At 43.8% G+C, this 57671-nt stretch carries 58 protein-coding genes and 1 other RNA gene (1 of these 59 running past the window's edge); 8 read left to right on the top strand and 51 right to left on the bottom strand.

Translation table 11 applies throughout. The features are described 5' to 3' along the window. The 3 genes from BMX84_RS01525 to BMX84_RS01535 form a co-directional block, all read right to left on the bottom strand. A partial coding sequence (locus BMX84_RS01525; protein ID WP_143058654.1) for a transposase occupies positions 1 to 240 on the bottom strand: 240 nt, incomplete at its 3' end. 316 nt (positions 241 to 556) lie between these two features. Continuing rightward, positions 557 to 1357 carry an SDR family NAD(P)-dependent oxidoreductase gene (locus tag BMX84_RS01530; RefSeq protein ID WP_091486437.1) on the bottom strand — a complete coding sequence of 267 codons (801 nt, stop codon included), beginning with the start codon at positions 1355 to 1357 and terminating at the stop codon, positions 557 to 559. 64 nt (positions 1358 to 1421) lie between these two features. Further along, entirely contained in the window at positions 1422 to 2075 is a 654-nt protein-coding gene (locus BMX84_RS01535; RefSeq protein WP_091486439.1) for a YczE/YyaS/YitT family protein, read from the bottom strand. A 229-nt stretch (positions 2076 to 2304) separates the two neighbouring features. Here BMX84_RS01535 and BMX84_RS01540 point away from each other — a divergent pair, with 229 nt between their 5' ends. Both BMX84_RS01540 and yghU read left to right on the top strand, forming a co-directional pair. Next, positions 2305 to 2823 (top strand): GNAT family N-acetyltransferase, encoded by a 519-nt coding sequence (locus BMX84_RS01540; protein ID WP_091486442.1) that lies wholly within the window; start codon positions 2305 to 2307, stop codon positions 2821 to 2823. 105 nt (positions 2824 to 2928) lie between these two features. Continuing rightward, positions 2929 to 3714 (top strand): glutathione-dependent disulfide-bond oxidoreductase, encoded by a 786-nt coding sequence (yghU, locus tag BMX84_RS01545; protein WP_091486445.1) that lies wholly within the window; start codon positions 2929 to 2931, stop codon positions 3712 to 3714. A 232-nt stretch (positions 3715 to 3946) separates the two neighbouring features. Here the strand turns inward: yghU and BMX84_RS01550 are convergent, their stop codons facing one another. Next, the gene (locus tag BMX84_RS01550; protein ID WP_091486447.1) at positions 3947 to 4858 is read right to left on the bottom strand and encodes an EamA family transporter; all 912 of its coding nucleotides are present in this window, start codon (positions 4856 to 4858) and stop codon (positions 3947 to 3949) included. Positions 4859 to 5093: 235 nt separating this feature from the next. Between BMX84_RS01550 and BMX84_RS01555 the strand changes: the two genes are divergently transcribed. Together BMX84_RS01555 and BMX84_RS01560 are read left to right on the top strand one after the other, a co-directional pair. Then, positions 5094 to 5834, top strand: a complete 741-nt coding sequence (locus tag BMX84_RS01555; RefSeq protein WP_091486450.1) for a gamma-glutamyl-gamma-aminobutyrate hydrolase family protein — start codon at positions 5094 to 5096, stop codon at positions 5832 to 5834. A gap of 90 nt (positions 5835 to 5924) precedes the next feature. After that, positions 5925 to 7403: a beta propeller repeat protein gene (locus tag BMX84_RS01560; protein ID WP_091486452.1), complete on the top strand. Its 1479-nt coding sequence runs from the start codon at positions 5925 to 5927 to the stop codon at positions 7401 to 7403. 216 nt (positions 7404 to 7619) lie between these two features. Here the strand turns inward: BMX84_RS01560 and BMX84_RS01565 are convergent, their stop codons facing one another. From BMX84_RS01565 to BMX84_RS01635, 15 genes are all read right to left on the bottom strand, one after another. Next, positions 7620 to 7934 (bottom strand): type II toxin-antitoxin system RelE/ParE family toxin, encoded by a 315-nt coding sequence (locus BMX84_RS01565; RefSeq protein ID WP_091486455.1) that lies wholly within the window; start codon positions 7932 to 7934, stop codon positions 7620 to 7622. Continuing rightward, a complete protein-coding gene (locus tag BMX84_RS01570; protein WP_091486457.1) occupies positions 7927 to 8238 on the bottom strand; it encodes a type II toxin-antitoxin system RelB/DinJ family antitoxin in 312 nt (103 codons plus the stop codon). The genes BMX84_RS01565 and BMX84_RS01570 overlap by 8 nt, the downstream gene beginning before the upstream one ends. A 541-nt stretch (positions 8239 to 8779) precedes the next feature. After that, positions 8780 to 9154 carry a type II toxin-antitoxin system PemK/MazF family toxin gene (locus BMX84_RS01575; RefSeq protein WP_177165424.1) on the bottom strand — a complete coding sequence of 125 codons (375 nt, stop codon included), beginning with the start codon at positions 9152 to 9154 and terminating at the stop codon, positions 8780 to 8782. 1 nt (position 9155) lies between these two features. Further along, a complete protein-coding gene (gene mazE, locus BMX84_RS01580; protein ID WP_091486460.1) occupies positions 9156 to 9380 on the bottom strand; it encodes a type II toxin-antitoxin system PemI/MazE family antitoxin in 225 nt (74 codons plus the stop codon). A gap of 432 nt (positions 9381 to 9812) precedes the next feature. Continuing rightward, positions 9813 to 11207 carry a Fe-S cluster assembly protein SufB gene (sufB, locus tag BMX84_RS01585; RefSeq protein ID WP_091486463.1) on the bottom strand — a complete coding sequence of 465 codons (1395 nt, stop codon included), beginning with the start codon at positions 11205 to 11207 and terminating at the stop codon, positions 9813 to 9815. A gap of 113 nt (positions 11208 to 11320) precedes the next feature. Then, a complete protein-coding gene (gene sufU, locus BMX84_RS01590) occupies positions 11321 to 11791 on the bottom strand; it encodes a Fe-S cluster assembly sulfur transfer protein SufU (protein ID WP_091486466.1) in 471 nt (156 codons plus the stop codon). Further along, a complete protein-coding gene (locus BMX84_RS01595; protein WP_091486468.1) occupies positions 11778 to 13016 on the bottom strand; it encodes a cysteine desulfurase in 1239 nt (412 codons plus the stop codon). Before BMX84_RS01595 ends, sufU begins: the two co-directional genes overlap by 14 nt. Further along, complete coding sequence (sufD, locus tag BMX84_RS01600; RefSeq protein ID WP_091486472.1) at positions 13013 to 14311, bottom strand: Fe-S cluster assembly protein SufD; 1299 nt, start codon at positions 14309 to 14311, stop codon at positions 13013 to 13015. Before sufD ends, BMX84_RS01595 begins: the two co-directional genes overlap by 4 nt. Before the next feature lie 18 nt (positions 14312 to 14329). Then, the gene (gene sufC, locus BMX84_RS01605; RefSeq protein ID WP_091486475.1) at positions 14330 to 15103 is read right to left on the bottom strand and encodes a Fe-S cluster assembly ATPase SufC; all 774 of its coding nucleotides are present in this window, start codon (positions 15101 to 15103) and stop codon (positions 14330 to 14332) included. A 226-nt stretch (positions 15104 to 15329) separates the two neighbouring features. Next, a complete protein-coding gene (locus BMX84_RS01610) occupies positions 15330 to 16775 on the bottom strand; it encodes a phospholipase D family protein (RefSeq protein ID WP_177165425.1) in 1446 nt (481 codons plus the stop codon). Positions 16776 to 16924: 149 nt separating this feature from the next. Continuing rightward, positions 16925 to 17635: an SDR family NAD(P)-dependent oxidoreductase gene (locus tag BMX84_RS01615; RefSeq protein ID WP_091486480.1), complete on the bottom strand. Its 711-nt coding sequence runs from the start codon at positions 17633 to 17635 to the stop codon at positions 16925 to 16927. Positions 17636 to 18295: 660 nt separating this feature from the next. Continuing rightward, a complete protein-coding gene (locus BMX84_RS01620) occupies positions 18296 to 18676 on the bottom strand; it encodes a glycine cleavage system H family protein (protein WP_177165426.1) in 381 nt (126 codons plus the stop codon). Between the two features lie 13 nt (positions 18677 to 18689). After that, positions 18690 to 19043 (bottom strand): arsenate reductase family protein, encoded by a 354-nt coding sequence (locus tag BMX84_RS01625; RefSeq protein ID WP_218142318.1) that lies wholly within the window; start codon positions 19041 to 19043, stop codon positions 18690 to 18692. A 102-nt stretch (positions 19044 to 19145) separates the two neighbouring features. Beyond that, complete coding sequence (locus BMX84_RS01630; protein ID WP_246119103.1) at positions 19146 to 20192, bottom strand: YihY/virulence factor BrkB family protein; 1047 nt, start codon at positions 20190 to 20192, stop codon at positions 19146 to 19148. Positions 20193 to 20339: 147 nt separating this feature from the next. Continuing rightward, positions 20340 to 20570: a DUF2969 family protein gene (locus BMX84_RS01635; protein WP_091486505.1), complete on the bottom strand. Its 231-nt coding sequence runs from the start codon at positions 20568 to 20570 to the stop codon at positions 20340 to 20342. A 163-nt stretch (positions 20571 to 20733) separates the two neighbouring features. Between BMX84_RS01635 and BMX84_RS01640 the strand changes: the two genes are divergently transcribed. Beyond that, positions 20734 to 21630 carry a fumarylacetoacetate hydrolase family protein gene (locus tag BMX84_RS01640; RefSeq protein ID WP_091486508.1) on the top strand — a complete coding sequence of 299 codons (897 nt, stop codon included), beginning with the start codon at positions 20734 to 20736 and terminating at the stop codon, positions 21628 to 21630. A gap of 64 nt (positions 21631 to 21694) precedes the next feature. Here the strand turns inward: BMX84_RS01640 and BMX84_RS01645 are convergent, their stop codons facing one another. The 9 genes from BMX84_RS01645 to BMX84_RS01685 form a co-directional block, all read right to left on the bottom strand. Further along, positions 21695 to 23413 (bottom strand): Na/Pi cotransporter family protein, encoded by a 1719-nt coding sequence (locus BMX84_RS01645; protein ID WP_246119104.1) that lies wholly within the window; start codon positions 23411 to 23413, stop codon positions 21695 to 21697. Between the two features lie 461 nt (positions 23414 to 23874). Then, positions 23875 to 25251, bottom strand: a complete 1377-nt coding sequence (locus tag BMX84_RS01650) for a M20/M25/M40 family metallo-hydrolase (protein WP_091486735.1) — start codon at positions 25249 to 25251, stop codon at positions 23875 to 23877. Between the two features lie 105 nt (positions 25252 to 25356). Then, positions 25357 to 26337, bottom strand: coding sequence for an ABC transporter ATP-binding protein (locus tag BMX84_RS01655; protein WP_091486510.1), 981 nt, complete (start codon positions 26335 to 26337; stop codon positions 25357 to 25359). Beyond that, the gene (locus BMX84_RS01660) at positions 26327 to 27415 is read right to left on the bottom strand and encodes an ABC transporter ATP-binding protein (RefSeq protein ID WP_091486513.1); all 1089 of its coding nucleotides are present in this window, start codon (positions 27413 to 27415) and stop codon (positions 26327 to 26329) included. Before BMX84_RS01660 ends, BMX84_RS01655 begins: the two co-directional genes overlap by 11 nt. A gap of 97 nt (positions 27416 to 27512) precedes the next feature. Beyond that, positions 27513 to 29180 carry an ABC transporter substrate-binding protein gene (locus tag BMX84_RS01665; protein ID WP_091486516.1) on the bottom strand — a complete coding sequence of 556 codons (1668 nt, stop codon included), beginning with the start codon at positions 29178 to 29180 and terminating at the stop codon, positions 27513 to 27515. A gap of 69 nt (positions 29181 to 29249) precedes the next feature. Beyond that, positions 29250 to 30203 carry an oligopeptide ABC transporter permease gene (gene opp4C / locus BMX84_RS01670; protein ID WP_091486520.1) on the bottom strand — a complete coding sequence of 318 codons (954 nt, stop codon included), beginning with the start codon at positions 30201 to 30203 and terminating at the stop codon, positions 29250 to 29252. Positions 30204 to 30219: 16 nt separating this feature from the next. Then, entirely contained in the window at positions 30220 to 31170 is a 951-nt protein-coding gene (locus BMX84_RS01675; protein WP_091486522.1) for an ABC transporter permease, read from the bottom strand. 33 nt (positions 31171 to 31203) lie between these two features. After that, a complete protein-coding gene (locus BMX84_RS01680) occupies positions 31204 to 32391 on the bottom strand; it encodes a M20 metallopeptidase family protein (RefSeq protein WP_091486525.1) in 1188 nt (395 codons plus the stop codon). Positions 32392 to 32411: 20 nt separating this feature from the next. After that, positions 32412 to 33644, bottom strand: coding sequence for a M20 metallopeptidase family protein (locus BMX84_RS01685; protein WP_091486527.1), 1233 nt, complete (start codon positions 33642 to 33644; stop codon positions 32412 to 32414). A 435-nt stretch (positions 33645 to 34079) separates the two neighbouring features. On the opposite strand from BMX84_RS01685, the gene BMX84_RS01690 reads away from it, so the two are divergent. Continuing rightward, on the top strand, positions 34080 to 34445 hold the full coding sequence (locus tag BMX84_RS01690) for a hypothetical protein (RefSeq protein ID WP_091486530.1): 366 nt from the start codon (positions 34080 to 34082) through the stop codon (positions 34443 to 34445). Positions 34446 to 34536: 91 nt separating this feature from the next. On the opposite strand, the gene BMX84_RS01695 is transcribed toward BMX84_RS01690, so the two are convergent. From BMX84_RS01695 to pxpB, 5 genes are all read right to left on the bottom strand, one after another. Continuing rightward, positions 34537 to 35031, bottom strand: coding sequence for a metal-dependent hydrolase (locus tag BMX84_RS01695; protein ID WP_177165427.1), 495 nt, complete (start codon positions 35029 to 35031; stop codon positions 34537 to 34539). A 241-nt stretch (positions 35032 to 35272) separates the two neighbouring features. Next, the gene (locus tag BMX84_RS01700) at positions 35273 to 36052 is read right to left on the bottom strand and encodes a Cof-type HAD-IIB family hydrolase (RefSeq protein ID WP_091486536.1); all 780 of its coding nucleotides are present in this window, start codon (positions 36050 to 36052) and stop codon (positions 35273 to 35275) included. A gap of 36 nt (positions 36053 to 36088) precedes the next feature. Beyond that, positions 36089 to 36841 (bottom strand): LamB/YcsF family protein, encoded by a 753-nt coding sequence (locus tag BMX84_RS01705; protein ID WP_091486539.1) that lies wholly within the window; start codon positions 36839 to 36841, stop codon positions 36089 to 36091. Between the two features lie 27 nt (positions 36842 to 36868). Further along, positions 36869 to 38308 (bottom strand): 5-oxoprolinase/urea amidolyase family protein, encoded by a 1440-nt coding sequence (locus BMX84_RS01710; protein ID WP_143058655.1) that lies wholly within the window; start codon positions 38306 to 38308, stop codon positions 36869 to 36871. Beyond that, positions 38286 to 39035, bottom strand: a complete 750-nt coding sequence (gene pxpB, locus BMX84_RS01715) for a 5-oxoprolinase subunit PxpB (protein WP_091486546.1) — start codon at positions 39033 to 39035, stop codon at positions 38286 to 38288. The genes BMX84_RS01710 and pxpB overlap by 23 nt, the downstream gene beginning before the upstream one ends. Before the next feature lie 294 nt (positions 39036 to 39329). Between pxpB and BMX84_RS01720 the strand changes: the two genes are divergently transcribed. Both BMX84_RS01720 and BMX84_RS01725 read left to right on the top strand, forming a co-directional pair. Further along, a complete protein-coding gene (locus BMX84_RS01720) occupies positions 39330 to 39773 on the top strand; it encodes a PH domain-containing protein (protein WP_091486548.1) in 444 nt (147 codons plus the stop codon). A gap of 217 nt (positions 39774 to 39990) precedes the next feature. Next, the gene (locus BMX84_RS01725; protein WP_091486551.1) at positions 39991 to 40248 is read left to right on the top strand and encodes a DUF2188 domain-containing protein; all 258 of its coding nucleotides are present in this window, start codon (positions 39991 to 39993) and stop codon (positions 40246 to 40248) included. 63 nt (positions 40249 to 40311) lie between these two features. Here BMX84_RS01725 and ssrA read toward each other — a convergent pair. From ssrA to BMX84_RS01815, 18 genes are all read right to left on the bottom strand, one after another. Then, positions 40312 to 40680: a transfer-messenger RNA gene (ssrA, locus tag BMX84_RS01730) on the bottom strand. A gap of 237 nt (positions 40681 to 40917) precedes the next feature. Beyond that, entirely contained in the window at positions 40918 to 41859 is a 942-nt protein-coding gene (locus tag BMX84_RS01735; protein WP_091486554.1) for a 2-dehydropantoate 2-reductase, read from the bottom strand. Positions 41860 to 41879: 20 nt separating this feature from the next. Continuing rightward, positions 41880 to 42926 carry a PTS sugar transporter subunit IIC gene (locus tag BMX84_RS01740; RefSeq protein WP_091486556.1) on the bottom strand — a complete coding sequence of 349 codons (1047 nt, stop codon included), beginning with the start codon at positions 42924 to 42926 and terminating at the stop codon, positions 41880 to 41882. A 263-nt stretch (positions 42927 to 43189) separates the two neighbouring features. Continuing rightward, positions 43190 to 43870, bottom strand: coding sequence for a histidine phosphatase family protein (locus BMX84_RS01745; RefSeq protein WP_091486559.1), 681 nt, complete (start codon positions 43868 to 43870; stop codon positions 43190 to 43192). A 149-nt stretch (positions 43871 to 44019) separates the two neighbouring features. Next, positions 44020 to 44481, bottom strand: coding sequence for an SsrA-binding protein SmpB (gene smpB / locus BMX84_RS01750; RefSeq protein ID WP_091486563.1), 462 nt, complete (start codon positions 44479 to 44481; stop codon positions 44020 to 44022). 20 nt (positions 44482 to 44501) lie between these two features. Then, positions 44502 to 46898 carry a ribonuclease R gene (gene rnr, locus BMX84_RS01755; RefSeq protein WP_091486566.1) on the bottom strand — a complete coding sequence of 799 codons (2397 nt, stop codon included), beginning with the start codon at positions 46896 to 46898 and terminating at the stop codon, positions 44502 to 44504. After that, the gene (locus BMX84_RS01760; protein ID WP_177165428.1) at positions 46895 to 47647 is read right to left on the bottom strand and encodes an alpha/beta hydrolase; all 753 of its coding nucleotides are present in this window, start codon (positions 47645 to 47647) and stop codon (positions 46895 to 46897) included. Before BMX84_RS01760 ends, rnr begins: the two co-directional genes overlap by 4 nt. Before the next feature lie 165 nt (positions 47648 to 47812). Beyond that, positions 47813 to 48265 carry a hypothetical protein gene (locus tag BMX84_RS01765; protein ID WP_091486571.1) on the bottom strand — a complete coding sequence of 151 codons (453 nt, stop codon included), beginning with the start codon at positions 48263 to 48265 and terminating at the stop codon, positions 47813 to 47815. 301 nt (positions 48266 to 48566) lie between these two features. Continuing rightward, entirely contained in the window at positions 48567 to 48797 is a 231-nt protein-coding gene (gene secG, locus BMX84_RS01770) for a preprotein translocase subunit SecG (protein ID WP_091486574.1), read from the bottom strand. Positions 48798 to 48868: 71 nt separating this feature from the next. Next, positions 48869 to 49378 carry an immunoglobulin-like domain-containing protein gene (locus BMX84_RS01775; protein ID WP_091486576.1) on the bottom strand — a complete coding sequence of 170 codons (510 nt, stop codon included), beginning with the start codon at positions 49376 to 49378 and terminating at the stop codon, positions 48869 to 48871. A 21-nt stretch (positions 49379 to 49399) separates the two neighbouring features. Further along, complete coding sequence (locus BMX84_RS01780; protein ID WP_091486579.1) at positions 49400 to 49873, bottom strand: immunoglobulin-like domain-containing protein; 474 nt, start codon at positions 49871 to 49873, stop codon at positions 49400 to 49402. Between the two features lie 196 nt (positions 49874 to 50069). Continuing rightward, positions 50070 to 51371 (bottom strand): phosphopyruvate hydratase, encoded by a 1302-nt coding sequence (gene eno, locus BMX84_RS01785; protein ID WP_091486583.1) that lies wholly within the window; start codon positions 51369 to 51371, stop codon positions 50070 to 50072. Between the two features lie 109 nt (positions 51372 to 51480). Continuing rightward, positions 51481 to 53013, bottom strand: a complete 1533-nt coding sequence (gpmI, locus tag BMX84_RS01790; RefSeq protein WP_091486585.1) for a 2,3-bisphosphoglycerate-independent phosphoglycerate mutase — start codon at positions 53011 to 53013, stop codon at positions 51481 to 51483. After that, positions 53014 to 53769 (bottom strand): triose-phosphate isomerase, encoded by a 756-nt coding sequence (gene tpiA / locus BMX84_RS01795; RefSeq protein ID WP_091486588.1) that lies wholly within the window; start codon positions 53767 to 53769, stop codon positions 53014 to 53016. 231 nt (positions 53770 to 54000) lie between these two features. Further along, positions 54001 to 55188, bottom strand: a complete 1188-nt coding sequence (locus tag BMX84_RS01800; RefSeq protein ID WP_091486591.1) for a phosphoglycerate kinase — start codon at positions 55186 to 55188, stop codon at positions 54001 to 54003. A 220-nt stretch (positions 55189 to 55408) separates the two neighbouring features. Further along, a complete protein-coding gene (gap, locus tag BMX84_RS01805) occupies positions 55409 to 56401 on the bottom strand; it encodes a type I glyceraldehyde-3-phosphate dehydrogenase (RefSeq protein ID WP_091486593.1) in 993 nt (330 codons plus the stop codon). A gap of 33 nt (positions 56402 to 56434) precedes the next feature. Continuing rightward, a complete protein-coding gene (locus BMX84_RS01810) occupies positions 56435 to 57469 on the bottom strand; it encodes a sugar-binding transcriptional regulator (protein WP_091486596.1) in 1035 nt (344 codons plus the stop codon). A 155-nt stretch (positions 57470 to 57624) separates the two neighbouring features. Further along, positions 57625 to 57671, bottom strand: partial view of a thioredoxin domain-containing protein gene (locus tag BMX84_RS01815; protein ID WP_091486598.1) — the final stretch only. It continues 490 nt past the right edge of the window; 47 of the gene's 537 nt are visible here — the last part of the coding sequence; its start codon lies beyond the right edge, outside the window; it ends in the stop codon at positions 57625 to 57627.

The raw sequence follows: 57671 nt of genomic DNA on the forward strand, positions 1-57671 counted from the left end.
TAAGACCTTTTTTAGGATATCATTGTCTGTCTTAAGACGGGCATTCTCTGCTTTGATTTTTTCGATATCTGCTTCAGAATACCCGGTTTTTTCATCCGTGGAATATTTTTTGATCCACCGATAAATGGTTTGTTCTGCTATGCCATGTTCCTCACTTAAATTCTTTACTGAATGACCATTTTCGTACAAACTGACTAGCGTTTTCTTATAGTCGACATCATAGGTTCTTCGGTTTGACATCGATAGACACTCCTTTTCGATAGTTTATATTCTATCAAAACGTGTCCAGGATTTCATACTAACATCAATCAGCGCCAGACTTTTATATATTCTCATTCCATTCATCTCCACTTATTTATTTAGTGTTTCCATTATAATCAGATGATTCAGGCTTTAAATTTAGCCGTGTCTCTTGATTATACGACATGGAGATATTATTTCAACAGGCCTCTAACCTTTTCCTTAAAATTAGAGAGGGTTAGTCACTTTAACATGGAAAAAACACGTGCTCATCTTTGGCATTAAAGACGAACACGTGCTTTTGCAAAGTGATTCATTAGCGCATAACAGAGCCGCCTGAAATCTTGACAGCTTCTCCAACGATGTTTTCTGCAGCGTCTGACAGTAAGAAGGCGATCGTATTCGCCACTTCTTTTGGCGTAGATATACGTCCAGAAGGCAAGTTCTTGCTTTCGATATCAAACTGTTCTTCAAAGCTATGGTTTTCACGTTCACCTTTTGAACGGATACCTGATCTTCCCATCTCGGTGTCGACATATCCTGGACAGACTGCATTCACTCGGACATTGTGTTCAATAGCTTCTAATGCAAAGGACTGGGTAAAGCCGTTGAGCGCGAACTTCGATCCGACATAAGCAGTTCCGGCATAGGTCCCTCTAAGTCCAGACAGAGAGGAGACGTTTACGATGGCCCCTTCGTTATGTTCTTTCATCGTTTTGTAAATTTGCTGAGATAAAAGGATGGGGACCGTGTAGTTGAGATGCATGATGCGCTCCAGCACGTCCTGAGTCAGCTCTTCTACTACACTGCCTCCCGAAATACCGGCTGAATTTACTAATAAGGTGATCGGTCCCAGTTTTTCCTGTGCCGTCTGCACCAGTTTATCTCTGTCATCTGCTTCGGCCAAGTCAGCAACGACCAGCTCGACTTTCGCATACGGCTGCTCGCTCTGAATCTCTTCTTTAAGCTGATTTAATACCTCTTCTTTTCTCCCGGTGATCGTTATATCCGCACCCATAGCGGCCAGTACTTTCGCCGTTTCGTAACCGATCCCGCCGGTCGCTCCGGTGACCAGCGCATGCTTACCCGTGAAAACGTTAGATGAAAATAAAGACATAGTATTCCTCCTTAGTTATTTTAAAATGGATCCAAAATCTTTACATACATTAACCTACTACTGACTACGTGCCAACTTCTTCAATGATCCCGTTCTTCGATAAGACGGGATGTACTTTGCTGATGAAAAACCCCATCATGGGACTGAAAATCAGCATGCCGATGACCGTCCCTTCGCGAACTGCTGGAGTTAAATCAAACATAAAGGTCAAGGATAAAGAAACAGCGATAAACAGGATATCAGCGATTTGCCTGATTACTGCGAACTTTAACGGCACTTTTTTCGTCAAGACCAGGCAGAAACTTTCGATTGGAAAAGTCACGAGGTCCAGCGTCATGACCATACTGACAGAAAAACTTGCCAGCACCAATGCCAGGATATAGACCAGCATAGCCACTATATAGTTACTGATCTGAACAAAGCCAAACAGATCATAATAGAAAAAATTGACTAGGATCCCGATCAGGATGCTTAAAGGGATCTGGAGAAACCGGGCAAAACCGAAATCTCTTTTCAGAACGACCAACTGCCCGAGCACAAAAGAAAGGTTCAATATCATTGCAATGGTCCCGATCTTAATGCCAGACAGTAACGATAAAGACTGGGTAGCGGCATCAAAAGCCCCGACACCTACCGCAGCTTTCAGCATAAACGTGATGGCCAAAGCCACAGTAGCCGAAAAAACTGACAACAGTGCATAGCCTTTGTAATTTTTCATTGTTTTCATCTCCAAATATTTTTAAGAAACTAAATTTATTTTTTATAGCTGTTCACCGTCAGTTTAGCACATCTGTCTCTCTAGTTCACACTCATTGTTTCATTAATCTGGTTTACTGCTATATCTTTTTAGATAATGATGAAATCAAGTGACTTGAAATAAACAAGAAGGTCGGATACTATTAATACACTTATGTTCAGTTTTAAAAAAAGATTTAGAGGAGATTATTATGGTTCAAAACGTTTATTTAAAACCTACAGAAAAAGAAGATATCGACTACCTGCTTACGCTAATGAAAAATCCGGAAATTATGGATTACTGGTTCAGCGAACCTTACACCAATAAAGAAAAATTCACTTCTTCTTTTGATGAACGGCAAAAAGATGAGTCGACAAGACAGTTTATTGCTTATGTCGGTGACGAAAAAATCGGATACACCAGTCTCTTTCATATCAATCCGCGTCACCGGACAGCTGTTTTTGCGATCATGCTGGATCAGAACAGTCAGGGAAAGGGTTACGCTGAAGAAGTTGTTAGAAGCGTTGTCGATTACGGTTTCTATCAGCTGAACCTGAATAAGATCACACTTGATGTGGTGGATTTCAACGAAAAAGCTGTTCATATTTATGAAAAAGTTGGGTTTGAAGTTGAAGGCAAGAAAAACCAGCAGTATTTCATCAAAGGAACCTATCACACTAGTTTATCAATGGGGCTACTTAGAGAAAAGTATGCGCGTGTTTCAGAGTAAATGAGGTATCTTTCTACTTCAAAACTTGCATCCAGCTGGCAGTTTTCTTGTTATAAAAATAGTTAATCAGTATACTTAATATATATCATATGAGGAGCGGATACTATGTCAGATTACGAAATACCTAAAATATGGGAATGGAACAAAGATGAAAAGAATCAATTTGGTAACCAGCCAGTCGCAGGCAGTCGTTTTGAACAGACACTTCCGGTCGGCGAACATCCACTGCAGGTCTATTCATTAGGCACACCGAACGGACAGAAAGTCGCCATCATGCTGGAAGAGCTGAGTGAAGCCGGGGTCATGGAAGCTCGATACGACTTGTATAAAATCGATATTACAAAAGGTGATCAGTTCGGGAGTGACTTTGTCAGCATCAACCCTAACTCTAAAATACCTGCCATGATGGATCATTCAACCGATGAACCGATCCGTGTCTTTGAATCAGCCAACATCCTGTTATACTTGGCAGAAAAGTTCGACCAGTTCATCCCGACTTCTCTAGCTGAGAAAACGGAAATGATGAACTGGCTGTTCTGGCAGATCGGTGCTGCGCCTTACGTCGGCGGCGGGTTCGGCCACTTCTACTCTTATGCACCCTTTGCACAGGAGTATCCGATCAACCGGTTCACAATGGAAACGAAGCGCCAGCTGGATCTTCTGGATAGACACTTAGCTGACAAGGACTACATCAACGGTGACGAATATACGATCGCGGACATGGCGATCTGGCCTTGGTACGGTCGTCTGGTTCAAGGTTCATTGTACGGCGATGCCGCTGAATTCTTAAAAGCCAACGAATATACGAACTTAAAAAAATGGGCTGACCGCATCAGTGAACGACCTGCTGTGAAACGTGCACTGGAATTAGAATACAAAGCTATCAAATAGAAGCCGAATTAAATCACTAAAAACCTCGAAGTGTCCAAAATGACATTTCGAGGTTTTTATAGTGTAGAAAAGTATAAGCTTTTCTGCTTTCGATAATATTGTCTAGCAGAACGAACCTGTCTCCGTGCGAAAAAAGAGGAATGTACCCATTGCGCGCAAGCTGCTCATTCAGGGCACATTCCCTATTTTTCGCAGGAGCCAAGGCAGGTTCGTTCTACTTTTCTTATCAGCTTTAAATATTGATCAAAATGAGTGCAATGATCGTCATAGCAATGGCCAGCTGGTTCTTAGGAGCCAGTCTTTCTCTGTAAATGAGCAGGCCGCCTATATTGATCAGGACGATGCTTCCGGCACTGTATATGGGGAAAGCCACTGAAGTCTTCAGTGTATCGAGTGACAGGATCAGAAAGTATGATGAGAATAGATTCGGAATCCCCACTGCAAAACCCGTCAGGATATCACTCAGCTTGACCTTCGCCTTTTTATTCACAGTGTATGAGACACTGATCAAAAAGGCGACAAAGAATATCGTGAACAAGAAAACGTCTTTATAGTCATTCAAGGCATACTTCTGATAGATCTTGTTGGAAAATTCTGCCATGCCTCCAAAGATAAACAGAAGCAGCACGGTCGGTTTGAAATCGAATGTCTTGATCGACTTTTTAGACAGGTTGATCACAATGATCGATACTAAGGATAGTAGGATCCCTACCCACTGAACAGACGTCGGAAATTCCCTCCAGATAAGTATTGAGAAAATCATTGGTATAAGTATCCCTAACTTTGCGACCGTCCCGGATATCCCTACCCCACTGTCTCTGACACTTTTCTGATAGTAGACGAACGAGAGGAAAAAGAATATGCCGGCCACTGCGCCGATCAGGATCCCCCAGATGATACTGGAATACGGGGACAAGATGTGCTGATCGTTTTCCATAAACAATGCGACATCATCTATAAAAGGCATCTCACGGACTACGCCGTCCAATAGTCTCCTATATACGATCATGATCAAACTGGTGACAAAGGCGATGAAGTAATTGGCACTTGTAATCACATAACGATTTGTATCTGTATTTTCTGTGTATTTAAAAATAAGCGCGATCGATGCACTGCATAAAATGGATAGAAATAAATAAAACATAGGTCCTCCTAAAAAATCATCTTTTTCATCTGGATGTAGATAATCGGTTTTAAGTATACCATTTATTCGAAGCTAAGGAATCATTGATCTGATGTATGATGATAATTGAGCACGATTCTCCATTCAAGTATAACTTCAAACGTAAAATTCAAAAACGTTTTTTTAAATGACTGAAACTATGATACGATAGAGGTTAAAGATCCCAATGTCCAAGCGTTTGAAAGGATGACTTCACATGAAACCAGTAATAGGAATACCCGGAAATATTTTGACGAACTTTAGTCCTCGGTATACTAGTCTACCGATCACCTATACGCCTCACGGATTTATCGAAGGTCTTCAGACGGCTGGTGCACTGCCTGTCGTTTTTCCTATTTCCAAAGAAGAGGATGCCAAACACTATGTTAAAAGTGTCGATGCCGTCCTTTTAGCGGGTGGACAAGACGTCTCACCTTTAACTTACGGTGAAGAACCTCATATTAAATTACAGGATACTAGTCTTATACGTGACCAGTTTGAAATAGCCGTCATTAAAGAAGCCTGGACTCAAAACAAACCAGTCCTCGCTATCTGTCGCGGCCTGCAAATTTTCAATGTCGCTTTTGGCGGGACCCTATATCAGGATGTCTCTCTTATTCCTGACTTAAACTTACAACACGTACAAGAGTCTACTCCAGAAACGGCAGCTCATTCGATCACGATCGAAAACGATTCATGGCTGGGACAGTTATACGGAGCCAAAGCGCTTGTCAATTCCTACCACCATCAAGCAATCAAACAGCTGGCGACGAATCTTCGTCCTGTTGCCTGGTCAAATGATGGATTGATCGAGGCTTTTGAAAGCAAGGACGATCAGCATATTACGGTTGGTGTCCAGTGGCACCCAGAACTGATGATCCACAACAGTGAGGCAGCACAAGGTCTTTTCAATGCTTATGTAAAAACAGTCCGTGACTGGAAAAATAACCAGGATTGATTTTTTTATCAAATAAAATGCTCAATAGAATCTTTTAGAGTCTTTTTTATTTTATCATTTTATATCCACTCTAGACGAAAGGAAAAATCATTGAAAAACAATTTTAGTGTAAAAGCGCTCGTGCTCAATCCGATTGTTGTGATTCTTTATATCATCTTCTGCTCTATCCTTCTGAACTTTTTTGAATATGGCGGCACAGCTAGACGGGTACCCGTTCTTATTGTCATTGCCGGAAGCTTACTTGTCTGGTTCCTTTTGTGTTTGTTCTTCAGAAAGAGAATCAGAAAGCGTGCCCTTGACCAGTCAGATACTTTCAGAAAAATGAGTGCTTACTGGTTCTGGTTTGCAGTTGTTTCACTTATCGGAATGACTGTCTATACAGGCTTTCAGACGTATCAGATCTCACAATGGTGGGGAACGCCACTTCACCGAAAAATTCGTGAATGGCAAACAGAGACGACGATAGATCTTGAAGAAACAGATATTATCAGTCAAGGTCTAGAGGGTCTCTTAGCTGAAATCGATGCCGAAATCGATTTGCCGGAAAAACTTTATGCTTATTCAACCGTCGAATTGGAATTCAACCGAAATGGAGACATTGAATCCCTTTATATGCCAGTAGTAGGGGAAAACGAGGAAGGACTATTCGAAAGTTTTCTTATTACGTCTACTTCCAACACCAATCAGCTCACCGTACTGAGAAATAAACCACAAGACACTTATGACACGGACGAGGATTGGCTCCTTTCTCCCCTTGTTGACACGGTAGACCAGTTACCTATTAGCGAGCTGATAAGAGAATGGCCTGAAGAAGAAATTTTTGGTATTTATTATGCGGGTTATAGAACATGGGGGTACAATACAGAGGGCATTTACTATGTGGAAGACAATGGTCCTGTAGCACTTGAGACAGCCAACGATGAGATCATTGGCTATACCGTTTCCTTATTCGTGCCGGGAAGAACAAACGACACGACACCAATGCGCTTTATTGATCGCTCATTGAGTGGTCCAGCAGAGAGTCAGGCACGTGAAACTGAACGTGAGGTATCTCTGGGCTATCAATTGGACGACCGTCAACAGGAGGTATATTTCCTGACTGAGGAACTGGGATACCGCCTGACGGTCACTGATGCGGCTACTGGAAGCCGTTGGTACGGATTAGACCGGACCGCTGACGGAGGGATGACTTGGGAAACTGTGAATCCTGATCCATTTGACGGACGATCTGGCGAAAGCTCAGGCATAGTCTTTTTTGATGAAGCCTTAGGTTTTTTCATCTTGTCTATGAGAAGCCAGTCTGAAGCAATTCTTTTCCGTACAGACGATGCTGGAGAAGTGGTATCTGCAGTCGCCTTTCCGGACGCGGATGTTTCTTTAAATGATAGTGAAGAAGGTATTTCTTCGCCAATACCTCAACTCCCTTATGAAGAGAACGGTTCGCTGTTCGTTCGGCTTTATCCAAACCCCACTTCAGAATACATGCATGACACCTATTATCTTTACAAGTCTGATGACGACGGGAAAACCTGGGACTTTGTCGAAGTTATTGAAGGCAGTGAGGATTGATCTTAAACTAATAAGAAGTTCATACTCGTTATCTCGACGCAATAAAGCCAGAAACAGATTTTACACTGTTTCTGGCTTTTATATATCTTATTAACCTACTGATCCATGCCTCTTGTCACTGATGAGACACAACAGCATATTCCACTTTGCATTCTTTAGTGAAAGCTTTAACGGATCCCATGACGCTTAGTTCTCTTCTTGTAAGTCACAATCTTGTTATTTAAATACCTTTATTAGTCGATTATAAATCGTTACTACTTGAACTACTTTCTGACTCTCTTCCACGTAATAGAGAATCAAGTAATTATCGACTATAAGCTTGCGAATGTCTTTCTCTGGAATTAAATTATATTCTTCAGAAAATTTCGGTGCCCGATAAGGATTTTCTTTCAGAGACGGAGCTGCCTCTGTCAACTTGATTTCTAAATTGACAGCAGCAACGGGACTACTTAATTCATCAGAAATGTAAGCCGATATATTTTCTAAGTCTTTCAAAGCACGTTGAGTGAGGAAAACTCTATAGTTATTCATTTTCTAGTGTTTCCTTTTTCTTATTCAATTGCTTCAAATACGATTCTGCGTCTACTCCTCTATTTGATTCAACATCAGCTAAACCCTCTAATACTCTAGCTCTAATTTCCTTTATTTCTTTTTCTTCAGCCGTTTCATTCGTAATCTCGAAAGGGAGCTTGTTTTGTTTAACGACTTGATCAAGAAACAAATTAAAGGCAGTGGTCAAATCCAGTTGCATATCTGATAATACTTTTGTCGCCTCTTCCTTCAATTTTGCATCTGTCCGGAAAGACACTCTCGATTTCTCTTCAGTTTGGGACATATATAGCCCTCCTTTCGATCTGTGTGTCTATTGTACACCAAACAGCCACACAAATCCATAACGTAGTCTCGTTAGTCACCGGGTAACCATTAATATCATGTCCCAATTCAGACTTCTTCTCTTCCCATTAACTGAGTATCTATTTCAAACTCATTTTCGAATCGTAAGTCTTCTTTATTTGCTAGTGCTTCATAAGCATTTTGGAACCACTTACTGTAGCTTTTCTGAATGAACTAGTCTCAATATTGTTTTAGTGACTAGTTCTACAAACAAATCGATATAAAGTAGTCTCAATACCATTTTTGAGACCAGTTCGCACGCCTACTCGGTATGAACTTGTCACTAAAAAGACTGACCAGTCTTTTTTCCTTATCAAAGCCCTTTATTATAGGAAAAAGCCTCGCATCGCTGCGAGGCTTCCTTTTTTTTATTAACCGACTGATCCTTCCATCTCATAACTGATGATGCGGTTGAGTTCAACGGCGTATTCCATTGGGGATTCTATGGTCATCTTGCAAAATTAAGTTAAAGAAATTAGTGATTATTCACCCATTAAGTCATCAAATGAGAAAATGTTACTTACAATCTGAGCTGTCATCCCCAATTCCGCTGCCCTCGCTTTTTCTATATATGTTACGGCTCTTTCTTTAGATAAAAAGTCAAATCCTTTTATCTGCATAGCATTGATACTTCCTCTAACCTTATGCTCCTCTGACAGTTTTACAAATCCTCTTTTTACTTTTTCTGTAGAAGTGATTGGGCAGACCTGGATAAATCCAGTAGAAGCATTATAGGCGTTTGAACTCATGACTATGGCCGGTCTTTTCTTTCTGATTTCTCTCCCCGCACTAGGATTGAAGTTGATCCATACAATGTCTCCTTGTTTTGGCGTATAACCATTAATGGCATATACCATTTCAGACTTCTTCTCTTCCCATTAACTGAGTATCTTCTGCAAACTCATCTTCGAATCTTAAGTCTTCATTGTTTTCTAGTGCTTCTTTAAATATGTTCTTCACTTTCGGAACATACGTAATGCTTCCCATTTCACCTTTGATAGCCACGTATTCCTGATCTTCTTCAATGTTAAATTTAGTCGGAACTGTCAAAACAATTGCATTACCTTGTTTTCTCGTTTTCAATTCAGTTCATCCTCTCATTGGTTTTCACATATATTATAACAACAATCTTTTGTAATTACAATGTTGTTACTTCCGGTCTAAGTATATGGTACATAATAAAAAAGGGACGTATTAATAATAATCTAAAGGTTAATTAGCCCTCTACCATCCTTATGACCAGTTCCTGTATCATAGGAACTTTAACTAGTCTACAATAAGCATTTTGAAACCACTTCTTTCAGATTTTTTGAATGAACTAGTCTCAATATCGCTTTAGTGACTAGTTCTACGAGCAAATCGATATGAACTAGTCTCAATATTGTTTTAGTGACTAGTTCTACAAACAAATCGATATAAAGTAGTCTCAAAAAAGACTGTCCAGTCTTTTTTCCATATTAAAGCTCTTCCTTATAAGAAAAAGCCTCGCATCGCTGCGAGGCTTCCGGTTTTTTATTATCCCACTGATCCTTCCATCTCATAACTGATGAGACGGTTGAGTTCAACGGCGTATTCCATTGGGAGTTCTTTGGTAAACGGTTCAACGAAGCCCATGACGATCATTTCTGTCGCGGTTTCTTCGTCGAGTCCTCTACTCATGAGATAGTAAAGTTGTTCTTCTGAAATTTTTGATACTTTCGCTTCGTGTTCGAGTGACACGTTCGAGTTGTGGATCTCATTGAATGGAATGGTGTCGGATTTCGACAGGTCATCCATGATGATGGTGTCACATTCGATATGAGAAATCGATCCGGCTGAATCTCGGCCGAAGGTGACTTGCCCACGGTAGTTCACGGCTCCGCCATCTTTGGCGATCGATTTAGACACGATCGAACTGGATGTGTTCGGTGCGTTGTGAATCATTTTAGCTCCAGTATCCTGGACTTGTCCTTCACCGGCCATCGCGATAGACATCGTTGTTCCGCGTGCGCCGCGTCCGTTCAAGTGGATACTTGGGTATTTCATGGTCGTTTTAGCCCCCAGGTTCCCGTCGATCCATTCAACTGTTGCGCCTTCTGCGGCATGCGCACGTTTTGTAACCAAGTTATATACGTTGTCGGACCAGTTCTGGATGGTCGTGTAACGGCAGTACGCATCTTTTTTAACGATGATCTCAACGACTGCGGCATGTAGCGAGCTTGAGGAGAACGTCGGTGCGGTACAGCCTTCAACGTAGTGTACACTTGCGCCTTCGTCGACAACGATCAGGGTACGTTCAAACTGTCCCATCATTTCGTTGTTGATACGGAAGTACATCTGCAGCGGCACGTCACATTTTACGCCTTTAGGGACATAGATAAATGTTCCACCAGACCAGACAGAAGAATTCAGTGCAGCCAGTTTGTTGTCTGTCGGCGGTACCACTGTGCCGAAGTGCTCTTTGAAGATCTCCGGATACTCTTTCAAAGCGGTATCTGTATCAGTAAAGACGATCCCCAGTTTCTCGAATTCTTCTTTCATGTTGTGGTAGACCACTTCAGATTCATACTGCGCACCTGAACCGGCCAGGAATTGACGCTCGGCTTCAGGAACACCTAAGCGGTCAAAGGTTTCCTTTATTTTCTCCGGCACATCGTCCCAGCTGCGTGCTGGTTTGTCGCTGGCTTTACGGTAGTACGTATAGTTGTCAAAATCGACGTCTGACAAATCTGCGCCCCACTCCGGCATCGGACGGGATTTGTAGTGTTCGTAAGATTTCAAACGGTAGTCAAGCATCCACTCCGGTTCTTCTTTTCGAGCAGATATGTCACGAATGATGTCTTCGTTCAAGCCTTTACCCGTGTCATAAACGGATTCTACATCATCATGAAAGCCATATTGGTATTCATTTTTCTCTGGTACTCGAGCCATGTTTTTTCCCCTTTCATGCAATTAGAAAAGCAGGTAAAGTCCGTGAGTTATGGCTTTAACTGCTAGTCATCGGTTGCTTCTGAAACTTACTTGTTCCAGAAGTTCTTTTACTTTTAGTCGTCGTGTTTCAGTTGTCCGTCGACACCGGTCTGGTCTTTATCAGCCAGGGCTTTTTCCAGAGCTTTCCAGGACAAAGTGGCACACTTGATGCGTGCGGGAAACTTTGCTACGCCTGAAAGCATCATCGCGTCGCCTAAATCGTCTTCGTGTTCAGGGTCTTCCCCTTGAACCAATCCTGAAAATTCCTTGGATAACATCAATGCTTCATCCAGTGACTTGCCTAAAATGGCATCTGTCATCATGCTGGCACTGGCCATGGATATCGTGCAGCCGCTGCCGTCGAAACGGACATCTTTGATTATGTTGTTTTCTAATTCAAGTTGAACCTGGATCACATCCCCACAGGTCGGGTTTTTGAGTTCGATCTGCGTGGTTGCTTTATCCAGCTCGCCACGTCTGCGCGGGTGCTGTGAGTGGTCAAGAATGACTGCTCGGTATAATTGATCTAGTTTAGTTAGGGCCATATGAGAAAAACTCCTTTGTGGCTATGAGTGCTTCGACGAACTTATCTGCATCAGCATGTGTGTTATATAAATAAAAGCTTGCGCGTGCCGTTGCCGGCTGGGACAGGTAGTTCATCAAAGGCTGCGCACAGTGGTGACCGGCTCTGACAGCGACCCCTTCCATGTCCATAGCGGTCGCTACGTCATGAGGGTGAACACCATCGATATTAAAGGCGATCACACCGGTGTGGTCTTTGGGATCTTTCGGTCCAAAGATGGTCAGTCCTTCGATTTGTTCCAGTTTCGGCATCACATAGTTGACGATTTCTTGTTCATGGTCCATTATCTCACGCATGCCAATGCTTTCCAAGTAGTCGATGGCTTTCGCCAGACCAATGGCACCGGCCATGTTCGGCGTGCCTGCCTCAAATTTCCACGGGAGTTCTTTCCATGTACTGTCTTCTAGTCCCACAAAGTCGATCATTTCTCCGCCAAATTCAACGGGTTCGATTCGCTCGAGCCATTCACGCTTGCCGTACAAGACGCCGATCCCTGTCGGAGCGAGCATCTTATGACCGCTGAACGCGTAAAAGTCTGCATCCAAAGCTTGGACGTCAACAGGCATGTGGGGCGCGGCTTGAGCACCGTCAACCACCATCACGCCGCCCTTGTCATGAACGAGTGCTGCGAGTTCCTTGATCGGATTCACCACACCCAAAACATTTGAGACATGCGTCAGCGACACGATTTTTGTTTTATCGGTTATCTGTTTACGGGCATCATCCATATCGAGCTGACCGTCTTCAGTCAGTTCGATGTACTTCAGCCTCGCCTGCTTGCGCTTGGCCAGCTGCTGCCAGGGGATGATATTGGAGTGATGTTCCATATAAGAGATCACGATCTCATCACCCGGTTCAATAACGGCTTCACCAAGGCTTTGAGATAGCCAGTTCAGTCCGGTCGTTGTGCCGCGTGTAAATAGAACCTCTGCCGTTTCCTTCGCATTAATAAAATGTCTGACTGTTTCACGAGCATTTTCATACTGAGTCGTTGCGCGTTCAGCCAGTGTATGCACACCGCGGTGAACATTCGCATTCGACGTGCGGTAGTATGCTTCCAATGCATCTAAAACAGCGGTCGGTTTCTGTGACGTTGCCGCATTGTCCAAATAGACTAAGGGTTCATCGTTGACGACTTGATGGAGAATCGGAAAATCCGCTCTCCACTTTTCGCTTTGGATGGTCATCTAGAAGTCAGCTTCCTTTCGATCGTTTCGACTAGTTCATCGCGAACGCCTTTCAGTGGAATAGCTTGGATAACTTTTCCTAAGAATCCACGAATAACTAAGCGTTCTGCTTCTTCTTTTTCGATCCCGCGACTCATAAGGTAGTACATTTCTTCCGGATCGACACGTCCCACACTGGCTGCGTGTCCGGCCGTTACTTCGTTTTCATCGATCAACAGGATCGGGTTGGCATCGCCGCGCGCTTTGTCAGAAAGCATCAGGACACGTGATTCCTGCTGGGCATCTGCCCCTTTGGCCCCTTTCAGGATATGACCGATACCGTTAAAGGTCAGTGTTGCACGATCCAAAATAACGCCGTGCTGGAAGATATTGCCTTCCGTATGGTTGCCGTAGTTTTCTACTTTAGAGTCGATGACCTGAACTTGACGTCCGCTGCTGATCCCAACAGCTTTCAGGTCAGTCGTTGACCCTTCGCCAACTAAGTCTGTATCAAAGTCCGCCACAACGTTTCCGCCGTTCATGACGCCAAGCGCCCAGTCGATATGCGAATCACGGTACGTGTAGCCTTTACGGGTAAAGTAAACCGTTGAGTTCTCACCCAGCTGGTCTACCGCACTGTATTTCACTTGTGCGCCTGGTTTGGTGATCACTTCGACGATAATGTTCGCAGCATTTTTCTTGTCGCCTTTAGTCAGGAACTTTTCAACGTAGTTAAACCTTGAATTGCTGTCCGCATACACTAAAACGTGCTTAACGAATGCATCCTCCACCAGACTGTTCTGGATAAAGACGGCTTCAAACGGCTCGTCGATCTCCAGGTTTTTAGGTACGTATAAGAAGAGTCCCGAGTTCATGAATGCGGCATGGAAAGCAGCGATTTTGTGTCTGTCAGGTTTCACTGCTGTCGTCATGTACGCTTCTTTCACCAGCTCAGGATGTTCTCTCAAAGCAGTATGAAGATCCGTAAAGATGACGCCTTTTTCTTTCAAAGATTCCGGCAGTGTTTCGATCACCGTGTCGTTGCCTGTTTGAATCACACGATTCGCATCCGCTTTGTCTTCAATGAATTCAAATGGATCGATATCTTTTGCTGATGGTGCGCCAGTCAGATTTGGTACTTGCCAAAGCGGCCAGCGGTTGTAACGCAGACGCTCGATAACAGGCGGTTCCAGTTCGTCGATTTTATCTAAGGCATCCAGACGCATCTCCAGCATCCACTCCGGTTCCTGTAACCCGTGCGAGAAGGCGGTCAAAGCATCTTTATGCGCTGCATATTCACTTACTTTTGTTTCCATGTTATGCCTCCTCTACACTTATTCTTCGTCAAGTTCGATGTCTAGTCCTAATTCTTCCATTAGACCTTTATATCCTTCTGCTTCAAGCTGTTGAGCCAGTTCTGCCCCGGCTGTTTTCACGACGCGTCCATCCATCATGATGTGCACGACGTCTGGTGTGATGTAGTTCAAGAGACGCTGATAGTGGGTGATGATCAGTGATCCGAAGCCTTCGCCGCGCATTTCATTGACACCTTTTGATACGACCTGCAAGGCATCGATATCCAGTCCGGAGTCGATTTCATCCAGGATCGCAAAAGTCGGTTCGATCATCATTAATTGTAAGATCTCGTTACGTTTTTTCTCTCCGCCAGAGAAGCCTTCGTTCAAGTAACGTTCAGCCATTTCTTCAGGCATATCTAGAAGGGCCATTTTTTCGTCCAGTTTCTTAAGGAATTCCATAACGCCCATTTTATTGTCTGCGTCACGGCGTGAGTTGATGGCCGCACGCATGAATTCGGCATTTGAGATACCGGCGATTTCACTTGGGTATTGGACTGCTAAAAACAAGCCGGCACGTGCACGTTCGTCTACTTCCATTTCCAGGATATTTTCGCCGTCTAAAAGAACTTCACCTTCAGTGACTTCATAGCTTGGGTGACCCATGATTGCTGCTGAAAGGGTCGATTTACCTGTTCCGTTTGGTCCCATGATCGCGTGGATTTCGCCCGTCTGCATCTTCAGGTTCACGCCTTTTAAGATTTCTTTGTCTTCAATGGATACATGTAGGTTCTTGATTTCTAAAACTGCCATTATGACTCTTCCTTTTCTAAGAGATTTTTTATTTTCTTTTGTTATTTTAGTGTAATTGAGAATGTTATTCAAGTTACCGTTGCCGTCATCCTTACTGTTGACCAGAGTGATGTTCCGACATCTATCCCCGTTTATAACAATTACTAATTGGAGAATGGAAGTTTCTATAAAAAGCAACTGGATCTATTTTAAAAGCATCCGTTACTTTTCGGTTTCACCTCGTCAGTTAAATCAAATCTTCAAGCAGCCAGGCCAGGGGTCGAAGCAAAGGAGTCGGGAGGCGTTGTGCCAAACTAGCCGTTTCACCATTCGTTTCTTCTCCATTAGATGAAGACCCATCAGCATGTATCTGCCTGCTTTTTTCAATGAAACTCTCTTCTGCTTCAGTTAGAAGTTGTTCAGCTAAGGCTTCACTTTTCAAAATAACCATCGATTCAGTGCTCAAGTAGGTACTTCTTGCATCAAAGTTATAAGACCCTATCGCACTGACCTCCTTGTCGAATACCCAGGTTTTTGTGTGCAGTGAAGATTCTGTCGGCTGGTACTCATAGTAATCTAAAAATGAATCGATAAATAAGGATTTTCTATTTTCAGTTCCAAGCTGACCGATCGGATTATTGTTCGTCGACATGCCGTTCGTCAGCATCAATCCTTCTGACGTTTTAAAATCTGTTTCTCTGAACTCTTCCCGCATTCGGCTGTTGGGGATCACCCAGGGACTTTGTATAAAAAGATGACTGTCTGCCCGACTGGACAGTTCCAGCAGATGACTCCAGACATATGGCTGCTTGAAACCACGGGTGAGCTCATTTTGAACATGATACCCACTCTCAATGGGCATCGTACGGCTTGTCCAGGTTTCCAGAGAGGTCGAAGCGCCCCGCTCACTAACTTCTTTTCGGTGATCCGCATAAACCTGCTTTAGTTCAGCTGTTTTAAGGCGTGCTTTTTCCCCGCTCCAGTCAAAGAATGACCGGGCATCAAGATCGACCGCATACTCACTATCGAACAAGTCACCATAATAGGCACTCAACTGATCAATGATCCCCGTCTCCTCTGTCTGGGTCTTCATTAGAAAAATATCCCGATCATGGGAATATGCGACATCCTGACTCGTACGTTCATAGTACAAGTCACTGATATTGCGTCCGCCGTTGACAGAATACTTATTATCAACGAGGAGCAGTTTATCATGCATCCGGTTATTGATACGCCAGGGAGCAAGCAGGACTGAAGGGATCGGTTCATGCAGTTTGAATTCGATGTTCGGGTGGTCATTGAAGGCATAAATGACGTCTCTTTCATCACCTCTGACCCCATGAGAAATACCATCCAGCAGATACCTGACCTTCACTCCTCTATCTGCTGCAGCTAACATGTAAGCATGGAAGAGATCCACACTTTTTCCTTTTTTGGCGTAATAGTAAGCCACATCGATCGTTTCCTCAGCTGAATCGATCAGATCCAGGCGGGCACCAAAGGCCTCAATACCATATTCCAGCAGGGCTACTTCTTCAGACGTCTCTACAAAGGCAGGTTCAACGTCTACATGTTCAGGTGCGGGCATCAGTACTGGCCAAATGATTGCTGTAACGACCACATAAACTAAATAGACCGCCAGAATCTTCCCAAGTGTCTTTAAAATTTTTATCAGCGCTTCTTTATGTTTCATCACATATCCTCGATTCCAGTCTTTTTCTTCTATTAGTGTAACGGATATGAGGTAAAATAACATCATTTTTTATGATAACCAAAGCCTCGATATATCCATACGGGGATATATCGGGGCTCTTTTTTTAATCAATCAATTAATGTGCCGTCTTAATTTTTAAGTTTTTCAGCGATGATCGCGGCCGCTTTTTTTGGCATGAGCCGGGACAGGCGGTCCATCATTTTCGCATCGCTGCCGACCATAACGCGATACTGGTTGGCTTCGATGGCATCGATGGCATCGATAATGATCGTCGCCGCATCCGAGGCGCTTGTCAACTTATACTCTTTTCCTGAATCCCCGGCTTTTGATTCGCGTACCACTTGAGAGTTTTCCATGATATTCGTTTTGATCGCACCCGGAAAGGCCACTGTCACTCCGACATTCGTATCCAGCAGTTCAGAATGGAGACCTTCTGTCATCAACTTGACAGCTGCTTTTGAGGCCCCGTATATCGACTGGCCTGGAACAGGAAGAAAGCCCCCCATACTGGAGACATTCAAGATATGACCTTCTGGACGCTTCAGCAATTCAGGCAGAAAACTTTTAACCATGTAAAGTGTCCCGTAGAAGTTGATGTTCATGACCTGCTCGATTTTGTCGTATCCCAAATCATTGACATCGATAAACGGCTGGATCACACCTGCATTATTGATGATACCATCCACACTGCCATGGATCTGTTTGACTTCACTGACTAGATTTTCAATTGCCGGTCTATCAGTAACATCAACAATATGTGTAGAAATTTGTTCTCTATGGTCAGGAGCCAAACGGGCTGTTTCCAGTATAGCTTCCTCGTTGATATCAAGAGCAGCCACGCGTGCACCTTATATGTACTCATGCTCATTATACTACAGGTTATTGAGAGATAACAGTTATCGTGTAAAGGTTTACATTTCGTTTCAGAAGCAAATTATCTCAGGTTCAGCTTTTCTGCTTTAAGCAGATCATCTCTCAAGGGTGCTGCATAGGCGACTGTGCCTATGCAGTCATATCGACTAGTACCAATAAGAGGTTAAAAGGTCTTACTGGCTGTGAAAATGATTTGAGCTGTAGCAATTAGGCCTTGAATAGGGTTACCCACCGCTTGTTTTTCTTGGGCAATGCCAATGAGGGTCTCATTCGGCGTACTCCATCATTTTTAGTCTGCAGCACGGCTAATATTGAGCTCATTGGCATCAGTCATCGACCGCGTTGATTTGAGTAAGGGTATTTCGTGGTTCATTAGCACTATTCAAGAAAATCTATTCTGGAGTGATGCCAATGCCCGCCGCATTCGACTTACTCAGTCACTCCAGGGCCGCAGTAAACCTAATCATGAGCGTATTGGCATCACCCAATTTATTATCCCATTGGAGCGCGCGGAATGACTCGCTTATTCACCCTGCTGAAAGAGCAGACGAGCGTGGGCAATACCTATATGACCGTGAGAAGTAAAAAGAGCAGATGTCTCTGCTCTTTTCCTCTTATTCTTTCTGCTAACGTTCTTCTGTATCGTCTTCTTTATCGAAAACCAGTTCAGTATCCAGTGTTTCCCAGACTCCGGGAGCTATATCTGTAACAGCAAGAATCCAGTTCTTGTCTCTGTCTTCTTTGTTCAGAAGATCCGGCTCATCTTCCAGTTCCGAGTGTTTTTCAATGACTTTAGCTGCAAAAGGCAATGTCAACTCAGTCACTGCTTTGGCGCCTTCCACATTGATGATAGCATCGCCTTTGTTCAAGTTGCCATTGTTTTCAGACACTTCTGCAAACATGACTTCTCCGACATCGTCCTGCCCTTTTTCTGATAAACCGATACGGTAATCCGTGTCATTTGTTTTTTCGATCCAGATCCCGTTCTGATGATATTTGACTGTCATTTTCATTTCTCCTTTATTTTGCCCATACGTCAGCATAGGTTTCTTCTTTGAATCCGACGGTGAGTTTATCCTCATTCAGTGCTAATGGACGCTTAACGACCATCCCGTTGGAAGACAGCCATTCAGCGGCTTCTTCGATACTCATCTCCGGAACTTTCTCTTTTAAATTATTTTCACGGTAAACATTGCCGCTCGTATTAAAAAAAGATTTCACTGGACGGCCCGATTCCGATAAAAGCTTTATCCAAGTTTCTTTGGATGGGGATGTTTCCAGTAAATTTATGAATGTATAGGGAATCTCCCATTTTTCCAGCCACTTCTGGGCCTTTTTGCATGTACTGCATCGTGGATGACAATAAAAGTCCACTGCTATTCCTCCCTGTAGTCCATTTCTTTATCTTTCTTATTATAGCTTATTTATGAGTAAAAATAAAAGAGCGAGACATCTCTGCCCTCGCTCTAAAATCTATTATTCCTCATTATCATTGATATAAGGATTTTTCTTCTCAAATTCTTTGACTTCGCCTTCTTTAAGCTTACCGACCTTATACAGTTTGCGTTTCAGCAGGGTAGTCTCTGCTTCACTTGGGTAACCTGTCCAGTCCGAATCTTGAAGTCGTTTTTCATTCCGTTTCTTGGCTTCATATTCGGGAACGGACATATAGTTTTGCCATTCAAAAATCATGGCATTGATCAGTGCTCCTAAAAGCAGGATCAGGCTGGACAGATACAGAAAGATCATCAGGGCAATGAAGGCACCGAATGTGGCATTAGCCACGGCATCTCCACCGGCAAAGCTTAAGTAAACTGAAAATCCTTGTGTCAGCAGGACCCAGCCTATTGTCGCAAAAATCGCACCTTGGTATGAATACTTCATGTTCAAGTGGTGATTTGGCACGACCCTATAGACGATCAGAAAAACCAGGAAGAGAATAACGACTAATATGACCCATCGGAGCAGCAGAAACTGCTGGATGAACGGGATGGTCATCCCGATCGTTTCTTTAATAAACATCAGGATCTGTTCACCAAACACAAAAGCAAAAATAACTGCACCAATAACCAGCACGATACCGATCATTGTGATCAGCGAAACGATTCGACCAATGATAAAATTGCTTGTGGGAACAGAGCCATAGACTTCATCCAGAACTCGCCTCAAAATGCTGATGACACGGCTGGCCGACCATAATGCAGCTAATAACCCGAAGGAGATCGCCCCACCACTGCCGCTTTCCAAATAGTTTCTGATTATTGGCTCGATGACATTGTATATATCCTGTGGGACAAAATCTGATGTCATATTCAGTACCTCACCAGGATCTATCGGCAGCAGGGGAATGATATTAGCCAGAACCAGCAATAATGGAAATAATGACAAGAGTAAAAAATAAGCCATCTCTGCGGCACTCTGATTAACGGTCGCTCTTTGCCAGTTTGACTGTGCGATTTTTATAAACCGAACGAGTTTATCTTTGCGTGGGATTTTATCTTCAACTTGTTCTACTTTATCCACATGTACACATCCTCTCTTATACATCTACTTGATTTAATCATAGCATAATTGAGGGGTCCATCCCTATCGAGAAGCACTGTTGAGAAAAAAACCGCTTATCCTTGGAAAACAAAGAATAAGCGGTCGGATTCTATTTATTTAAATAAACTACTCGTCATGCAGGTTATGTTCTTCGATGAGCATCTGTACACCTTCATCTATTGAACGGGCTGTGCGCTTCTTGCCGGATTTAAATTCGACATTCACTAAACCGTCGCCTTCCTGCTGCAGTTTACCAATGACTTTTTTTCTAACAACGAGTTCGAATTCTGTAAACGACTCTGTATTATTTTTAGTTTCGTTGATTTCTACTTCAATGTGCTTATTTCTTTTTCCCATATGAATTCCTCCAGTTTCTCCTGTTTCATAAGTGTACTAAAAACCAGACAGTTGAGCAAGACTCAATCACTTAAAGCAGAAAAATCACAAGCGTTATTTTTGTTATCGTCTTCACGTCTATCTATAATTTTAAGTGAAGTAATATTAAAAAGGGGACTATATTATGAGACTTGTTCGATACAAAATAAAGGCAATGGCAGAAGAACAACTTGGAATTGAAATGGCAGATGATATTCTGGATATTCTTCGCCTGTCCCGACATCTGAGCACTTCTGTTCCGCGTACCATGGAAGAGCTGCTGGAGGACAGTGCTATTGGATTAAATAACCTTCGAGAAACTTTAGTAGAAGCTGAGAAATCAGGTGTTAAATTCGATGATTATCTCATTCCTGCTTCTGAAGTGACTTATTTACCTTTGATAAAGAATCCGGAGAAAATCCTCTGTGTCGGCATGAATTATGTGGAACACATCAAGGCTACGGGTGGAGAAGTCCCGACCGCTCCAGTCTTTTTCAATAAGTTCTCAAATGCACTGGCTGCACATCAACAGACTATCCCGCTTCAGGCCAATGCACAGCATGTCGACTACGAAGCGGAACTGGTCATTGTCATAGGTGAACAGATCGACAATGTCTGTGAAAAGCATGCGGAGAAGGCCATTCTTGGTTACACTGTAGGCAATGATCTCTCTGAACGGGCATTTCAGTTCCAGTCATCACAATGGCTGATCGGCAAGACGATGGACCACTTCGCACCTGTTGGACCGGCGCTAGTTACTAAAGATGAAATCACGGCAGTCCAGGATTTAACTATCGAGACTAGACGAAATGGGGATCTGGTTCAGGACAGTTCCACCAGCGATATGTTATTTACCGTCAACAAGATCGTAAGCGAGGCTTCTCAATATATGTCATTGAAGCCCGGGGATCTGATTTTCACCGGCACCCCAAGAGGTGTGATCTTAGAGCAGACAAAAGACCAGCAGGTATGGCTGAAAGCAGGCGACCAGATCGACATCACGATCGAATCACTGGGAACATTGAGCAACACATTCATCTAGTCCTTCTGAATAAAACAGCAAAAAGAGGAACCGATCGCTTATTATCGGCTCCTCTTTTTTGTTGTTATTTCGTTTCAGTTACTTCTTCTATTTTACGTGCATGACGCGGTCGTTTTGAATCCTGCTGGAATGGATAACGGATACCTAATGAATGTTTGGCGATTTTAACTGAGTGATCGGACATTCTTTCAAGGTTAGATACGATATCAACAAATAAAATCCCATCGGACGGAAGACCAGTGCCTCTGTTTAAACGTTCGATATATTTCTTACGAATATCTTCTTCTAAACGATTGACTTCTTTTTCACGCTTGATTACTTTACCGGCTAATGAATAGCTGTCTTGTGTAAAGGAGGTGATCGAATCAGCAATGTTCTGTTCAACTAGATTGAATAATGCGATCAAGTCTTCATCGTAGAAGATTTTTTCAGGTTCTTTGTTCGTTTTCTTAGCCAGTTTTTTCTGGGCACGTGCCGCTTCTTTTATGTTATTCAAGATGTTTTCACTGTGGTCACCGATACGTTCAAGATACTTCGTTATATCCATCATCTGTGAGTGTTCAGTTGAACTTTTTACTGGCAAGTCTTCGACAGAGATGAGCATGAGGTATTCAGTCAGGCGCATATCGATATCGTTGACGACTTCTTCCAGCTGCAAGGTGTTGGATAAGCTTGTATCGTCCTGATTTTTGTAGTACTTGAACATTTCTTTGTACTCTTCCAGAACGAAATCACCCATCTGCTGGATCTCAAGTTTTGCCTGGTTCAAAGCGACAGATGGAACAGTTGTGATGATCGAGAAATCAAGATGAGAAGCATCGTATTCGATCAATGCATCGTCTCCTGGAACGATCTTCGTTACGATTTTCGCTAGATAATCAATGAACCACATCTGAATGAGAACGTTCGTGACATTGAATAACCCGTGAGCCACAGCGATCTGCATAGGCGGATTCAGATTAAAGATAGGAGTGATCGCTACGATCAGTGACGTAAAAGGTCCAATGACTAAGAGAACCGCAAAAGTCCCGACCAGATTGAAGATGATATGTGACGCTGCTGTACGTTTAGCTGCCACACTTGCCCCAATGGCTGCTAAGACGGCTGTAATCGTTGTCCCAATGTTATTTCCGAACAAGACCGGCAAGGCACCATCGATAGCGATCTGTCCTTGAGAATAAAGTTCTTGTAAGATACCGATACTTCCACTGGAACTCTGCACGAGCCATGTGAAGATCGTTCCAACTCCTACTCCTAAGATAGGATTGTCGCCCATGTCGATCATCAGCTCTCTGAAGGCCGGAAAATCTCGCAAGGGATACATGCCTTCTCCCATTAATTCAAGGCCATAAAACAGTGCCCCAAAGCCGAAGATGATCTGCCCGATACTGTTGACGGTTATGTTTTTTGAGAAGAAAAGTAAAAATGCGCCGATAGCCATAATTGGCAACGCATAAGCTCCGATATCGATACCAATAATAAAAGCGGTTATCGTTGTTCCTATATTAGCACCCATGATGACACCAATAGCCTGTTTAAGTTTCATAAAGCCGGCACTTACAAGTCCAACGGCCAATACGGTCGTCCCGGAACTACTTTGAATCAGGACAGTGACCACGATACCAGCGATGATCGCACGGATCGGAGTTGATGTCATCTGGTTCAAGATGCTGCGTAAACTATCCCCAGCAGATTTTTGCAGGCCGTCTCCCATAAATTTCAAACCGAACAGGAATATACCTAATCCACCAGCGAACATGAATATCATTTGTTGTACGTCCACACGTAACCCTCCATTTTAATTTTCATAAGATTTTGAAATGCTGAGACAACTACCTGAATAAAGCAGTTCTTACTTAGCCAACCTCAGACACTCTGCTTCCATAATAAATGTAATAGATGAAGAATTGAATGGTTTTTTCATTTATGAGAATATTTTAATGTCACTTACCCTTTAAAAATTCATTTTTCATGTTAAAACGAAAGCGTTTCAGAAATAACTATCTTTGATAATAGTTTAATCGCGAATAAACTCATTTAAAACATGTCAATACATTCGTTTTTCGACCCTTTTCAACCAGATTAATTCGCTTTCATTTAATGTTATCTTTTTCACTATCTTTTCCATAGAACCATCATATATTTACTTGTTGTTCACACTTCCGTAACAAATTAACCCACTCTTAATCTTTTCTTTACATTCGACCCATAGAAACAGAAAAAAAGCAGAGACATGCTCTGCTTTCAGGCGTATTGGAAATCCTTCAGAAACTGGACCATGTGAAGCACGCCTTCTTCAAAGTCTTTCAGCCGCACCGATTCATTCGGCCCGTGAGCTTTTGATTCGGCATATCCACAGCCGCTGCTGGCTACAGGTACGTTCAAGTATTCGCCGAAATAAGCCATCGGGCCAGATCCGGGATTTGTCGGTGATAGAACGACCTTAGAAGGGCCACCGTAAACTTTTTCAGCCGCTGTTTTGACCGTCTGCACAAAGGGACTTTCAAGATCAGAACGGAAAGCCTTCAGTCCTTTAAGTAAAATAAGCTCGACATCCTGAAACCCTTCTTTATCCAGATGTCTGCGTAGAACACGTTCGATATTTTTCGGATCCTGCCCCGGAACAAGACGGCAGTCTAGTTTTGCAGACGCCTTTCTGGGTAGTACAGTTTTAGTCCCTTCTTCTGTATATCCTGAAAGTAGACCACTGATCGTCATGGTAGGATAAAATGCCAGGGCTTCTTCCGTGGACCAGTCCAGATCCTTTGTAATGAAGGGATGCTTCAATCCATATATGCGGGTCATTTCTTTACTATTGACCTTGCCTTCTGCAACAACTTCCCGGGCATAATCTGACGGATGTTCTATATTATCATAAAAGCCATCCACCAGGACATGATTGTCTTTGTCCCGAAGGCTGGCCAATGCATGCGTCAGACGCCAGGCAGCATTATCGATCACAGCTCCAAGGGATGAATGGATATCGACCACGGCGCTTTCAACGATCAGATCGAAGTAGGCCATGCCTTTGACACCTGTCTGGATCACAAAGTTTTCTTCCTCATCTTTTCCGCCGAATTCCCAGATACAGCCGTCACTCGTGAACAAGTCAGCATATTTTTTGATATACTTACCAAGATTGGGACTTCCATTTTCCTCTTCCCCTTCGACCAGGAATTTCACATTGCATGGAAGCCCAGCCTCTGAATCCATCAGTGCCTGGATCGCATATAAACGGACGACAAAATTCGCTTTATTATCTGAAACCCCTCGACAATATAGGATCCCGTCTCTGACTGTCGGTTCAAACGGTTCACTTTTCCATTCATCTAGGGGGTCTTCCGGCTGAACGTCATAATGATTATAGAAAAGAACTGTCTTGTCAGCATTCCCTTTCTTGCCTGCAGGGAAATAGCCGTAAACAACGGGATTCCCACCGCAGTCATCTAAGACTTGCGTCTCCCCGCCTGTTTTTTCGATCATCTGTTTTACATACTCAACAGTCGGCAGAATGTTGCGGTTTTGAGTAGAGACGGAAGCAAACCGCAGATAATCAAAGAATTCCTCGTTTCTGTCTTTTATAATAGCTTTCACTGCTTCATCGGTTGTAGTCGTAGTCATTGGCATGATTTCTCCTCCTGTGTAGATTAATAGACAGGAAAGAGATGATTCAGCTTTCACCTATCTTCTCATCCCTGTCTCTGATACTTCATATCTTTTGATACTCTAGGCATATTGTCTGGCCTTTTTCAGCAATTTCTCTCTTTTCTTTCGGTACAGTGGTATTTCATCTTCATGACAGTAGATAAAATGCTCCGGTGCGATCTCATGCAAAGCCACTCTGTCTAAATTATCATAATGATGATAGGCCGGATCGTATTCTGTTCGTACACGATGCCTTTCCGATTCAGGGTCGGGGGTAGGAATAGCAGATAAGAGCGATTCTGTGTACGGGTGTAGAGGTGCTTCATATAATTCCCCGGCATTTGATACCTCCAGGACCCGCCCGTTGTTCATTACACCGATGCGGTCACTGATATACTTGACCATGGACAAGTCATGGGCAATGAACAGGTATGTCAGATTGTTCTGTTCCTTGAGTTCTTTCAATAGATTGACCACCTGTGCCTGAATCGAGACGTCCAGTGCACTGATCGCTTCGTCAGCAATGATAAAATCAGGCTGAACAGCAAGTGCTCTGGCTATCCCGACACGTTGGCATTGACCACCGGAGAATTCTCTCGGATAACGGTTTGCAAACTGTTTATTCAGTCCGACAGATTCGAGTAGTTCATACACTTTTTCTGTTCGCTTGTTGCTGTCTGTTTCAAGACCATGGACTTTGAGTGCCCCGCCGATAATCTCTTTTACGGTAAGCCTTGGATTCAGTGAAGCATATGGGTCCTGAAAAATCATCTGCATAGATTTTCTGAACTTCAGCAAGTCTTTACGCCGTTTGATCTGCGATATGTCTTCGCCTTTGTAAAAGATCTGACCGCCGGTGATATCTCCCAGCTTGATCAGGGCACGTCCCGTTGTTGATTTTCCGCTGCCGGATTCTCCCACCAGACCAAAGGTTTCCCCTTCGTAGATAGAAAAGCTGACATCCTTGACGGCGCGTACTTCAGACTTTTTCCCTTCATTGAAATACTGCTTGTATGACCTGATTTCTACAATGGGTTTCTTCTCTTTCGGTTCAGCCGCCATTTATGCCACCTCCTGTGCTGTTAGCGTACATCTTTACTGAGAATAATGCCTCGTATTTTTCTTTTCGCCGGACCACTTTTAAAGGCGGTGTGACATCCGGTGCATCCGGATGGAGCAGCCACGTTTTCGCATAATGTGTATCGGTCACCTTGAATACTTCCGGCTCCTGCTGGAAATCAATGGCCAGAGCATAATCATTTCTTGCTGCAAACGCGTCACCGACCGGCGGATGCAGTAGATTAGGCGGTGAGCCAGGAATCGTATAAAGATTCTTCTGATCCACATCTAATGTCGGCATCGAGGCCAATAGTCCCCAAGTATAAGGATGCATCGGATTATAAAAGATCTCATCTGCTGTTCCGATTTCTACGATCTGACCGGCATACATAACAGCTACCCGGTCTGCCATTTGAGCTACAACACCCAAATCATGAGTGATGAAGATAATGGATGTGTCGAGTTCATCTTTCAGCTTGTTCATCAAATCAAGGATTTGTGCCTGAATGGTCACGTCCAGTGCCGTCGTGGGTTCATCGGCAATAAGGATTTTAGGTTCACAAGCCAGAGCGATCGCGATCATGACCCGCTGTCTCATCCCGCCTGAAAACTGATGCGGATAATTCTTGTATGATTTTTTCGGGTGGTGTATGCCGACAAGGTCCATCAACTCCAGAGCTTTTTCCTTTGCTTCTTCTTTACTGACGTTTTTATGTGCGATGATCGGTTCCGCGATCTGTTTGCCCACCGTCATCGTTGGGTTCAAGGATGTCATTGGATCCTGGAATATCATGGCGATATCATTTCCACGGATCCCCTGCATGTCTTTTTCTGACAGCTTTAATAAATCCTGACCTTCAAAAAGGACTTCCCCACGTTCGATCAGCGTGTTCTTTTCAGGTAGCAGACGATTGATTGCTTTCGTTGAAACAGATTTGCCGCTTCCTGATTCGCCTACGATAGCCAGAGTCTCACCTTTTTTCAACATGAATTCAACACCTCTGACGGCTTTGACGACACCCTCGAATGTCTGGAAAGAAATTGCCAAGTCTTTGACTTCAAGTACTGTTGTTTCTTCCATGCCTTTCACCTCCAACTTTCTTATCTTCTTCGTCATTGAAGTCTCTGACACGGCAATGCCGCTGCTTACCGTGCCAGACTTCTATATTCCAGCTTTATTATTCAGGATCAATGGTCCATTCATTCACATCGTACAAGGACCCTGCCCAGTACTCATTGATGCCACCATTCAATGATGTTGATTGAACACTGAACTGAGAATCGGAGTACAAAGGAACGACAAACATTTGCTCCTGCATATATTTCTGCAAGTCAGAATAGACGTCATAACGAGCATCAAATTCTGTTTCTGTCATGCCTTGTTCGATCAGTTCATCCATGGTCGGATCTGATACAGCCATGTTATTTGAAGCGGCTCCCGTTTGAAGATATGATGCTATGTTCGGATCGGCTGTATGTCCCCAGCCCATAAGACCTATATCATAATCCAGATCTTGAGCCATGGATAACCAGGTCGGGAAATCATAGTTGGACTGGTTGACTGTCAGCCCGATTTCTTCCAGCCACTGTTCGATCAGGTTTCCTGACTGTTCACGAACGGCATTACCTGTAGGCACGACCAATTCGATCGGTGTGTCAAAGTCGAATCCGGCATCTTCCAGAAGTTCTTTCGCCAGCTCCGGATCGTATTCCAGTGGCTCCAAGTCTGTATCTTTATATGGGCTGGCAGAAGAATAGGTCGAAGATAAGACTTCCCCATGTCCACCCAACAGATTTTCTACGATCGTTTCTCTATCGATCGCATGAGCAAAAGCTCGTCTGACTTGTGGATCAGTATATTTCTCGTTATTTATGATCATATACTGGGAGTTGAAAGAAGGATGTTCTTCGACGACAACATCTTCCAGCTCTTCCAGCATACCGATATCCTGAACAGGAATCATACCAATCCCGCCACCGGCAGTCATATGCAGGTTCCCCGCCTGGAATTCAGTGATCAGAGATGTTCCGTTCATGATTTGTGCGTATATGGTCTTGATTTCTGGTTCACCACGGTAATAGTCAGGATTTGATTCCAGATGCACGTAGTTGTTATTATCGTATTCAACAAATTGATAAGCACCACTAAAGACAGACGGCATGGTTGCCGCTTCTGAGTTCGGCAGTTCTGAAAGTTCAATATCTTCAAAGACATGTTTAGGTGCAACAAGTACGTTCAGACCTAAGAACTCGGAAATATAATTCAAGTCGACTGGGTCTTTTGTCGTGATGGTCAGTGTTTTTTCATCTACGACTTCAAGTCCTGACAGTTCTTCCAGCCCCTCTTCTCTGACACCGGAAGCATCTGTTCCTTCGATCATCGCGACACTCGTTCCCAATGTCGTTTCAACTGCCGGATCAGCAATCGTGTTCAAGGTAAAGGCTACGTCTTCAGCCGTGACAGGGGTGCCGTCACTCCAGTTGGCATCCGCATTCACGGTAACCGTGAAGACTTGATTATCTTCAGTAGTCATTTCTGCCAGACCCGGTTCAAAACTGTCCGCTGTCGGCATGAAGAGCAAACTGTCGTAAAAGAATCGCTGAACCCATGTTGCGGCGACGCCAGGTCTGTAAAACGGATTGAAACTGTCCGGTGCATTTGTCAAACCGACCATCAATGTCGACGTATCGCCTTCTGATACGTCCGGCGTTGTTCCGGTTTCTTCTCCATCGGCTTGAGCCCCCTGTTCCATATCTGGAACATCATCACTGCCACATGCAGCAAGCAGTGCGGCTGATGCGACTAATAGTGTGGTGTATTTTGAACGTTTTTTCCAATGTGACATGTTGATCTCCCCTTATCTTATGAATCGATAGATTTAATCCCCTGAAATAGTCTTTCTCAAATGACATGTTTAATTTTTTGTTTCCCCTTCAATCGCTTCTCTCAAGCCTTCTCCAATAAAATTGATGGACAAGACTGCAATGAAAATCAATATACCAGCAGGTACCCATCTCCAGGGTTGCGCAGTCAGTACTCGCAGTGACTGAGCTTCGGACAAGATGTTACCCCAGCTGGGACGCGGTTTCTGCACTCCGACACCCAGAAAACTCAGTGATGCTTCAGTCAGTATTGCGGTTGCGATCCCGAAGGTTGCATTGACTAGAATAGGTGAAATGACATTGGGCAAAATGTGTTTAAACAAAATGCCTGGTGTCGAATAGCCAGTTGCTACAGCTGCGTGGACAAAATCCTGTTCTTTAAGGGTCAGCACCTGCCCTCTGACGAGCCTTGCAAGCGCCGGCCAGCTCAGCACCCCCAGTACGGCCGTTACCACCCATATTCCCGAGCCTAAAAGAGAAACCAGCGTCAGGATGACCATAAAGAATGGAAATGACATGACTGCTTCTGTGACTCGCATGATGAAACTGTCTACCACGCCACCGAAATATCCTGACACGAGTCCAAGTGTTGTCCCGATCACGACATAAATGGCAACTGAGCCTAAACCGACGATCATGGATACCTGGGTACCGTGTATCAGCCTCGACAGGACATCCCGGCCGATATCATCGGTACCTAAATAGAAATTATCATAAGGCGCAGCCTGAAACTGACCTGTGATAGCATCTCTTGGATGCGGCGAGAGTTGTGTGGCAAATACAGCAATCAGCAATAGGAGTATGAAGACCCCTAAACTCACGACTGCCACTTTGTTCTTGAAAAAGCGCTTGGCGATCGTTTTGACATAGCTGTCACCTTCATCCGTAATGCCTTCTGCAGCATTATCTGGATAAGTCAGGCGTTCACGGGCATCCACTAAATGAAACAGTGCTTCTGCATTTTTATTTCCTACATTCTGAGCCATTTAACCTTCTCCTTCCTTAGTCATATTTGATTCGCGGATCAACAACAGCGTACATCACGTCAACGAATATATTGGCTAACAACACCACAAAAGCGGATAAGATCGTGATTGCCATAAGGATCGGCAGATCACGCTGCTGAATGGCTGTAATGGTCAGGCGACCGAGTCCCGGCCACTGAAAAATCTGTTCCGTTACGATCGCTCCGCCAACGAGACGCGGCAGATCTGTGCCGACAATCGTGATGACGGGAATCAACGCATTCCTGATTCCGTGTTTTGTCAGAATTACTTTCTGTGCGAGTCCTTTAGCTGTTGCGGTACGGATGTAGTTTTCTCCATAAACCTGAATCATCGTCGCCCGCATGTACCGGGTCATATTTGCAATGTAAAAGGCTGACAGCACGATCACCGGTAAGACTAAGTGACGTAGAACACTGAATATGCTTCCGTCAACCCCCAGTTCCTGCATACCTCCTGTCGGGAACCAGTTCAGCTGAACGGCAAAGATATAAATGAGCCCGAGGCCAAGAAAGAAGTTCGGTATCGAAACGCCGACAAAGGCACTGCCGGTCAAAAACGTGTCGACCCATGTTCCCTGTTTACGTGCACTGATTATCCCTAATGGAATGGCTACGATGTATGAAAATAAAAGTGTTGTCCCCATCAGAACGATCGTAGGTCCCAGTCTGGAAATAATGATCGGCAGGACAGGATAGCGTGTGGAAAATGAGATCCCCAAATCTCCCGTAACTGCTCGTCCCAGCCATCTAATGTACTGCACCGGATACGGCTGATCCAATCCCAAAGCCCTTCTTGTTGCTTCAACCTGCTGCACTGTCGCATCGGGTGTGATATAAAGATCTGTCGGTTCACCCGGAGCCAAGTTGATCATTATAAAAGCTCCAATCGTAATCATCAGCAGGACTGGAACGGCCGTCAGAAACCTCTTTCCAACATACTTTTTCATTTTCTCCCCTTCTTTCCTTTTTAAAAAACTTGTTTAGTGTGTCAAGTACTGGTCAATAATAGTTAAAAAGACCTCCCCAGATCTCAATAACGCCTGTTCATCGATTTCGAATTTTGGATGATGATGTGGATAAGCCACTTCATTTTCAGGTGGCTTAGCGCCGACACGGAGGAAGGCGCCCGGTTTATCCAGTAAAAAGTAGGCAAAGTCTTCTCCCCCCATTTGTCCTTCCACTTCTTCTACTTCATCTTTCGGAAAGACAGACAGAAATGCCTCTTTCACTTTCTCCACTTCTTCCGGTGTGTTCTGAATAGACGGATATCCTTGTGTATAGTCGATCTCGACAGTCGCATCGTATGCCGCCGCGATCTGACTGCTCATTGATTTCAGTTTGGCTTCGATCATCTGCTGCACGTCCTGATGCATGGTTCGGACGGTACCGAAAATCTCAGCTGAATCGGCGATGATATTGTAGGCTTCTCCACCTGACTGAAAGCCGGCAAAGGTGAGTACTGCCGGTTTGACTGGATCAGTGAGACGACTGACGATCTGCTGCAGTCCCGAGACGATTTGAGTGCCCACTGTTAAAGCATCATGTGTATCATGCGGGGCTGCCCCATGCCCCCCCTTTCCTTGAACTTTCAATGTAAAGGTGTCGGAATTCGCTGAACCGAAGCCGTAGTTGTAATACACCTGGTTCAGTAGCTGTTCAGCTCCTAAATGGATGCCAAAAACATAATCCACATCCTCCAGCGCGCCATCTTCCACCATCGACTTTGCTCCACCCGGAAGGACTTCTTCGGCATGCTGATGCAGCAAAACGACCGTGCCGTGCAGTTCATGCTGGTTATTCATCAGTACTTTTGCCACACTGAGCAGAGAAGCAGTATGACCGTCATGTCCACAGGCATGCATGAAACCTTCGTATTTAGATCTAAATACACTGTCCACTTCTTCCGTTACTCTCAGCGCATCAAAGTCTGCTCGCAGAGCCACTGTCGGTCCGGGATGCTTTCCCTTGATTTTTGCCACGATACCATATCCGTTACCAACATGCGTTCGAATATCTTCTATACCCATTGCTTTCAACTGGTTCACAATATATTTTGCTGTCTCTACTTCTTCAAATGACGGTTCGGGATGTTCGTGCAGATGTCTTCGCCACTTTACTGTTTCCTCAAAATTATCAGTCAGTTCCTGTCTCCATTTGTCTAAAGTCATGTGTCACCCTTCTTTCGTTTTTAGTCTACAACTGCGGCTTTGTATGCTTCTTCTGTCTCCGATCCCTCACCAATCATTAAGTAGTGGCCGATGATATCCATGAAACATTGGCCACCGACAAGCATGGCCCGTTCATCAAAATCAAATTTTGGATGGTGATGCGGATAGATGATGCCTTTTTCTCTGTTTCCAGAATGAACGAAAAAGAACGATCCGGGTTTTTCCTGCAGGAAGTAGGCGAAATCTTCACCACCCATCCTCATTGGGGTAGAATCGATTTTCAACTCTTTCCTGTTGCTTTCGAATAATGATTTGATGAGTGCCGTTTCTTTTTCATGATTGAAAAGTGCCGGGTAACCGCGAGTATAGTTAACTTCACATGCAGCACCATGGGCATCGCAGATATGCCGGGTCATCGTGCTGATTTTTTCTTCGATCAAGTTTCTCAATTCAGGATCGAATGTTCTGACGGTTCCTTTGATCACTGCTTTGTCTGCAATAACATTGTGAGCACCATCGCCTGCTTTCAAAGTCGAGACCGTCAGTACCCCGGCTTTTTTAGGGTCCTTGTTCCGGCTGATGATCGACTGCAGCTGGTTGACCACGTATGAGGCAACCACGACAGAATCGACTGTTGCACTCGGGTAGGCGGCATGTCCTCCCTTGCCCTGAATGGTTATGTCAAAGAAGTCTGCCGCGGCCATCGCATATCCTGAACAGTAAGACACTGTTCCGAATTCAAGCGGTGATCTTAAATGAAGGCCGTAAACTGCATCGACATCATCCAATACACCAGCTTCGACCATGGATTTCCCTCCTCCAGGCAGCACTTCTTCCGCATGCTGGAAAATAAATTTCACAGATCCCGACAGCTCATCTTCATGCGCCTTCATGACTTTAGCTACACTCAGCAAGGTGGCTGTGTGTCCATCGTGGCCACAGGCATGCATGACTCCTTCATTTTTTGATGCGAAGGGCAGCCCCGTCTCTTCCTCAATACGCAAGGCGTCAAAGTCAGCCCGGAAAGCAATGGTTGAACCAAGATTTTTTCCTCTTAAGTATGTAACAATTCCTCCACCGCCCACATTTTCTTCGATTTCCGTATATCCGAATGATCTTAATTTCTCGACGATATATTTTCTCGTATCCCACTCCTCAAAGGAGGGTTCCGGATTCTCGTGCAAGTGTCTGCGCCACTGAACCGTGTAGGGAAAACATTCTTTCAGTTCTTCTTCTATCGTATTTATTGACATGTCATCCACTCCTAAATGAGATTAAATAATAAAATGAGAGTTTTCTAATAATGCTAAGTTTTTTTAAAGTCTAAAGATTTCAAGCATTAAAGTCAACGATATAGGCACTTTTATTATCATCGTTTTCTCATCAAATTCTATTTTATAACTCATTTTGTCTGACCTGTTAAACAACGAAGCGTTTTCATTATATTGTGACATAAATGTGACAACCAGCCGCCTGTTACCTGAATCCATACTGTTTCTGTTCAATATGTTAGAATAAATGCCTCTAATCGAACAGTTCGTGACCAAGGTGTGAACGCTTCGTTGCATGTTTATGACACTTCATCCTGTCACATTTACTTTGGTCTGAAGAAGTCCTATACTTAGATACATCAAAATAACTTGCTCCCTCTTTCAATCGAGAAGATCGCAGTAAGTAGAGGTGATTCTATGACAGAAACAATCGAGAAAGATTTAAATGATTTACGACAGTACGCAAAATCCATCGGCTTGACACCTGAGGAGTATGCATTGAGTCTTCACGAGAAAAATCAGGCTATCAAATCAGTCTTTCTGGAAAATGGCTCTGACTTTAAATCTTTTGTTAGTGAATTTCATGAGGTTTTGGATGGAATGACCCGTTACAAAGAGACCGATGCGAAGAAAAGCTCTTGCGAACATAACCGGCTTATTCAACAAGTAACCGAACTTCTGTATTCAACAAGTCAGGATCCCAAGTTACTTGCCCAGCTGTTTCAGCATTATCCACAAGGAATCGAAGGAAAACTCGAAGAACTGAACAGACCAACGTCATAAATAAAATAGCCTGATCCGATAAATAGTCGGATCAGGCTATTTTATTGTATATGCCGCTGGCTAGCGATGCCGGTAAACGAAACACTTTTCTCTAGGAAAAGAGTCGCAGTACCTGATAGAACAGTCCCAAACAAGCGGTTATATAGAGAAGTTTCTCGCTTACCTTCCCCGTTCTATAATAGATCAACTTAAAACCGAACTGCATACGTCTGTTATAGACAGGCTGAAGCCAGGCCACTCCGGCTTTTGAAAAGGAATCTTCAATCAAGTGTGCCATGTATCCAACGATGAGCCAGTCAGCCCATACTAGAGGCAGTTGAAAGAACGTCAATAGAAATCGGATAGCGAACAGGAAAAAGATAACGCCCGCAAGTGAATGAGCCAGCCCTCTGTGACCGAAGATCGTCCCCACACTATCACTTAATCCTCGTGTCCGGTTACCGATAAAGGATTTAGGATGGTCGATATCCGGCAGGACCGAACCGATTCCTACGGCGATAATATTACCGACAGATAAAGAGCCAGTCGATACCAAAAAAGGTAAAGTCACCGCATAAGTCACGGCTATATGAGTGTTGTAACGCATGTTTTTCTCCTTAGTGATCATCTATGATTATTTATTGTTACTGCAGGTTAAACGTAAGGAGTTGCAGTAATAATTGCAGCAACTCCTTACGTTTAAGGCTTATCTTAAGAAGTTGATAAAATGTACGCTACAACTCCTTGTATTTAAGCTTTATCTTAAGAATTGACTAGAAAATCAACATCGACTTCTAAAGATACGTTAAAGAGGCAGGACGCCCCTGCCTCTTTTCTTCTATATAGGATCAGTCGATCAGTTTAAAGTATTTCATTCCTTCGATCAAACCACCGTCTGTATTAGACGAAGTCACGTAATCCGCAATTGCCTTCACGTCATCTTTACCATTAGCCATTGCTACACTGTGATCAACACGTTCCAGCATCTCCTTGTCATTGGATCCGTCGCCAAAGGCATAGAGTGGCACATCTTCCATATCTATGGACTTGAGGAGAGCATCGATGCCTGTCGCTTTCGAGTGGCCTTTAATAATGGTGTCGATGCTGTAGGGCGTGTTCCGATAAAAGGATAACTCCGGGAAAGCGTCAAAATACGGCTGGTCCAGTGAAGGATCGTCATTGATGACCAGCATCATCAGAATGTCTTCCTTTTCATCCAGTCCTCCGTCGATCTTCGGCGGGTTTTCATGGATGAAATTATAGGCATTCTTTAAAGTCTCATTGTAGCGGGTAGCTCTGATCTTATCTGAAGTATAAAGCGAGAGCGGCATATCCTGCTCGTGCGTCATTTGCTTCAGTCGATCGACCAGTTCTTGAGGGATGACATTACGGTAGACCTCTTCCCCTTCAAATTGGATATACTGACCGTTCAGTGTGATGAACGAGTCGATCACCGTCTCCTCCAGTACGTGCCGGATCTCTATCGGGCTGCGTCCCGTTGCAATGAACGGAACGGCTCCTTTTTCTTTGAGTTGGACCAGTGCCTCTTTCACATCTTCATCCACTAAAGATTCTTCGTTCAATAATGTCCCATCTAAATCAAAAAATACTAATGCGGTTGGTTTCAATTGTATACCCCTTTTATTCAAAATTAATTAATTTACTTATATTGCTGCTGATACGTCGATTCCCCGCTCTTTTAAGGCGTTATGAATCTTTCCTGCAAACTGGACAGCTTTTGGGTTATCGCCATGCACACAAATGGTATCTGGCTCTAAGGTGATCCATTTTCCCGTCACTGACTTTACTCGTCCTTCTTCCACCATCTGTATCACGCGGTCGACGGCCAGCTCTTCATCCAGTATAAGTGCATCCGGATGGCTTCTTGGGACCAGTGTGCCGTCTTCTTCGTAATTCCTGTCGGCAAACACTTCCTGTGCGTATGAAAGTCCGACATCCTGAGCGGCTTTGATCAGCTGGCTGTTTGCCAGTCCATACAGAATCAGACGAGGATCGACTTCTCTGATCCCTTCACAGATACCTCTTGCTAGATTATAGTCTCCCGCAGCCATGTTGTAAAGCGCGCCATGAGGCTTCACGTGATGCAGGATACCCGTTTTACTGAAACTTTGCAGGGCACCTATCTGGTATTTGACGTAGTTTTTAGCCTCAGCTTCTGTCACAGTCATGTTGCGGCGACCGAAGCCCATCAAGTCAGGCAGTCCGGGATGTGCGCCCAGAGCAACCTGCTGCTTTTCCGCTGCCTCTACTGTCGCTGCCATCACCATGGGATCCGCTGCATGGAATCCGCAGGCGATATTGGCCGAGGTGATATACGGCAGGATGTCTTTATCCATCCCCATCGTAAATGGACCAAAACTTTCTCCGAGATCGCAATTAAGATCGATTTTTCGCATGTCTTTCACTCCTTTCGTTCTCTCTAATCACTCTTCACTTTCCAGTTCCATGATCGGCTGGCCGTATTCGACCATCTGCCCGTCGTTTACTTGAAAAGAGCGAACGATTCCACTTTTATCCGCTGTAACATCATAAGATAGCTTCAGTGCCTCGACCCTGCCGACTATCTGACCAGCCGTGACCCTGTCCCCTTCTTTTACAATAGGAGTGTCTTTATTTTCTGGACTGGTATAAAACAGACCGACTAAGGGAGATGAGATAGTGACCGTTTCAAAAGGCGCCAAAGCGGGTTCTGGTCTCGTTTTTCTCTCAGAGACATTTCGGCCGACCTCTTTCGACTGAGGGTTCTGTTTATCGAGCCTGATTTTTATCTGTTCATCTTCATATGAAAAGTAATTCAATGAAGAGGCATCGACCGTTTCAATCAGGTCACTGATCCTGTCAGCAGACCAGTCACCATCTTCCTGGTTATCTTTTCCGTCGGTGGCTTCAGAAGTATTCTCTGTTGTTTCTTTCTGGTTCTTAAAGTATGTTTCCACTCTTTTTAAAAATCGCTCCTGTTTTTTCAGCAGGTGTTGTGCCTTCTTCAAAGTGATCGGCTCAAACTGGATGCTTTTCCCCGGATAGCATTGAACTAGTCTTGGAATATCTACCGTACAGACCGTCCCGATCACCGGATACCCGCCCGTTGTCTGCCTGTCCGCCAGCAGCACGATCGGCTGCCCATTTGGAGGGACCTGTACATCCCCCAGCACTGTTGCTTCTGAGATAACTGCTTCCTGACTTATAGTCTCTATCTTTGGCCCATCCAGACGGTAACCCATCCGATCCGACCGGGACGAAACCGTGTATTCTTTTTCAAAAAATCCGGCCGCCGCTTTTTCAGAGAACAGCTCTATCATGGAAGCCGGAATCACACGGAGATGAATGATATCCTCCGTATCTTGATTGACCCAGTCCGGCAAAAAATCGCGAGTGCGCTTGTTGAGCGACGGATCCGGTTTTCTAAAGGCTATAGAATCTCCTGTTTCCAAGGTACGTCCGTGAAAGCCGCCGAGACTATATCGTGTACTTGTTGATCGGCTAGTCATGACTTCCGGTATATCCAGTCCACCGGCAAAGGCAATATAGGCCAGCGTTCCCCCTTTGAGTGACCCGGTCGTCAGCTCGTCCCCCGCGTCGATCTTCAGTGTCTGGTACATCTTGACCGGCTTTCCATTGATTTTCGGACGACATTCAGCGCCAGTCAAAGCTATCGTGTTAGACTGGGTAAAAAGAAAGGAACTGCCTGTGACAATCATTTCCAGACCGGCTTCGTCCCGTTCATTACCAACCAGGATGTTGGCCAGTCTCAAAGACGTCAGGTCCATGGCTCCCGAAGCAGAAAACCCATAGCGCTGGAAGCCATTCCTACCTGAATCCTGAACCGTTGTATGCATACCGCTATTCGTTATCCTTATCCCCAAAGCTATCCTCCTTTACTATATGATATAAATCTTCAGCATTTGTGTTTTGACTGCTCATATCTTCATACTCGTTTAAAGAGATGGGCCGGAAGCGGATATAGTCTCCAGCTTCATACAGGATCGGGGACTCCCGGTCAGCATCAAACAGTTTGACCGGTGTCGAGCCGATGATCCGCCACCCTCCAGGAGAAGCCATAGGATACATGCCGGTCTGATCTCCGGCAATCCCTACTGCCCCGGCCGGAATATTCAAGCGCGGCGATGCAAGCCGAGGCATACTAATTATCGGGTTCATCTCTCCCAAATAAGCAAAGCCCGGAAGAAAACCCAGCATATAAATCAGATAGTCAGGTTCACTGTGAAGCTGGATCACTTCCTCAACAGACAGCCCGGCGTGTTCGGCGACAGCTTGTAAATCTGGTCCAAGTGTTTCGTCATAGCAGACCGGGATCTCAATGATCCGCTTTCTAAGCCTGCTGGTCTCATCCAAGTCAGCCAGCAGTGGCTGAATATCTAAAAGGAGCGTGTGATAATCTGTCTGAAGCGTATCATAAAGCACAGTCAGAGTTCGGAAGGCAGGAATGGTTTCTGTGATCCCGGTGATTTTCTTTCGGGAGATCCGGTCACTAAGTTGTTTGACTCTTTGATTGATTTTTCTGTCGATTTTGTTTTCAAAGAGAACCTTCAGTGCCTGGTCTCCGGCCGGTACGATTTCGGGCTGTGACATCTAATCTTCCTTTCCGCCGATCTGTCTTTTTCTTGATCACTTTCATTATACCGTTTCTTTTCTTACATTTTAACTTTAAATTATCTATTCAACAGCTTCATCTGGATATTCAACGAAATTCTTTAGTGTACATATAAACTTCACTGACAACGTCGAATCTGGCATTACGTCCTTAGTTCAATCTGCTCCATTCCGCCGATCTACATAAAGCCTTTTCATTTTGATGGCTGCGAGCTTTCATAACTTTTAAAGAGTGGTATAATTAAACAAACACTATAGAAAGAAGGAGTTAACATGGAAGGATTCAATCTCAGCTCAATGATACAGGGTTCTCTCGGTAACCACTCAGAAAAGTCTCCTGAAGAACTGACAAAGGAATACTCAGACTATCTCTTTGATGGAGAGAAAATCATGATGGGGTATCGTCTTATCCGCGACGACCTCGTCTTTACGACGCTGCGTATCCTCTTTATCGACAAACAGGGAGCAACAGGGAAGAAAGTTTCATTCAAATCCATCTACATCGATTCCATCATCAATGTGGAAATGGAAACGGCCGGCACGGGTTTCGATGATAGTGAAATAACTGTTACTTACCTGGAGAATGCTTATCAGAAGTCAAATAACGAGCGTTTAGCTGAACAGACCTTTGAATTTCCGAAGAAAACAGACATTGCCTCGCTATATAGAACCCTTGGGAATGTCAGCGTAAAAAACCGTGAACGCATCAATAATTGATCCCCTAACGTGATGCTTACAGTAAGCAGTCTCTTTAAACTGAACGCCCTTCATGTAACGCGGCGTTACGTTTGAGGTGGCTGCTTTGTTCTGAATTTCTGTATTGGTGGATCCCTTTAACCCGTAATCATTCTCAGAAGTCGACAATTCATATGTTTTGACAGATACTCAGTTTTATGTGAAATTGAGGTCAGACAAAATGAAAGGAGCAAGATCAATGACACCAGCAGACAACAACCGTGGTAATTATTTTGAAAAAAGAGCAGGAACTGACGATGCACGCTACCATGTGGTGACCGGCGAAGATGCTCGTTGGGAAGTCAAAAAAGAAGGCGAACGGGAAGCGATTTTTGAAACGAATGACAAAGACGAAGCGATAGAAGAAGCCAGTAAAAGAGCCGAAGAAGCTGAAACAAAAGTGATCGTACACGGTCAGGACGGTCAAATCGAAGACCAGATCGAATTTGACCAGTAAAACTGGGAAACGATAAAAAAGAAGAGAAACGCCGGATTAATGGCGTTTCTCTTCTTTTTTAGTGTATGGAGTTGAGGGGAGTCGAACCCCTGTCCAGACATATCGACACTCGAGTATCTACGTTCATAGTTTTACTATTTGAAAGTTCGCTCAGCATCAGCCGTAAAACAGGCATCATGCGTCGCTAGTCTGATGATCTCTTCTTAGTCTTACAGACGGAAAGACTAAGCGTATCCCACTTATTATAGGACCCGATACCGAGCACATGGGCGATGCCGGTCGGATCACGCTAAGCTGTTATTACGCAGCTAAAGCGTAGTTGTTGTTATTATTGTTTGCAGTTATATTTAACTGTGACGTTGGTACGCAGTCTCGTCACCTGCGGAACGCAACCCAAGCTCAATCTATGCCTGTCGAATCCGTAACAACCCCGACATATTAGATAGAGTCTGACTTGACTCTATAGTTATTATAACACATCTTTCTGAGAAAGAAAAGTACGTTCGCTTATTTTTAGTAAGGCTATTTGACATATATAAACATATATTGATTTAAAAGTGGTAATATGAATCTCTTTTCTAAACTTTTAGTCCTTGTTTTCTGTAATAAAACTCAAAAACCTGCATCCAGATTCTCTCCAATGCAGGCTTCAAGTCTTTATTTGATTATTTACTTAGTCGGTGCCGAATGGATACCCATGATATCTTCTTTAGCATGAATCAAGTCAGTGACGCTCTGACAATAAGGTGCTTCAATACCGAATCGTTTTGACGCTTCAGCCACGGCACCATTTAAAAAATCGATCTCTGTAGGTCTGTTATTTGCTAGATCCTGATGCATCGATGGATAGTGAGCCCCTACTTTTTCTGCAAGGTTTTTCAGGTAAGTGATTGTTTCTTCGATGTCCAGTTCGATGTCATCCTGGAGTCTAGCTACCGTTGCAAACTCTGTAACGATCCCTGACAGCATGGAATCGATCGTTGAGGTCGAGAAAACTTCTTCGATCGTTGAATCTAGTAAAGCACATAAAGCATTCATCGTCCCGTTCACACATGCTTTTCGCCATGTCGTATAATTGACATTATCACTGTATACGCCATTCAAACCGCTTTTGTGCAGCATGTCAACGATCAGCAAGGCCCCTTCTTTTTCATTAGGATCACTGTTCTGAAGTTCAACAGGACCTTGACCATTGAAGTGGGTGATACCCGGGGCATCGATACCCGCTGTCCAAACTGTGGTCCCCATTATAATGTTCTTTTTATCTACATAATTTTCCAGAGTTTTTAAATGGCCTAACCCATTAAGAAGACAAATGACTTTTGTATCAGGCCCAATGATATGATCGATGCTTTCCATCATTGATTTCAATCCCATTGACTTGGTGAATACGAATATGGCATCCATTTCTTCGTTCAGTTCATTCGGTCTGCACATCTTCATTTTCAGATTATCTTCAACACCGTTGACCGTAATGTTCAATCCATCATTAGAGATTTTCTCTATATGCTGTTCCCAATTATCGAGTAGGGTAACATCTTCACCGCTTTTTTGTAAATGATAACCAAATCCGCATCCGAGCGCACCTGATCCTGCTATTGCAATTTTCATAAATCTAATCCCCTTTTATACTAGTTTGTTGCAGGTACAAATTTGAAAATCTCGTGTTCGTAGATTTTCAGCACCTTATTAAATAATACATCAACAAGTACTGCTCCACCAAATGGAATGACGAAATAAGCCAATATCACTGTCCAAAGGGCTGAACCCATGTTGATTGCTTGAATAGGACCAACTAATCCTACGATACCGAATCCGGCAGTCTGAGGTAGGCCGTGAATACTGAACAGATAAGCGCCGACACCTGAAAATATAGCATTGACAATAATAGGGACAACGATTCTTGGATGTCTGACAAGGTTCGGCATCATCATCTTCATTGCTCCTAATAAAATGGCCAGTGTTGTTCCTTTTTCATTGACACGGTGAGATCCGATAACCAGGACGGCTGTACAGGCCGTAATTCCCACCGCCGCTGCTCCGGCACCTAAGCCTGATATACCGATGGCTATACCGATAGCTACAGTAGAAATCGGTGAAATGATGATGATGGAAAATGCTACAGAAATCAGTATGGCCATAAATAAAGGCTGCAGCTGAGTGAAGGTATTGATGCCGTTACCGATCGTTGTGGTGACTAAACTGACATAAGGAAGAGTTAATAATCCGATCGTACCGATTCCGCCGCCCACGATGATCGGAAGAAGAATCAGAGTCAATGACCCTAGCTTACCTTCTAGAAAGCGCGTAACGAAAACAGCCAGTCCAGCAATCAGCATGACGTTGACTAAATCGCCGATGCCAACCAAGGTAACACCTGCATCTGTCACTGCATACGCACCTGAGCCAAGAAATGTTCCTGCTCCGATTATGACACTCTGCATAGGATTTAACTTGAACTGCATCCCAACTAGTACCCCAATAATTGCAGGTGTTAAAAACTGCATGGTGGAAACAACCAGTGCCAATGTTTCAAAAATTGAGGCATAAGGAATCAGGGCTTTAAAAATCCCGCCTAGAATGGCGTTCGCAATTAGACCGATCACGATCCCGCTTGCTGTTCCAGCTAACACTTTGTTCAAATAATCTTTAAACGTATATTGTTCTTTTTCTAACATGATTTTTCTCCTATCCTTAAGCTATAATAGCTATATTATTTATTTACAAGCTCATTGTATCACAATGATTAATTCGTTTTTAGAAAATTACATGAAAATGTAATAATATTAATTTAATAATTGTTACTATGTAATTACTTCCATTCAAATATACATAAAGGATTAAAATATATAAAAAGACCCTTGCACCCATGCTTAGGTTTCTCTGATTTACAGACCGACCTGAGCAGGATACAAGAGTTCAAAAAGTGGTTCTATTCTATTTATTCGGCATCTTTAAAATGCGAGACATCATTATAGCGTTCCAGATGGAAAAGACCGTCCTGATATTTGGCTACAGAGACACTGGCATTCAACAGACTCTTTGTATCATCAAGATCAGGAACGAGATTCTGAAGGATATAGCGGATCGTTCCACCATGTGCCACAAGCAGTATTTTCTCGCCTGTGTCGCGGTGACGATCGATCAGTTTTATCAGGCCTTTCTCGACACGTGACCAGAACATCATGAAATCTTCCGCATGTTTTTCTGGATCAATAGCTCTAAAGGCATCCATTCGTTCAGGCACATCCGTGTTTCTGAACATTTCCTTCTGTGTTTCGTACCCCAGATAATCTCTCACTTTGTCGTAAGCTTCGGAACCATACATACCTTCCATCGATCCAAAGAATACTTCTCTGAATTCCGGCATCTGGATCATATTCATTGTTTCGATCTGGCCGTTTTCTTCCAGGATAATTTGAGCTGTTTCCTGTGTTCGGGACAGATCGCTCGTATAGACAGCATTGAATTTCACATCTTTCAATCCACGGCCGCAGCGTCTGACATCTTCTTTCCCGTGATCCGTCAGTGGTGCATTACACCATCCCTGCATTCGCCCATAATAGTTCAAATATGTTTCTCCATGACGGACAAAATATATCGTGACACCCTTGTTAGCCATACTTTTCCTCTCCTTCACTCATCTTCTTCTTTTATTCTAACAAATTACGGAAGGTTTAGCGATAATATAGCCAGGCTAAAACGTATTCAGTTTTTTTATAGGCTATACAGAAAAACGGTATGAGCTACAGCCCATACCGTTTTTTCATTTTAATAGTTTTCTTTTACAGCCCGTCTTAACTGACGGTCCTGGTCGCGTCGCTTGATCGTTTCTCGCTTGTCATACTGTTTCTTCCCTTTGGCCAGGCCTATCAATACCTTAGCAAAGCCATTTTTGATATAGACTTTTAAAGGGATCAGCGTGACACCGCCTTGTTTCACTTCTCCGACAAGTTTATCGATCTGCTTTTTCTTCATGAGCAGTTTTCGTGTTCGCACTGGATCATGATTGAATTGATTTCCCTTGTCGAAGGGAGCAATATGCACATTATATAACCAAATTTCGCCGTCACGAATGCCCGCATAGCCATCTTTGAGGTTAATTCGACCGGCGCGGATCGACTTGATCTCCGTCCCCTGCAGGACGATTCCGGCCTCGACAGTATCAAGGATGGAATACTCATACCGTGCTTTTCTATTCTGGGCAATCAGCTTACCTTCTCCTTTTGGCATATAACTCCTCCTCTTCTATTTTATTTTTTTGGTTTTTTGGTCTTGCGGCGGCCTCGGTGACCTTTTGATCCTTTTTTGCCATCAGGTCCTTTTTTGCCGTCGTCTTTCTTAGATTTTCCTTTTCTGAAGCGTTTCTTCTTGTCGCCTTTGCCATCTTTACGTGATTTACGCGCTTTTTTTTCTTTTTTATCTTTCTCACGTTTGGCTTTCGCTTCTTCGTCTTCAACTAATTCAAAGTCGATCTCGTAGGTTTCCTTGTCTGCTTTCGTAACAAGGACTTCCACCGACTGTCCGATACGGAAAGTATTTCCGGTACGCTGACCGATGAGCAGCAGTTCTCTTTCGTTGAACTCATAGTAGTCATCGTTCATATTCGAGATATGCACAAGTCCTTCGACTGAATTCGGCAGTTGAACGAACAGACCAAAGCCTGTCACAGAAGTAATGACCCCTTCAAATTTCTCGCCGATTTTAGTGGACATGTATTCTGCTTTTTTCATTTCATCTGTTTCACGTTCTGCATCCACGGCCCGGCGTTCAGTCATGGAACTGCGTTCAGCAATTTCCGGCAGTTTGGCATTCCAGCGGCTTTTCGCTTTCTGACCTTTGCCCACTTCATCATAATAGTGGATCAGGCGGTGCAGGATCAAGTCCGGATAACGTCTGATCGGTGAAGTAAAGTGAGAGTAATACTCCGCAGCCAAACCATAGTGACCGATCGGTACGACATCGTATTTTGCCTGCTGCATGGATCGTAATAGGAGCATACTGATGACGCCTTCTTCCGGCGTACCGTCTACTTTATCCAGGATATCCTGGAGTTTCTTGGGACTGATCGAATCTTTCAAGGCTTTGACATTGATGCCAAAGCCACTGACGAACTCGATGAACCGCTGCATTTTTCCTTCATCCGGTTTATCATGGACACGGTATAAAATCGGCAGGTCCTGTTTGGCATAATGTTCAGAAACCGTTTCGTTAGCTGACAGCATGAATGACTCGATCAGACGCTCGCCCACTCCACGTTCACGCAGCAGGATATCCACTGGGAAACCAGTTGGGTCGACCTGGATTTTTGCTTCGCGTGTATCAAAGTCGATGGATCCGCGTCTCACTCGTTTCTCTTCAAGGATATTGTGCAGTGTTTCCATCTCTTTGAGCATTGGAACGATTTCTTTGTATTCTTCTTTACGTTCCTGATCATCTTCTTCAAGTATTTCATTCACGGCCTGATATGTCATACGGTAATGGTTGTTGATCACACTTGGTGAGATGGTATAATCCACGACTTCACCGGACTGATCGATTTCCATCTCACAGCTCAGTGTCAGTCGGTCGACATCCGGATGCAGCGAGCAGATGCCGTTGGACAGGCGCTGCGGCAGCATTGGGATCACGCGGTCCGTCAGATACACACTTGTACCGCGTTCGAATGCTTCGTCGTCCATCGGGCTGTTTTCAGTTACGTAATGGCTAACATCGGCAATATGGACGCCCAGATAGTAGTTTCCGTTCTCCAGTCGTTTCACCTGGATCGCATCATCCAAGTCTTTGGCATCTGCACCATCTATCGTGATAATGACTTCTTCACGCAAGTCTTTACGTCCTTTGAGGTCATCGTCACTGATCGTATCCGGTACTTCTTCCGCTTCATCTGTGACAGCTTTTGGAAATTCACTTGGAATATCGTATTTGTGAACGACCGTCAGAATCTCGATGCCGGGCTCGTCTTTATGACCAAGCGTTTTAGTCACGATTCCTCTTAAATGATTGGTTTCACCCTCGTGGGCAAAGTCCGTGACTTCAACTTGAACAATACTGCCGTCAACAGGGCGGAGACCTTTTGTTTCGATCTCAACGATGAGATCCGGCATTTTCTGATTTTTAGGTTTCACGTAACCGTAGAGGTCTTTTTCTTTCACTTCTTCATCATTATAGGGATGAAATTCTCCAAAGACGTGTTCGGTCCCGCGTTCGACGATTTCAATGACTTCCCCGGCCGGTCCTTTGTCTTTATGCGGCAAGGCTTCCTGCGTGACTTTGACTTTCACGATGTCTCCGTTCAAGGCAGATTTCGTGGCATTTGGCGGGATAAAGATATCCTGTTCATACTCTTCGATCGTGACAAAACCGAATCCGCGGTCAGTCCCGCTGAAACGCCCGGTCATTGCCGTTGAACCTTCTTTTAATTTAAATTTACCACTCTGTAAAAGCACGACTTTGTCTTCTCTTTCCAGCTCAGCGATCGCTTTTACCAGTTTCTTGAAGTCCTTGGCACCGGAACGGTTCAGCCCTTCGCTGATTTCATTCACTTCCAGCGCTTCTTCGTTCTGTTCTTTCATAAATGAGATGATATTCTTTTTCAGTTCTTTCCGTTCCTGTTCTTCTTTTAAATCCTTGTCTTTCTCTTTACTCATTTGTCTCCTCCATTCCAGTCAAGTGTCGATAAGAACGTCAGGACATGTGTCTGCAGCTCTTTTCCTACTTTTCCTGTTGTAATAACATGCTCGCCATCCTCATACAGCTTGATGGATACCTCAGCCTGTTCTAATGATTCTCTAAATATACGTGCGGTATCCGGTTCGATCAGTTCGTCTTTTTCACCTTGTCCGATAAAGACTTTCTTATTAAGAGACGGATACTTTTCTTCCATAGTTGAGACATGTTCTTTCAAGTCTGCAAACATTGCCTTTAATTCGACTTCGGCTTTAGTCATCAGTCCGGCCAGCTCTTCACGGTCATAGCCTTCTTCCCGTTTCACATTCTTATACCATGGAAGGAAGCTGTCGGTGACATGATTGTCGTATTGCGTTACGACCGGTGCAGAGAATGTGCCCCCGCCGATAACGGCTTCTTCATTCAGTAATAAATGCGAGGCCACGACGCCTCCCAGCGACAAGCCAAAGACCGCGATTTGGTCGTACCCCTTACTTTTTAAAAAGGCAACGGCTTCTTCTCCATCTTTCGTCCAGTCTTCGATCGTATAATCGAACAAATCATCAAGATCTCCTGTCCCGTGTCCAGATAAAACCGGGGCGTACACTGTATAATTGGCTCGTTCCAGCGCTCTTGCTAAACTCAGTACATCTTTGGGTGTACTCGTAAAGGCGTGAAACAACAGAACGGCCCGTTTTCCACTTTCATAAAATAATGATTGATTATTCATAAAAAAATCCTCCTTCAGACTCTCTTCCATTTTACCTTAAATTGTGACAATTTTATACCGAAACACAAGTTAAGGTATAAATCCCTTTACCAGAATCATTCAGAAATAAAGCTGTTATTGTTTGTAGATTTCATTGGTTCGATCTGCGACCTGCTTAAGAATATCTTATGTTTGAATCATCCGATACCGGACACTTGTCGGCGAGCCCACAGCGATTTTTGTTTCAACTAGCCGATAGAGCTTTGTTTTCGACCTATTCACAGGGCTTTTCATTTGAGTACTGCCAATGATGCCTGCATTCGACGTACTCACCGGTATTTTAATTTGAGTGATGCCACTGATGCCTTCATTCGACGTACTCACCGGTATTTTGATTTGAGTGATGCCAATGATGCCTGCATTCGTCGTGCTCACCGGTATTTTGGTCTGAGCAATGCCAATGATGCCTGCATTCGACGTACTCACCGGTATTTTGATTTGAGTAATGCCAATGATGCCTGCATTCGTCGTGCTCACCGGTATTTTGGTCTGAGCAATGCCAATGATTCCTTCATTCAGCGTACTCACAAGTATTTTAATTTGAGCAATGCCAATGATGCCTTCATTCAGCGTGCTCACAAGTATTTTGATTTGAGCAATGCCAATGATGCCTTCATTCGACGTACTCGCCGGTATTTCAGTTTAAGCAATGCCAATGATGCCTTCATTCAGCGTACTCACAGGAATTTAAATTTGAGCAAAGCCAATGGTACCCTCATACCGTTTATTCTTATCCAAACATCGTTGAGTATGTCGAAACTCCCACATACAAATAAACGACTGTGACTGATAAATAAAAAGTACTCCTGTTTTCTTCACTTCAGAAGCTTTCGCTCGTGTAAGTTAAAGATAACAAGAGTACTGTCTAATTATTTATTGACTAAAATAACTGGCTTAAAGTGAATGCTAAACCGAAAAAGAGTATGAGACTCACTACGGTCGTTTTGATCAGCACGGCTTCAAATCCGCGTGCTTTCTGTTTGCCGAAAAGCTGACTGGCACCGCCCATGAAAGCATTGGATGCACTTTGTGTTTTTGTAGGCTGCATAGCGATAACGATGATGATGAATACTGATAGAATAAGCATGATTGTAAGTAATATATCATACATAAAAACGTAACCTCCTTCTGACAATTCTCCTACGTTATAATATAGCACAAGTAGCAATGATTTTCCACCCATTATTCAGTTATTTCAAAGGGTATAACGATATTGAAAGCCTGGCCTTCCTGATGCTCTTCCTCTTCTTCAAGGAAAGTTATTCGTGTGGACAAGCGATAAGTGCCTTCGTCAATATTACCTGACTCCATAGACAGCCAGAATACAAACTCAGCAGTTTCCCCTGGAAATACTTGAACAGTCCGTTCTATTCGTTCGATCGCATTATTATCAAGTGATTTCCATTCATCTTCTACCCACTTTTGAACAAAATAAAATTCACTCACTTCGATCGGCTGTTCTGAGAGATTCTCCACAAGGTAAAACATTTCATCCATTTCTTCATTTGAATAAGTCTCGCGCTCAAAAGAACTCACTATCTGACTTTCAATTTCGTGATCTTGTTCCACATGAATATCGTCTGGCAAGGTAACTGCTGTATTGATCTGGGCCGTTTGGCATCCTGATAACAGTAGTCCGATCAGAAACAGGCTGAAGAAAAGCAAGATATTATGAACCGATTTTTTATTCATACTGTTCTCCTTCCTTCAAATTTAGTTGTTCAACCAGAAAACAGCCCCTATAGTGTAATCTTCTTCCTGATCATCTCTTTCATTTAAGAGAGCATAGTCCAGAGTTATCCTGTATCTTCCACTGGCTAAAGGCTGGTCAAAATGATCAGTAAAAAGAGAATATGTAAGGTTTTCTTCTCTTTGTAACGAATACGGGTAATTTTTTACGTAGTAATCGATCGTGTCTATCTCCTGCCATCCATCATCATAATATTCAACCTTCAAACTAAAATCGGTATTCAGCTCTCTAAACGTACCATTCATTAGCTGAAGTTTGGGAATGCCCAGATCAAGATCGGTTTTATTGAACCGGTTAGTATCTGTAAATGAAAAAATAATGGTCTCTTCAACCACATCTTCATCGGAAATCATATTATGAGGAACAGGCTCCTCGGACATAGCGCTGCAGCCTGACAGCAGCATGACAGTCATGAAGAACAGAATCGGTCTAATCATATCAACACCCCTTTTCCAGCTCTTGATATTATATATTGATAAATTATGTATACATACTTAAAGTTTATCATAATTGTAAGCGCATTTATATACTTGGTTCACGATAAATTGCTGCGGGAGACCTTCAATTGTTATTACACTAAAAAAAGACCGCACTACTTTTCGTAGTACGATCTTTTAATCGAATCAATCGGTATTACTTGTTAGCTAAGTTGTAGAAAGCTTGCATGCCTTCGTAAACAGCCAAGTCGCCTAATTGGTGTTCGATTCTTAGTAACTGGTTGTATTTAGCGATACGGTCTGTACGGCTCAATGAACCTGTTTTGATTTGTCCGGCATTTGTTGCAACAGCGATGTCAGAGATCGTTGAATCTTCTGTTTCACCAGAACGGTGAGAAACTACTGCTGTATAGCCAGCTTTTTTAGCCATTTCGATCGCATTAAATGTTTCTGTCAATGTACCGATCTGGTTGACTTTGATCAGAATAGAGTTGCTGTTACCTTCTTTAATACCACGGTTAAGCATCTCAGTGTTTGTAACGAACAAGTCGTCTCCAACTAATTGAACTCTGTCGCCTAAACGATCTGTCAATAGTTTGAATCCGTCCCAGTCGTTTTCGTCCATACCGTCTTCGATAGATAAGATTGGGTATTTGTTTACCAATTCTTCAAGGTAATCTACTTGCTGTTCAGCATTACGTTTTACGCCATTTTCGCCTTCGAATTTAGCATAGTTGTATACGCCATCTTCGTAGAATTCAGAAGCAGCACAGTCAAATCCAAGGTATACATCTTTACCAGGTTCAAGACCAACTTTTTTGATAGCTTCAAGAATTGTTTCTACGCCGTCTTCAGTTCCTTTGAACTTAGGAGCGAATCCACCTTCGTCACCAACTGACGTTTCAAGTCCGCGGTCTTTCAAGATTGCTTTAAGTGCGTGGAAGATTTCAGCACCCCAGCGTAGAGCTTCTTTGAATGTTGGTGCGCCAACTGGCAAGATCATGAACTCTTGGAATGCGATAGGTGCATCTGAGTGTGATCCACCATTAACGATGTTCATCATTGGTGTTGGCAATACTTTCGTGTTTGTTCCGCCAAGGTAACGGTATAATGGAAGATCAAGGTAGTCTGCAGCTGCACGTGCAACAGCAATAGATACGCCTAAGATTGCGTTTGCGCCTAATTTACCTTTGTTTGGTGTACCGTCCAGGTCGATCAAGGCTTTGTCGATACCCATTTGGTCACGAACGTCCATACCGATGATAGCGTCAGCAATCGTGTTGTTCACGTTGTCAACAGCTTTAGTTACGCCTTTACCTAAATAACGGTCTTTGTCGCCGTCACGTAGTTCTACGGCTTCGTGTTCACCAGTAGAAGCGCCTGAAGGAACCATACCGCGCCCGAAAGCACCTGATTCTGTATAAACTTCAACTTCGATCGTTGGGTTACCACGTGAGTCTAAAACTTCGCGTGCAATTACGTCTGTAATAAATGGCATTGATAATTCTCTCCTTTGTTTGTCCTGTACCCGACTCAACGCCGGGTATCAGGTGGTGTAATTTTATTTTACTTGTTCTTTTTTCAAAAAACAATTTAAAATCGTTAGATTAGTCTTTCTGGATCAAGCTTTCGCCTGTCATTTCTTCAGGTTTTTCAATGCCCAGAAGATCAAGCATTGTCGGCGCTACGTCAGCAAGTTTACCGTCGCCGCGCAGGGTGACACCTTTTTTCGTCACGATAACAGGAACAGGCACCGTTGTGTGTGCTGTGTGTGGATCGCCTTCAGGTGTCAGTTCAGTATCAGCATTACCGTGGTCGGCAAAGATGATCGCTGTTCCGCCTTTTTCGTGGATCAGATCGACGAAGCGGCCTAAGTTCTCATCGACAGCTTCAATAGCTTCAATCGTTTTATCCAGCATACCTGAGTGTCCGACCATATCCGGGTTAGCGTAGTTCAGGATGATCGCGTCATGCTTGTCGTTTTTAACGTCTTCAAGCAAGGCATCGGTCACTTCATACGCACTCATTTCCGGCTTCAAGTCATAGGTTTCAACTTGAGGAGATGGAATCAGGATACGTTTTTCTCCAGGAAATTCGTCGTTCGTTCCACCGTTCATGAAGAAAGTCACGTGCGGATATTTTTCAGTTTCAGCGATACGCAGTTGTGTCTTGTCGTTATCAGCTAAAACCTGACCCAAAACGTTCTTCAAGAAGACGGGCGGGAACATGACTTCTGCATCCATGTCAGCTGTATATTGTGTGAATGTCACGAACTTGACGTTTTTAGGTCTGTCGCCTCTGTCAAATTCATCAAAATCGTCTTCAGTCAGTGCACGAGACAGCTCGATCGCACGGTCCGGACGGAAGTTGAAGAAGATGACCGCATCGTTGTCGTTGACTGTTGCAACGGGTTTTCCGTCTTTTTCGATCACGACAGGTTCGACGAACTCGTCCATTTTTTCATTGGCATAGCTGTCTTTCATAGCCTGAACAGGATCGGTCGCTTTGTTTCCTTCACCATGGAAGATCGCATCGTAAGCTTTTTTGATACGTGGCCAGCGATTGTCTCGGTCCATTGCATAGAAACGACCGGAAATCGTTGCGATTTCTCCAACTCCAAGGTCTTTAACTATATCCTGCAATTCTTCGATGAAACGGACACCTGAATCAGGAGCCACGTCACGGCCATCAGTAAAGGCGTGGATATAAACTTTATCTACCCCTTTATCTTTAGCAGCTTCAACTAAAGCAGTCAGATGACGCTGGTGACTGTGCACGCCGCCGTCTGATACAAGACCAAACAAATGCAGAGCAGAATCATTGTCGTTCACATGAGCGATCGCATTGTTCAATGCTTCATTGGATTCGAATTCATTGTCTTCGATCGCTTTGTCGATACGCGTGATGCTCTGATAAACCACGCGTCCGGCACCGATGTTGGTATGACCGACTTCTGAGTTACCCATTTGACCTTCAGGCAATCCGACAGCTAAGCCGGAAGCCAGCATGGTGTTATGCGGGTATTCATTCCAGTAACGGTCGAAGTTCGGCTTGTTTGCTTGAGCTACGGCATTACCGTATTCTTCTTCACGCCATCCGAATCCGTCCAGAATGATGATTGCTACGGGTGCTTTACTCATTTATTCAGCCGCCTCCAGTAATTGTAAGAACGAGTCTGCTTCAAGGCTTGCTCCGCCGACTAAAGCGCCGTCGATGTCTGGCTGTGACATCAATTCTTTGATGTTTGCCGGTTTAACTGATCCGCCATATTGCATACGGACAGCATCAGCCACATCTTGAGAATATAATTTTGCAACTGTCTGACGAACAACTGAGATCGTGTTGTTGGCATCTTCAGCTGTTGCTGTTTTACCAGTACCGATCGCCCAGATAGGTTCGTAAGCGATGACTAGAGATTTCACTTGGTCTGCTGATAACCCTTCTAAAGCAGCTTTTACTTGTCCAGCTACTAAGTCGTTGGTTTGGCCAGCTTCCTTTTGTTCAAGTGTTTCTCCCACACAGATGATCGGCAGCATACCGTTTCTAAAGATAGCATGTGCTTTTTTGTTGACCATTTCATCTGTTTCGTGGAAGATTTCACGACGTTCAGAGTGTCCAATAATCACGTATTCGACACCTATGCCTGCGAGTGCTTTGGGACTGTTCTCTCCTGTAAAGGCACCTTCGTCTTCATAGAAGCTGTTTTGTGCTGCGATTTTTAATTCTGAATCTGCAGTCAAGTCAACTAAGCTTTGAAGATAGATACTTGGCGCACCGATAACAGCGTCGACTTTATCGTTAGAAGGAATTTTCCCTTTAACATCGTCGATAAACTGAGCGGCTTCCACGGAGGTTTTATTCATTTTCCAGTTTCCTGCAATAATAGGTTTACGCATTCTTTTATCCCTCTTTCGTAGTTTGTTCCCTTATTTTGTTGATAGTCAATTGACTGAGGATCCATACGTTCAGGATCCTCGGTACAATTGTATTGCTTTTCTTGTTGTCCAGCAATTCAAGCCTGATTCCCGATGAAAAAAGATAAATTTCCCCATTGCGCAGTATGCTCATTCGGGGCAAATTTCCTATTTTTCATGGGAATCAAACCGGGCTTGTTTTGCTTTTCTTAATTATTTATCTGAAATAGCTGCGATTCCTGGAAGTTCTTTACCTTCAAGGTATTCCAGTGATGCGCCGCCACCTGTTGAGATGTGGCTGAAGTCATCTTCGAAGCCTAACTGCTGGGCTGCTGTAGCTGAGTCGCCACCACCGATGATCGTTGTTGCTTCATCTAAGTTAGCTAAAGCTTCACAGACCTTGATCGTGCCTTGAGCAAAGTTTTCCATCTCGAATACGCCCATAGGACCGTTCCAGACGACAGTTTTTGCGCCTTTCAGTTCTTTCTCGAAAAGCTCAACAGTTTTCGGTCCGATATCCAGACCCATTTTACCTTCAGGGATGTTGTCGCCGACTACTTCAGTTGGCACATCATTTGAAAATTCTGAAGCCACGACTGAATCAACAGGTAAAACAAGCTTGTCGCCGGCTTTTTCCATCAATTCCTTAGCCAAGTCCACTTTGTCTTCTTCTAATAAAGAGTTACCAATATCTTTACCTAAGGCTTTATAGAAGGTATAAGTCATTCCGCCACCGACAAGGACTTTGTCAGCTTTAGAGATCAGGTTTTCGATAACACCGATTTTGTCTGAAACTTTTGCTCCGCCTAAGATAGCAACGAAGGGACGTTTTGGTTCGTCGACTGCGCCACCGATGAAGTTGATTTCTTTTTCTACTAAGAAACCAGCAGCTGATTCAACGTTTGAAGCGATCCCTACGTTAGATGCATGCGAACGGTGAGCTGTACCGAAGGCATCATTGACGAATACATCGCCCAGGCTTGCCCAGTACTTGCCTAATTCAGGGTCGTTTTTGCTTTCTTTCTTCCCGTCGACATCTTCGAAACGTGTGTTTTCAAACATCAGGATTTCGCCGTCTTTCAAATTACTTACAGCATTCTCAAGCTCTTCGTCGCGTGTTTCTGCCACGAATTTTACGTCTTTGCCTAGTAATTCGCTTAAACGTTCAGAAACAGGTTTCATTGACAAGCCTGCTTTATCTTCTTCCGTTTTCACACGTCCCAGATGAGAAAAGACGATCGCTTTTCCACCTTGTTCAAGAACGTATTCCAAAGTTGGTAATGCGGCCTGAATACGGTTGTCGTTAGTGATTTTACCGTCTTTCATCGGTACGTTGAAGTCTGCACGTACTAATACTTTTTTGCCTTTCAAGTCAAGGTCTTTAACAGTTTTCTTTGCCATTAGTCGAATCATTCCTTTCGAATTTAAACGTTACAAAACATGATACTTTTAGATTTTCACAAAAAAAGGGGGAAGCGCGATCCCCTCTATTTGATTGAACATATCTGATCGACTGCTTGCGCATTAATCTTTCTGTTCTCTTAAATAGTAGAGTAGTAGCTCCCCCGCTTTATTTATTTCTGTTTGGTTGGTTGTTTTAGAAGCCTATTTTCGCTGGTTATTATTTGTTAGCGAAGTATTCTAAAGTACGAACCATGTTACCAGTAAATCCGTATTCATTGTCATACCAAGCGACAGTCTTAACTAACTGACCATTTTTACCGTCTTGGATTTTAGTTTGAGTTGCATCGAAGATAGATCCAGCAGGCACACCGATGATGTCTGAAGATACGATTTCGTCTTCATTGTAAAGGTATGCGTCTGAAGAAGCTTTTTTCATTGCTTCGTTAACTTCGTCTACTGTTACTTCTTTGTTCAATACAGAGTATAACTCAACCATTGAACCAGTGATTGTTGGAACACGTACAGCAGTTCCGTCAACTTTACCGTCAACTGCAGGAATAACTTTACCTACGGCTTTAGCAGCACCAGTTGAAGCTGGGATTGCGTTTGCTGCACCGGCACGGCTCTTACGTCCGCCTGGTGAGTCTTGCAGGCTCTGAGTTGAAGTATAAGCGTGGATCGTGCTCATCAATCCGTGGTCTAGGCCAAATTCGTTGTTCAATACGTTGACCATAGGTGCTAAGCAGTTTGTTGTACATGAAGCAGCTGAAACGATCGTGTCGTCTGAACTGATTTCTTCATGGTTAACACCGAATACGATTGTTTTAAGATCGCCTTTAGCTGGAGCTGAGATAAGAACGCGTTTAGCTCCTGCATCCAAGTGAGCTTGAGAAGCTTCTTTAGATACGTAGAATCCTGTTGATTCAAGAACGATGTCGATACCTAAGTCGCCCCAAGGAAGGTTGCGTGCATCTTTTTCAGAATAAGCTTTGATTTCTTTACCTTTGATTACTAAAGAATCACCTTTAGCTTCTACATCTCCTTGGAAAGTACCTTGAGCTGTATCGTATTTGAATAGGTAAGCTAAGTCTTCATTACTTGTTAAGTCGTTAACTGCAACGACTTCTAAATCTGATCCACTTTCTAAAATACGACGTAATGCTAAACGTCCAATACGTCCAAAACCATTAATTGCTACTTTTACTGACATAATCTAATTTCCTCCTTGGAAATAAAATATTTTTTATTTTAAAGGGTTTCCCCCGTTTAAAATCTCATTTGCAGCTGCTTCATCCGTCACTAACCATGTGTGCGGAGGAGCAGTTTTCATATGTGCTGCGATCGCTCGGGCTTTGTTTTTTCCACCGGCAACAGCAACGACATGCGGGATACTGGGCAGTTTTGAGGACTGCAGGCCGATACGAGACAGTTTATAGACGATCTCGCCTTCCTGATTGATGAACTCACCAAATGCTTCGGCGACTGCTTCAGATTTTTCAAGTTCTTTCAGCGTTTCTTCGTTCATCCCTCTTCGTTCCGCCATATCCAAGGCGTTACCTATACTGTACAAAACAACAGAGGCATTTTCAACTAATTCGATTGTCTCTTTGATTTCAGGTTCTTCAAGCAGCAGCGAATACGTTTCGCTCCTGACATGTTCCGGTGCATACAACGCACGACTTTTTCCGCCAGTTCGCTTTGCCATGTTTTCGGCAATGACATTGGCTTGAATATCTACAGATTCACCGAGGCCGCCTCTAGCCGGGACAAACATCAGATCACGGTTGAGACCGATCTGCTGGCCCATTGCTTCTGCGACGTGTACCATTGTCGTTCCGCCCATGACGGCTATCGTACTCGCACCTTCAGGGAGCAGGAAATCCAGCACTTCCGTTGTGGCTCGCGCCATATCACTGGCACTTGACTGATCTGCATCCGCATTACCGATTACGATCGTGCAATGATGGATACCCAATTTGTTCGCCAGTTTTGCTTCTTTTTCCTGCGACTGCACATGCTGTCCCATAAGTTTGTCCAATTGATGAAACACTGTAATACCGGTCGGCGTACATTCCATCCCCTGAGATGAAGATTTGATCAGGCCCTGACTTCGCAGGACTTCAACTTCTTTTCTCAAGACCCGTTCAGTAAATCCCAGCCGATTCGCCAGTGCACGACGGCCAATGGGACCCACTTTCTGGATCTGATTCAAGATGTAATAGCGCTGTTTCAATATGTGCAGTGTTCCGGGTGCAACTTTTTCGATTACCGACAGCATACGTGCACGAACACCTTTCCACTGAATCCCTTATTGAACTCGAACTGATTGCTCTCTTGTCTTGCATACATTCAAAGTATAACAGTAAGCGGGTCAGATTTCAACCCATCAAACCAAAATGGTGGGACTTTTTCCGTCCTGTCCAACGTTGAAGTCTACGCCTTATAGGCTAGTTCCGTTTTGATCAGTTTATCAAGTTCCT

This window comes from Alkalibacterium putridalgicola, assembly GCF_900109825.1.
GTDB classification, from domain to species: domain Bacteria; phylum Bacillota; class Bacilli; order Lactobacillales; family Carnobacteriaceae_A; genus Alkalibacterium; species Alkalibacterium putridalgicola.

What these genes read in the sequence shown, in the direction of transcription:
- BMX84_RS01735 (WP_091486554.1), bottom strand. Translation starts at nt 41,859, where the DNA reads ATGAAAATTGCAATAGCAGGATCAGGTGCGCTCGGATGCGGATTTGGT.
- BMX84_RS01810 (WP_091486596.1), bottom strand. Translation starts at nt 57,469, where the DNA reads ATGCTGTCGGTAATCGAAAAAGTTGCACCCGGAACACTGCACATATTG.
- BMX84_RS01775 (WP_091486576.1), bottom strand. Translation starts at nt 49,378, where the DNA reads ATGAATAAAAAATCGGTTCATAATATCTTGCTTTTCTTCAGCCTGTTT.
- sufB (WP_091486463.1), bottom strand. Translation starts at nt 11,207, where the DNA reads ATGGCTCGAGTACCAGAGAAAAATGAATACCAATATGGCTTTCATGAT.
- BMX84_RS01665 (WP_091486516.1), bottom strand. Translation starts at nt 29,180, where the DNA reads ATGTCACATTGGAAAAAACGTTCAAAATACACCACACTATTAGTCGCA.
- BMX84_RS01650 (WP_091486735.1), bottom strand. Translation starts at nt 25,251, where the DNA reads ATGACTACGACTACAACCGATGAAGCAGTGAAAGCTATTATAAAAGAC.
- BMX84_RS01660 (WP_091486513.1), bottom strand. Translation starts at nt 27,415, where the DNA reads ATGGAAGAAACAACAGTACTTGAAGTCAAAGACTTGGCAATTTCTTTC.
- yghU (WP_091486445.1), top strand. Translation starts at nt 2,929, where the DNA reads ATGTCAGATTACGAAATACCTAAAATATGGGAATGGAACAAAGATGAA.
- BMX84_RS01740 (WP_091486556.1), bottom strand. Translation starts at nt 42,926, where the DNA reads ATGTTAGAAAAAGAACAATATACGTTTAAAGATTATTTGAACAAAGTG.
- BMX84_RS01690 (WP_091486530.1), top strand. Translation starts at nt 34,080, where the DNA reads ATGACAGAAACAATCGAGAAAGATTTAAATGATTTACGACAGTACGCA.
- BMX84_RS01680 (WP_091486525.1), bottom strand. Translation starts at nt 32,391, where the DNA reads ATGACTTTAGACAAATGGAGACAGGAACTGACTGATAATTTTGAGGAA.
- secG (WP_091486574.1), bottom strand. Translation starts at nt 48,797, where the DNA reads ATGTATGATATATTACTTACAATCATGCTTATTCTATCAGTATTCATC.
- BMX84_RS01800 (WP_091486591.1), bottom strand. Translation starts at nt 55,188, where the DNA reads ATGGCAAAGAAAACTGTTAAAGACCTTGACTTGAAAGGCAAAAAAGTA.
- BMX84_RS01570 (WP_091486457.1), bottom strand. Translation starts at nt 8,238, where the DNA reads ATGTCCCAAACTGAAGAGAAATCGAGAGTGTCTTTCCGGACAGATGCA.
- gap (WP_091486593.1), bottom strand. Translation starts at nt 56,401, where the DNA reads ATGTCAGTAAAAGTAGCAATTAATGGTTTTGGACGTATTGGACGTTTA.
- BMX84_RS01535 (WP_091486439.1), bottom strand. Translation starts at nt 2,075, where the DNA reads ATGAAAAATTACAAAGGCTATGCACTGTTGTCAGTTTTTTCGGCTACT.
- BMX84_RS01575 (WP_177165424.1), bottom strand. Translation starts at nt 9,154, where the DNA reads ATGGTATATGCCATTAATGGTTATACGCCAAAACAAGGAGACATTGTA.
- rnr (WP_091486566.1), bottom strand. Translation starts at nt 46,898, where the DNA reads ATGAGTAAAGAGAAAGACAAGGATTTAAAAGAAGAACAGGAACGGAAA.
- BMX84_RS01550 (WP_091486447.1), bottom strand. Translation starts at nt 4,858, where the DNA reads ATGTTTTATTTATTTCTATCCATTTTATGCAGTGCATCGATCGCGCTT.
- sufD (WP_091486472.1), bottom strand. Translation starts at nt 14,311, where the DNA reads ATGGAAACAAAAGTAAGTGAATATGCAGCGCATAAAGATGCTTTGACC.
- BMX84_RS01685 (WP_091486527.1), bottom strand. Translation starts at nt 33,644, where the DNA reads ATGTCAATAAATACGATAGAAGAAGAACTGAAAGAATGTTTTCCCTAC.
- BMX84_RS01540 (WP_091486442.1), top strand. Translation starts at nt 2,305, where the DNA reads ATGGTTCAAAACGTTTATTTAAAACCTACAGAAAAAGAAGATATCGAC.
- BMX84_RS01695 (WP_177165427.1), bottom strand. Translation starts at nt 35,031, where the DNA reads ATGCGTTACAACACTCATATAGCCGTGACTTATGCGGTGACTTTACCT.
- smpB (WP_091486563.1), bottom strand. Translation starts at nt 44,481, where the DNA reads ATGCCAAAAGGAGAAGGTAAGCTGATTGCCCAGAATAGAAAAGCACGG.
- BMX84_RS01565 (WP_091486455.1), bottom strand. Translation starts at nt 7,934, where the DNA reads ATGAATAACTATAGAGTTTTCCTCACTCAACGTGCTTTGAAAGACTTA.
- gpmI (WP_091486585.1), bottom strand. Translation starts at nt 53,013, where the DNA reads ATGAGTAAAGCACCCGTAGCAATCATCATTCTGGACGGATTCGGATGG.
- BMX84_RS01530 (WP_091486437.1), bottom strand. Translation starts at nt 1,357, where the DNA reads ATGTCTTTATTTTCATCTAACGTTTTCACGGGTAAGCATGCGCTGGTC.
- sufC (WP_091486475.1), bottom strand. Translation starts at nt 15,103, where the DNA reads ATGGCAGTTTTAGAAATCAAGAACCTACATGTATCCATTGAAGACAAA.
- BMX84_RS01745 (WP_091486559.1), bottom strand. Translation starts at nt 43,870, where the DNA reads ATGGCTAACAAGGGTGTCACGATATATTTTGTCCGTCATGGAGAAACA.
- BMX84_RS01595 (WP_091486468.1), bottom strand. Translation starts at nt 13,016, where the DNA reads ATGACCATCCAAAGCGAAAAGTGGAGAGCGGATTTTCCGATTCTCCAT.
- BMX84_RS01720 (WP_091486548.1), top strand. Translation starts at nt 39,330, where the DNA reads ATGGAAGGATTCAATCTCAGCTCAATGATACAGGGTTCTCTCGGTAAC.
- BMX84_RS01780 (WP_091486579.1), bottom strand. Translation starts at nt 49,873, where the DNA reads ATGATTAGACCGATTCTGTTCTTCATGACTGTCATGCTGCTGTCAGGC.
- BMX84_RS01640 (WP_091486508.1), top strand. Translation starts at nt 20,734, where the DNA reads ATGAGACTTGTTCGATACAAAATAAAGGCAATGGCAGAAGAACAACTT.
- sufU (WP_091486466.1), bottom strand. Translation starts at nt 11,791, where the DNA reads ATGGCCCTAACTAAACTAGATCAATTATACCGAGCAGTCATTCTTGAC.
- BMX84_RS01725 (WP_091486551.1), top strand. Translation starts at nt 39,991, where the DNA reads ATGACACCAGCAGACAACAACCGTGGTAATTATTTTGAAAAAAGAGCA.
- opp4C (WP_091486520.1), bottom strand. Translation starts at nt 30,203, where the DNA reads ATGGCTCAGAATGTAGGAAATAAAAATGCAGAAGCACTGTTTCATTTA.
- BMX84_RS01675 (WP_091486522.1), bottom strand. Translation starts at nt 31,170, where the DNA reads ATGAAAAAGTATGTTGGAAAGAGGTTTCTGACGGCCGTTCCAGTCCTG.
- BMX84_RS01705 (WP_091486539.1), bottom strand. Translation starts at nt 36,841, where the DNA reads ATGCGAAAAATCGATCTTAATTGCGATCTCGGAGAAAGTTTTGGTCCA.
- eno (WP_091486583.1), bottom strand. Translation starts at nt 51,371, where the DNA reads ATGCCATTTATTACAGACGTAATTGCACGCGAAGTTTTAGACTCACGT.
- pxpB (WP_091486546.1), bottom strand. Translation starts at nt 39,035, where the DNA reads ATGTCACAGCCCGAAATCGTACCGGCCGGAGACCAGGCACTGAAGGTT.
- BMX84_RS01620 (WP_177165426.1), bottom strand. Translation starts at nt 18,676, where the DNA reads ATGACAGTCAAATATCATCAGAACGGGATCTGGATCGAAAAAACAAAT.
- BMX84_RS01655 (WP_091486510.1), bottom strand. Translation starts at nt 26,337, where the DNA reads ATGGCGGCTGAACCGAAAGAGAAGAAACCCATTGTAGAAATCAGGTCA.
- BMX84_RS01555 (WP_091486450.1), top strand. Translation starts at nt 5,094, where the DNA reads ATGAAACCAGTAATAGGAATACCCGGAAATATTTTGACGAACTTTAGT.
- BMX84_RS01635 (WP_091486505.1), bottom strand. Translation starts at nt 20,570, where the DNA reads ATGGGAAAAAGAAATAAGCACATTGAAGTAGAAATCAACGAAACTAAA.
- BMX84_RS01760 (WP_177165428.1), bottom strand. Translation starts at nt 47,647, where the DNA reads ATGAATAATCAATCATTATTTTATGAAAGTGGAAAACGGGCCGTTCTG.
- tpiA (WP_091486588.1), bottom strand. Translation starts at nt 53,769, where the DNA reads ATGCGTAAACCTATTATTGCAGGAAACTGGAAAATGAATAAAACCTCC.
- BMX84_RS01610 (WP_177165425.1), bottom strand. Translation starts at nt 16,775, where the DNA reads ATGAAACATAAAGAAGCGCTGATAAAAATTTTAAAGACACTTGGGAAG.